Source organism: Pseudomonas kielensis (assembly GCF_030505375.1).
Classification (GTDB): Bacteria; Pseudomonadota; Gammaproteobacteria; order Pseudomonadales; family Pseudomonadaceae; genus Aquipseudomonas; species Aquipseudomonas kielensis.
This window is the reverse complement of sequence record NZ_CP130043.1, coordinates 5,235,779-5,293,449: the sequence shown is the minus strand read 5'-3', so window position 1 is coordinate 5,293,449 and position 57,671 is coordinate 5,235,779. Positions and strand designations below refer to the sequence as shown.

General features: G+C 62.7%; 50 protein-coding genes (2 of these 50 running past the window's edge). 29 read left to right on the top strand and 21 right to left on the bottom strand.

Annotation, left to right across the window (positions count from 1 at the left end):
• Positions 1 to 713, bottom strand: the 5' portion of a protein-coding gene (locus Q1W70_RS24530; protein WP_182344615.1) for an NAD(P)-dependent oxidoreductase. It extends 655 nt beyond the left edge of the window; 713 of the gene's 1,368 nt are visible here — the first part of the coding sequence; the start codon lies at positions 711 to 713; the stop codon falls past the left edge of the window.
• 77 nt (positions 714 to 790) lie between these two features.
• On the bottom strand, positions 791 to 2,230 hold the full coding sequence (gene hydA / locus Q1W70_RS24525) for a dihydropyrimidinase (protein WP_166591610.1): 1,440 nt from the start codon (positions 2,228 to 2,230) through the stop codon (positions 791 to 793).
• 621 nt (positions 2,231 to 2,851) lie between these two features.
• Between hydA and Q1W70_RS24520 the strand changes: the two genes are divergently transcribed.
• Together Q1W70_RS24520 and Q1W70_RS24515 are read left to right on the top strand one after the other, a co-directional pair.
• Complete coding sequence (locus Q1W70_RS24520; protein ID WP_166591611.1) at positions 2,852 to 4,336, top strand: NCS1 family nucleobase:cation symporter-1; 1,485 nt, start codon at positions 2,852 to 2,854, stop codon at positions 4,334 to 4,336.
• A gap of 90 nt (positions 4,337 to 4,426) precedes the next feature.
• Positions 4,427 to 5,698 (top strand): Zn-dependent hydrolase, encoded by a 1,272-nt coding sequence (locus Q1W70_RS24515; RefSeq protein WP_166591612.1) that lies wholly within the window; start codon positions 4,427 to 4,429, stop codon positions 5,696 to 5,698.
• A gap of 32 nt (positions 5,699 to 5,730) precedes the next feature.
• On the opposite strand, the gene Q1W70_RS24510 is transcribed toward Q1W70_RS24515, so the two are convergent.
• Positions 5,731 to 6,882: an ISL3 family transposase gene (locus Q1W70_RS24510; protein ID WP_302098917.1), complete on the bottom strand. Its 1,152-nt coding sequence runs from the start codon at positions 6,880 to 6,882 to the stop codon at positions 5,731 to 5,733.
• Here Q1W70_RS24510 and Q1W70_RS24505 point away from each other — a divergent pair.
• Complete coding sequence (locus Q1W70_RS24505) at positions 6,805 to 7,026, top strand: hypothetical protein (protein ID WP_256669976.1); 222 nt, start codon at positions 6,805 to 6,807, stop codon at positions 7,024 to 7,026. The two genes, Q1W70_RS24510 and Q1W70_RS24505, sit on opposite strands and share 78 nt — an antisense overlap.
• A gap of 54 nt (positions 7,027 to 7,080) precedes the next feature.
• Here the strand turns inward: Q1W70_RS24505 and fabI are convergent, their stop codons facing one another.
• The 8 genes from fabI to gloB all read right to left on the bottom strand — a co-directional run bounded on the left by fabI (position 7,081) and on the right by gloB (position 17,821).
• Entirely contained in the window at positions 7,081 to 7,875 is a 795-nt protein-coding gene (gene fabI, locus Q1W70_RS24500) for an enoyl-ACP reductase FabI (protein WP_007910591.1), read from the bottom strand.
• Positions 7,876 to 7,894: 19 nt separating this feature from the next.
• Entirely contained in the window at positions 7,895 to 9,505 is a 1,611-nt protein-coding gene (locus Q1W70_RS24495) for an ABC transporter ATP-binding protein (protein WP_166591128.1), read from the bottom strand.
• Position 9,506: 1 nt separating this feature from the next.
• Positions 9,507 to 10,526 (bottom strand): ABC transporter permease, encoded by a 1,020-nt coding sequence (locus Q1W70_RS24490; RefSeq protein ID WP_166591129.1) that lies wholly within the window; start codon positions 10,524 to 10,526, stop codon positions 9,507 to 9,509.
• Between the two features lies 1 nt (position 10,527).
• Positions 10,528 to 11,601, bottom strand: a complete 1,074-nt coding sequence (locus Q1W70_RS24485) for a microcin C ABC transporter permease YejB (protein ID WP_302098202.1) — start codon at positions 11,599 to 11,601, stop codon at positions 10,528 to 10,530.
• A 1-nt stretch (position 11,602) separates the two neighbouring features.
• Positions 11,603 to 13,444, bottom strand: a complete 1,842-nt coding sequence (locus Q1W70_RS24480) for an extracellular solute-binding protein (RefSeq protein ID WP_166591131.1) — start codon at positions 13,442 to 13,444, stop codon at positions 11,603 to 11,605.
• On the bottom strand, positions 13,441 to 15,273 hold the full coding sequence (locus tag Q1W70_RS24475) for an extracellular solute-binding protein (RefSeq protein ID WP_302098200.1): 1,833 nt from the start codon (positions 15,271 to 15,273) through the stop codon (positions 13,441 to 13,443). The genes Q1W70_RS24480 and Q1W70_RS24475 overlap by 4 nt, the downstream gene beginning before the upstream one ends.
• Positions 15,274 to 15,526: 253 nt before the next feature.
• A complete protein-coding gene (locus tag Q1W70_RS24470) occupies positions 15,527 to 16,954 on the bottom strand; it encodes a transglycosylase SLT domain-containing protein (protein WP_166591133.1) in 1,428 nt (475 codons plus the stop codon).
• Between the two features lie 99 nt (positions 16,955 to 17,053).
• Positions 17,054 to 17,821, bottom strand: coding sequence for a hydroxyacylglutathione hydrolase (gene gloB / locus Q1W70_RS24465; protein ID WP_182344622.1), 768 nt, complete (start codon positions 17,819 to 17,821; stop codon positions 17,054 to 17,056).
• Positions 17,822 to 17,886: 65 nt separating this feature from the next.
• Here gloB and Q1W70_RS24460 point away from each other — a divergent pair, with 65 nt between their 5' ends.
• Positions 17,887 to 18,645 carry a class I SAM-dependent methyltransferase gene (locus Q1W70_RS24460; protein ID WP_166591135.1) on the top strand — a complete coding sequence of 253 codons (759 nt, stop codon included), beginning with the start codon at positions 17,887 to 17,889 and terminating at the stop codon, positions 18,643 to 18,645.
• Between the two features lie 92 nt (positions 18,646 to 18,737).
• Positions 18,738 to 19,181: a ribonuclease HI gene (rnhA, locus tag Q1W70_RS24455; protein ID WP_095168836.1), complete on the top strand. Its 444-nt coding sequence runs from the start codon at positions 18,738 to 18,740 to the stop codon at positions 19,179 to 19,181.
• 55 nt (positions 19,182 to 19,236) lie between these two features.
• On the opposite strand, the gene Q1W70_RS24450 is transcribed toward rnhA, so the two are convergent.
• A complete protein-coding gene (locus Q1W70_RS24450) occupies positions 19,237 to 20,121 on the bottom strand; it encodes a LysR family transcriptional regulator (protein ID WP_166591136.1) in 885 nt (294 codons plus the stop codon).
• Positions 20,122 to 20,248: 127 nt separating this feature from the next.
• On the opposite strand from Q1W70_RS24450, the gene Q1W70_RS24445 reads away from it, so the two are divergent.
• The 11 genes from Q1W70_RS24445 (at position 20,249) to Q1W70_RS24395 (ending at position 31,546) form a co-directional block, all read left to right on the top strand.
• Entirely contained in the window at positions 20,249 to 21,424 is a 1,176-nt protein-coding gene (locus Q1W70_RS24445) for a muconate cycloisomerase family protein (RefSeq protein WP_302098198.1), read from the top strand.
• Positions 21,409 to 21,699, top strand: a complete 291-nt coding sequence (catC, locus tag Q1W70_RS24440) for a muconolactone Delta-isomerase (RefSeq protein ID WP_159995779.1) — start codon at positions 21,409 to 21,411, stop codon at positions 21,697 to 21,699. The genes Q1W70_RS24445 and catC overlap by 16 nt, the downstream gene beginning before the upstream one ends.
• Before the next feature lie 50 nt (positions 21,700 to 21,749).
• Entirely contained in the window at positions 21,750 to 22,679 is a 930-nt protein-coding gene (gene catA / locus Q1W70_RS24435) for a catechol 1,2-dioxygenase (protein ID WP_166591138.1), read from the top strand.
• Between the two features lie 151 nt (positions 22,680 to 22,830).
• Positions 22,831 to 23,787, top strand: a complete 957-nt coding sequence (locus Q1W70_RS24430; protein WP_166591139.1) for an AraC family transcriptional regulator — start codon at positions 22,831 to 22,833, stop codon at positions 23,785 to 23,787.
• Positions 23,788 to 23,912: 125 nt separating this feature from the next.
• Complete coding sequence (gene benA / locus Q1W70_RS24425; RefSeq protein WP_166591140.1) at positions 23,913 to 25,277, top strand: benzoate 1,2-dioxygenase large subunit; 1,365 nt, start codon at positions 23,913 to 23,915, stop codon at positions 25,275 to 25,277.
• On the top strand, positions 25,274 to 25,762 hold the full coding sequence (gene benB, locus Q1W70_RS24420; RefSeq protein WP_095168830.1) for a benzoate 1,2-dioxygenase small subunit: 489 nt from the start codon (positions 25,274 to 25,276) through the stop codon (positions 25,760 to 25,762). Before benA ends, benB begins: the two co-directional genes overlap by 4 nt.
• Before the next feature lie 10 nt (positions 25,763 to 25,772).
• A complete protein-coding gene (gene benC, locus Q1W70_RS24415; protein WP_182344626.1) occupies positions 25,773 to 26,786 on the top strand; it encodes a benzoate 1,2-dioxygenase electron transfer component BenC in 1,014 nt (337 codons plus the stop codon).
• Between the two features lie 60 nt (positions 26,787 to 26,846).
• Positions 26,847 to 27,620, top strand: a complete 774-nt coding sequence (locus tag Q1W70_RS24410) for a 1,6-dihydroxycyclohexa-2,4-diene-1-carboxylate dehydrogenase (protein ID WP_185818058.1) — start codon at positions 26,847 to 26,849, stop codon at positions 27,618 to 27,620.
• A gap of 89 nt (positions 27,621 to 27,709) precedes the next feature.
• Positions 27,710 to 28,468 (top strand): DNA polymerase III subunit epsilon, encoded by a 759-nt coding sequence (gene dnaQ, locus Q1W70_RS24405; protein ID WP_166591143.1) that lies wholly within the window; start codon positions 27,710 to 27,712, stop codon positions 28,466 to 28,468.
• 193 nt (positions 28,469 to 28,661) lie between these two features.
• Positions 28,662 to 30,917, top strand: coding sequence for an Orn/Lys/Arg family decarboxylase (locus Q1W70_RS24400; RefSeq protein WP_166591144.1), 2,256 nt, complete (start codon positions 28,662 to 28,664; stop codon positions 30,915 to 30,917).
• Between the two features lie 14 nt (positions 30,918 to 30,931).
• Positions 30,932 to 31,546, top strand: coding sequence for a GNAT family N-acetyltransferase (locus Q1W70_RS24395; protein ID WP_166591174.1), 615 nt, complete (start codon positions 30,932 to 30,934; stop codon positions 31,544 to 31,546).
• On the opposite strand, the gene Q1W70_RS24390 is transcribed toward Q1W70_RS24395, so the two are convergent.
• Both Q1W70_RS24390 and Q1W70_RS24385 read right to left on the bottom strand, forming a co-directional pair.
• Entirely contained in the window at positions 31,512 to 32,405 is an 894-nt protein-coding gene (locus Q1W70_RS24390) for a LysR substrate-binding domain-containing protein (protein WP_166591145.1), read from the bottom strand. The genes Q1W70_RS24395 and Q1W70_RS24390 overlap by 35 nt on opposite strands.
• A gap of 87 nt (positions 32,406 to 32,492) precedes the next feature.
• Positions 32,493 to 32,729 carry a hypothetical protein gene (locus tag Q1W70_RS24385; protein ID WP_166591146.1) on the bottom strand — a complete coding sequence of 79 codons (237 nt, stop codon included), beginning with the start codon at positions 32,727 to 32,729 and terminating at the stop codon, positions 32,493 to 32,495.
• Positions 32,730 to 32,914: 185 nt separating this feature from the next.
• On the opposite strand from Q1W70_RS24385, the gene Q1W70_RS24380 reads away from it, so the two are divergent.
• Together Q1W70_RS24380 and Q1W70_RS24375 are read left to right on the top strand one after the other, a co-directional pair.
• On the top strand, positions 32,915 to 33,472 hold the full coding sequence (locus Q1W70_RS24380; protein WP_095168822.1) for an NADPH-dependent FMN reductase: 558 nt from the start codon (positions 32,915 to 32,917) through the stop codon (positions 33,470 to 33,472).
• Positions 33,473 to 33,796: 324 nt separating this feature from the next.
• Positions 33,797 to 35,080 carry an arsenic transporter gene (locus tag Q1W70_RS24375; protein WP_166591147.1) on the top strand — a complete coding sequence of 428 codons (1,284 nt, stop codon included), beginning with the start codon at positions 33,797 to 33,799 and terminating at the stop codon, positions 35,078 to 35,080.
• 34 nt (positions 35,081 to 35,114) lie between these two features.
• Here the strand turns inward: Q1W70_RS24375 and Q1W70_RS24370 are convergent, their stop codons facing one another.
• Entirely contained in the window at positions 35,115 to 36,065 is a 951-nt protein-coding gene (locus Q1W70_RS24370; RefSeq protein ID WP_182340243.1) for a DUF1853 family protein, read from the bottom strand.
• A gap of 104 nt (positions 36,066 to 36,169) precedes the next feature.
• Between Q1W70_RS24370 and Q1W70_RS24365 the strand changes: the two genes are divergently transcribed.
• From Q1W70_RS24365 to Q1W70_RS24315, 11 genes are all read left to right on the top strand, one after another.
• Positions 36,170 to 37,060, top strand: coding sequence for an NAD(+) kinase (locus tag Q1W70_RS24365; RefSeq protein ID WP_095168818.1), 891 nt, complete (start codon positions 36,170 to 36,172; stop codon positions 37,058 to 37,060).
• Entirely contained in the window at positions 37,057 to 38,031 is a 975-nt protein-coding gene (locus tag Q1W70_RS24360; RefSeq protein ID WP_371927867.1) for a metallophosphoesterase, read from the top strand. The genes Q1W70_RS24365 and Q1W70_RS24360 overlap by 4 nt, the downstream gene beginning before the upstream one ends.
• Entirely contained in the window at positions 38,028 to 38,897 is an 870-nt protein-coding gene (locus tag Q1W70_RS24355) for a rhomboid family intramembrane serine protease (RefSeq protein ID WP_302098188.1), read from the top strand. Before Q1W70_RS24360 ends, Q1W70_RS24355 begins: the two co-directional genes overlap by 4 nt.
• Positions 38,898 to 38,930: 33 nt before the next feature.
• A complete protein-coding gene (locus Q1W70_RS24350; RefSeq protein ID WP_166591151.1) occupies positions 38,931 to 39,191 on the top strand; it encodes a YeaC family protein in 261 nt (86 codons plus the stop codon).
• Positions 39,188 to 40,018, top strand: coding sequence for a DUF2797 domain-containing protein (locus Q1W70_RS24345; protein WP_302098187.1), 831 nt, complete (start codon positions 39,188 to 39,190; stop codon positions 40,016 to 40,018). Before Q1W70_RS24350 ends, Q1W70_RS24345 begins: the two co-directional genes overlap by 4 nt.
• A 13-nt stretch (positions 40,019 to 40,031) precedes the next feature.
• Complete coding sequence (gene pepN / locus Q1W70_RS24340; RefSeq protein WP_302098186.1) at positions 40,032 to 42,689, top strand: aminopeptidase N; 2,658 nt, start codon at positions 40,032 to 40,034, stop codon at positions 42,687 to 42,689.
• Between the two features lie 323 nt (positions 42,690 to 43,012).
• The gene (locus Q1W70_RS24335) at positions 43,013 to 44,065 is read left to right on the top strand and encodes a WD40/YVTN/BNR-like repeat-containing protein (protein WP_182340257.1); all 1,053 of its coding nucleotides are present in this window, start codon (positions 43,013 to 43,015) and stop codon (positions 44,063 to 44,065) included.
• A 37-nt stretch (positions 44,066 to 44,102) separates the two neighbouring features.
• Positions 44,103 to 46,478, top strand: a complete 2,376-nt coding sequence (locus tag Q1W70_RS24330; protein ID WP_371927866.1) for an efflux RND transporter permease subunit — start codon at positions 44,103 to 44,105, stop codon at positions 46,476 to 46,478.
• A gap of 116 nt (positions 46,479 to 46,594) precedes the next feature.
• Complete coding sequence (locus tag Q1W70_RS24325; protein ID WP_166591156.1) at positions 46,595 to 46,891, top strand: DUF5629 family protein; 297 nt, start codon at positions 46,595 to 46,597, stop codon at positions 46,889 to 46,891.
• On the top strand, positions 46,884 to 48,053 hold the full coding sequence (locus tag Q1W70_RS24320; protein ID WP_302098184.1) for a lactonase family protein: 1,170 nt from the start codon (positions 46,884 to 46,886) through the stop codon (positions 48,051 to 48,053). The genes Q1W70_RS24325 and Q1W70_RS24320 overlap by 8 nt, the downstream gene beginning before the upstream one ends.
• A 156-nt stretch (positions 48,054 to 48,209) precedes the next feature.
• Positions 48,210 to 48,389 carry a hypothetical protein gene (locus Q1W70_RS24315; RefSeq protein ID WP_166591157.1) on the top strand — a complete coding sequence of 60 codons (180 nt, stop codon included), beginning with the start codon at positions 48,210 to 48,212 and terminating at the stop codon, positions 48,387 to 48,389.
• Between the two features lie 59 nt (positions 48,390 to 48,448).
• Here Q1W70_RS24315 and Q1W70_RS24310 read toward each other — a convergent pair whose 3' ends face one another.
• The 6 genes from Q1W70_RS24310 to Q1W70_RS24285 all read right to left on the bottom strand — a co-directional run.
• Positions 48,449 to 49,060 carry a glutathione S-transferase gene (locus Q1W70_RS24310; RefSeq protein ID WP_182340259.1) on the bottom strand — a complete coding sequence of 204 codons (612 nt, stop codon included), beginning with the start codon at positions 49,058 to 49,060 and terminating at the stop codon, positions 48,449 to 48,451.
• Positions 49,057 to 52,698, bottom strand: a complete 3,642-nt coding sequence (locus tag Q1W70_RS24305; protein ID WP_302098183.1) for an AAA family ATPase — start codon at positions 52,696 to 52,698, stop codon at positions 49,057 to 49,059. Before Q1W70_RS24305 ends, Q1W70_RS24310 begins: the two co-directional genes overlap by 4 nt.
• Complete coding sequence (locus Q1W70_RS24300) at positions 52,695 to 53,939, bottom strand: exonuclease SbcCD subunit D C-terminal domain-containing protein (RefSeq protein ID WP_166591160.1); 1,245 nt, start codon at positions 53,937 to 53,939, stop codon at positions 52,695 to 52,697. The genes Q1W70_RS24305 and Q1W70_RS24300 overlap by 4 nt, the downstream gene beginning before the upstream one ends.
• Positions 53,940 to 54,052: 113 nt before the next feature.
• Positions 54,053 to 55,693, bottom strand: a complete 1,641-nt coding sequence (locus Q1W70_RS24295) for a BatD family protein (RefSeq protein ID WP_265537709.1) — start codon at positions 55,691 to 55,693, stop codon at positions 54,053 to 54,055.
• Positions 55,690 to 57,453, bottom strand: coding sequence for a vWA domain-containing protein (locus Q1W70_RS24290; RefSeq protein ID WP_302098180.1), 1,764 nt, complete (start codon positions 57,451 to 57,453; stop codon positions 55,690 to 55,692). The genes Q1W70_RS24295 and Q1W70_RS24290 overlap by 4 nt, the downstream gene beginning before the upstream one ends.
• Positions 57,450 to 57,671, bottom strand: partial view of a vWA domain-containing protein gene (locus tag Q1W70_RS24285; RefSeq protein WP_302098178.1) — the final stretch only. It continues 855 nt past the right edge of the window; 222 of the gene's 1,077 nt are visible here — the last part of the coding sequence; its start codon lies off the right edge, out of view; its stop codon occupies positions 57,450 to 57,452. Before Q1W70_RS24285 ends, Q1W70_RS24290 begins: the two co-directional genes overlap by 4 nt.

Genomic DNA, 57,671 nt, shown 5'->3' with positions numbered 1-57,671 from the left:
GCGGCCAGGCCGAGGCCGAGGAACACGGCGTCGAACTGTTGGTGCAGGTCGCTGAGGCTCAGGTTGTCGCCAAGCTTGTGCCCGTGGCGGATTTCGATGCCGCCGATTTGCAGGAGGAAATCCAGCTCGTGCTGGGCGAAGTCATCCACCAGCTTGTACTTGGCGATCCCGTATTCATTGAGACCACCGGCTTTTTCCCGGGCTTCGAAGATCACCACGTCATGGCCGTGCATGGCACTGCGGTGCGCGCAGGACAATCCGGCGGGCCCGGCGCCGACCACAGCAATGCGCTTGCCGGTGGCGGCGGCGCGCTGGAACGGATGCTCGCGAAAGTGTGCGTTGTCGATGGCGTAGCGTTGCAACAGGCCGATCAGTACCGGCGCGCACTCTTCGGCGTTGTTGCGCACGCAGGCATGCTGGCAGAGGATTTCGGTCGGGCAGACCCGGGCGCAACTGCCGCCGAGAATGTTCGCCGAGAGGATTTTCTGCGCGGCGCCCTGGACGTTGTCCTGGTGGATGTTGCGGATGAAGGAGGGGATGTCGATCTCGCTGGGGCAGGCGTTGACGCACGGCGCGTCGTAGCAGTACAGGCAGCGCGAGGCTTCGACCTCGGCCTGGCGCGCGGTGAGGGGCGGGGCCAGGTCGCTGAAATGGCCGGCGAGGGTGGCGCCATCCTCAAGGGGATGGGGCAAGTGGCTCAGGGAATTGATCACGGTCTTGGCCTCACGGTTATTTGAGGGTTTGCCTCTGACGGGCATTGGTTTTTGTATGGCCTGTGTGGGCCCGGATCTCAGCGTTTCACTGCCACCGGCTTGTGCAATTCGGCGCGCTTGCTCAGCAGGTCGAATACCGCCGGGTAGGCCGGGCGTTCGATGTAGCGCCCGGCCCCCCGTTCGGCCCGCAGGTCGCCATCGGCCCAGACCAGCCGGCCCTGGCTGATGGTATGGCTGGGAATGCCGCGCACGGTCTTGCCTTCGAAGATGTTGAAGTCGACTTGCTGGTGATGGGTCTTGGCCGAGATGGTGCGAGTGCCGTGTGGATCCCACAGCACCAGGTCGGCATCGGCGCCCACGCGGATCGCGCCCTTGCGCGGGTAGAGGTTGAAGATCTTCGCGGTGTTGGTGGAGGTCAGCGCCACGAACTCCTGCATCGACAGCCGCCCGCTGTTGACGCCTTCATCCCAGAGCACTGCCATGCGGTCTTCGATGCCGGCCGTGCCATTGGGGATCTTGCTGAAGTCGTCGCGACCGGCGGCTTTCTGATCGGCGCAGAAACAGCAGTGGTCGGTGGCGGTGGTGTGCAGGTTGCCCGATTGCAGGCCGTGCCAGAGCGCCTCTTGGTGGCCGCGGGGGCGGAAGGGCGGGCTCATCACGTAGCCGGCGGCGGTGTGCCAGTCCGGGTGCTGGTAGACGCTGTCGTCCAGCAGCAGGTGCCCAGCCAGCACTTCACCGTAGACCGGTTGCCCCTTGCTGCGGGCATAGGTGATTTCGTCCAGGGCTTCCTTGGTCGAGACGTGCACCAGGTACAGCGGCGTGCCAAGGGTTTCGGCGATGCGGATCGCCCGGCTGGCCGCCTCACCCTCGACCTGTGACGGACGCGACAGCGGGTGCGCTTCAGGCCCGGTCATGCCCTGGGCCATCAACTTGCGTTGCAGGTGGTAGACCAGTTCGCCGTTTTCCGCGTGTACGGTCGGCACGGCCCCGAGTTCCAGGCAGCGCTCGAAGCTGGCCACCAGGGTGTCGTCGGCCGCCATGATGGCGTTCTTGTAGGCCATAAAGTGCTTGAAGCTGTTGACCCCATGCTGGCTGACCAACTCGGCCATTTCCTCGCGGACCTGCTCGCTCCACCAGGTGATGGCGACATGAAAGCCGTAGTCCGCGGCGGACTTCTCGGCCCAGCCGCGCCATTGATGAAACGCTTCGAGCAGGGACTGCTGGGGGTTGGGGATCACGAAGTCGATGATCGAGGTGGTGCCGCCGGCAAGGCCCGCGGCGGTGCCGCTGTAGAAGTCTTCGCTGGCCACTGTGCCCATGAAGGGCAGTTGCATGTGGGTGTGAGGGTCGATGCCGCCGGGCATCAGGTACTGCCCGCTGCCATCGAGCACTTCGCAGCCTGCGGGAACTTCCAGGTTGTTACCGATGGCTTTGATCAGGCCGTCGGCGCAGAGGACATCGGCGCGGTAACTTTCATCATGGGTAATAACAGTGGCGCCACGGATCAACAGAGACATTCCGAGTTCCTCGCAGGCAAGACCGGCTTGTGCCGGTTCTAAGTGTTTTATATGTAGCAGGCTAAGGAAGTTATATTCCTGTCAGCGCTGTCAGGATTAAACGCTAGCTGGAGTTAAGCGAATGAGCAAGAATATTTTTTATATGCTTATAACAATCTTAAGTTATTGAATATAAAAGGATAAAAGTGAAAATTCGCATATTGGTGCAGCCGTTCACCATTTTGACGCACTTGACAGGAACCCAATATGGTCGAGATTTGTCATGTGAAATCAGCCATTTGAGGTCAGCCTGTGGCGCTTGAGAAATTCATCTATAAATATAACGCACCAGAATGAGTCCTGACGGGTTGGACAACTTGCCTGGCAGTTAGCCTGAGTGTGCGGGCGGGTTGTTGCAGACGGGATAGTTTTGAAACAGAAACCAATTGATATCAGTTGTTTACATGGATTTTACTGATCCGCAGCAAAGCCTGGCAGCGTCGGCGGCACGCTTATTGATTGCCGCCGCTGACACCTTGGCCGGTCGGTAAAAGTCGTCAGTTCTCCGGCCATCGTTTGGCTCGCGGATACTCCGTTGGCCAGCCCGATGAGCAAAATAATCAAAAGAACAGTGGAGCGGCCATGCAACAGAACAGATCCCAGGTCACCGAGCGCGACGGGTTGTACGAACTGGACGCCGGCAGTGACGTCCTCGACAGCCCCAGGTACAACCACGACATTGCCCCGACCAAGGTGCACGAGCGCACCTGGAACAAATGGCACATCACCGCCCTGTGGGTCGGCATGTCGATCTGCGTGCCGACCTACACCCTGGGCGGGGTGCTGACGGCGTACTTCGGCCTGAGCGTCGGCGAAGCGCTGCTGGCGATCCTGCTGGCCAACGTCATCGTCCTGATTCCACTGACCCTCAATGCGTTTGCCGGGACCAAGTACGGTATTCCGTTCCCGGTATTGCTGCGCTCCTCCTTCGGGGTGATTGGCTCCAACGTGCCCTGTCTGATCCGCGCCCTGGTGGCCTGCGGCTGGTTCGGCATCCAGACCATGTTCGGCGGGCTGGCGATCCACCTGTTCCTGGGCTCGATCTTCGAGGGCTGGAAATCCCTCGGCGGTACCGGCGAGGTCATTGGCTTCATGGTGTTCTGGGCCCTGAACCTGTGGGTAGTGCTGCGCGGGGCCGAGTCGATCAAATGGCTGGAGACGCTGTCGGCGCCGCTGTTGGTACTGGTGGGGCTGGGGCTGCTGGTGTGGGCCATGCCGAACGTTTCCATGACCGAGTTGCTGGCGCAGTCGCCCAAGCGCCCGGAAGGCGCCAGCGTCTGGAGTTACTTTTTCGCCGGGTTGACCGCCATGGTCGGCTTCTGGGCCACCCTGTCGTTGAACATTCCGGATTTCAGCCGCTACGCCAAAAGCCAGAAGGACCAGATCGTCGGGCAAATCATTGGCCTGCCGCTGACCATGTTCCTGTTCGCCGCCCTGGGCGTAGTGCTCACTGCTGCTTCGGAAAAGCTGGTGGGGGTGACAGTGTCCGACCCGGTGACCCTCATCGGCCACATCCAGAGCCCGCTCTGGGTCGCGCTGGCCATGGCCTTGATCATCATCGCGACCTTGTCCACCAACACCGCGGCGAACATCGTGTCGCCCACCAATGACTTCCAGAACCTGGCACCCAAACTGATCAACCGGACCACGGCAGTGATGCTCACCGGATTCGTGGGCCTGGCCCTGATGGGCCATGAGTTGCTGAAAAAACTGGGCTGGATTGTCTCCGAGATCAGCCTTGAGTCGGTGTACTCCAACTGGCTGCTGGGTTATTCGAGCTTGCTCGGACCGATTGCCGGGATCATGGTGGTGGACTATTTCCTGATCAAGAAACAGCGACTGGACCTGGCGGGGCTGTACCGCGATGACGTGTACCCGGCATGGAACTGGTTCGGTTTCGTCGCGTTCGGCGTACCGGTGGTGCTGACCCTGCTGTCCCTGGGCAGCGATGCGTTCAGTTGGTTCTACAGCTACGGCTGGTTCACCGGTTCGGCCCTGGGAGGCCTGATTTACTACGGGTTGTGCACGATGCGGCCGGACGCTTCCATTGCGAAATCGGCGGTATGACTGCAGGCCTCATCGCGGGCAAGCCCGCTCCCACAGAGCGGAGCATTTGCCTGGTACCTGACAAAACAATAACAGCCTGAGGAGATCCCCATGAACGCGGCCGTAGACGTTCTGCAATCGAACCATCAGCACATCAATCGCGACCGCCTGTGGCAGTCGCTCATGGAACTGGCCAAGCTCGGCGCCACGGTCAAGGGCGGCGTCTGTCGCCTGGCGCTGACTGACCTTGACCGCCAGGCCCGGGACATCTTTGTGCGCTGGTGCGAGGACGCTGGGTGCAGCGTGAGCATCGATGCCGTCGGCAACATTTTTGCCCGTCGCCCGGGGCGCAACCCGGACTTGCCGCCGGTGATGACCGGCAGCCACATCGACACCCAACCCACCGGCGGCAAGTTCGACGGCTGTTTTGGCGTGCTGGCCGGGGTCGAAGTGCTGCGCACGCTCAACGACCTGGGAGTAGAGACCGAGGCGCCACTGGAAGTGGTGGTCTGGACCAACGAAGAGGGCTCGCGTTTTGCCCCGTGCATGATGGGTTCCGGGGTGTTTGCCGAAAAGTTCACCCTGGAAGAAACCCTGGCCAAGGTCGATGCCGAGGGGGTGAGCGTCGGTGAAGCCCTCAACGCCATCGGTTATGCCGGGCCGCGCCAGGTCAGCGGGCATGCGGTGGGGGCCTACTTTGAAGCGCACATCGAGCAAGGACCGATCCTGGAGGACGAGCGCAAGACGATCGGCGTGGTGATGGGGGCGCTGGGGCAGAAATGGTTCGATCTCAAGCTGCGCGGTGTCGAGGCCCACGCCGGACCGACGCCGATGCACCTGCGCAAGGACGCCCTGGTGGGCGCTGCCGTGATCGTCGGCGCGGTCAATCGCGCGGCCCTTGGTCATCAGCCCCACGCCTGTGGCACCGTTGGTTGCCTGCAAGCCTATCCGGGATCGCGCAACGTGATCCCCGGCGAGGTGCGCATGACCCTGGACTTCCGGCATCTGCAGCCGGCGCGCCTGGACTCGATGATCGACGAGGTGCGCCACGTGATCGACAGTACCTGTCAGGAGCACGGCCTGACCTATGAGCTGACGCCGACCGCCGATTTCCCGCCGTTGTACTTCGACCAAGGCTGTGTCGAGGCCGTACGCGGCGCGGCCCAGGGCTTGGGCCTGTCCCATATGGACATCGTCAGTGGCGCGGGGCATGACGCGATCTTCCTCGCTGAGCTGGGCCCGGCCGGGATGATCTTCGTGCCGTGCGAGGGCGGCATCAGTCACAACGAAATTGAAAACGCCGCGCCAGACGACCTGGCGGCGGGTTGTGCGGTGTTGTTGCGGGCGATGCTGGCGGCATCGGCGGCGATTGCCAAGAGGTAGGGGGGCTCAGCCCAAGGCATAAAAAAGGTTCTTCACGGATTACCGGGAAAGACGCTCTTGATCTTCATGAAAAAGAACTCGCTATCCCGGTAACCGTACGCCATTCGCTTGATGACCTTTATTCGATTATTTATTCCTTCCAACTGACCGGTGTGCATCGGCCAGCGAACCCGGCTGACGATGCCCCGCCAGTAAGTCTTTAGCCGTTTGGCGAACTGGATCAGTGCCGGTATTTCGCTTTCATGCGCATGGCGCAGCCATTGCTTCCAGGCCGATCGCCAACCCCAAGCGGTGCTCGGCGTCCAAAGCGTTTTGAGTTCAGTCTTCATCAAATAGACCTTCATCAACGCGTGGTTGGCCGCCAGCAGATCCTCCAAGCGGACCTGTTGCTCCGGTGTTTTCAGGTTCTGCGGGTTGCGCAGGAGCAGCCAACGCGCCTGCTTGATGACCTGTCGGGCCGGCTTGTCATGACGCAGTCGATTGGCTTCGTCGACACGAACCCGATCAATCACCTCTCGGCCATACTTGGCCACCACATGGAAGAGGTCGTAGACCACTCGCGCGTTGGGACAGTGCTGACGAACCTCCAGGTCAAAAGCGGTGTTCATGTCCATTGCCACCGCTTCGATTCGGGCGCATCCCTCTGGCCCCAGCTCTTCGAAAAACGGCCTGACCGCCGCCCGGCTGCGGCCTTCGCCGATCCACAGCACTCGTCGTGTATCCGCATCCAGCACCACACTGGCGTAACGATGGCCCTTGAACAGGGCGAACTCGTCCATCACCAGACGCCGTGGTTGCGCCTTCGGCAGATCGCTCAATGCCGCTTGCAAGGCACGACGCTCCAGCAACCGAACGGTGTCCCAATGCAGCCCAAACATCTGCGCCACGTGCAGCGTGGGAAGGCGCTCACAGGCTTGAATGACCGCCTCTGCCAGACGCCGCGTCATGCGGGCATAGCGATCCAGCCAACTGACGGCCTCCATGCGTTTACCACAGTCGCGGCAACCAACGCGTCGGAGCAAAACGCTCAGGCGCACCGCACGACCGAGAATGGGCAAATCACGAATGACTCGCTCGCAATACTCATGCGTGGTTGAACAGGGTTTTTGGCACCCGCCACAGGAAGGGAATCGGGTGGCGTGGGGTGTCAGATCGATCTGGAGGGCGTCACCATCAGGCTTGATCGTGACGACAGAAAAGCCCTCCCAAAAAGGAAGGAAAGTATTAATATCGCGCATAAGAACGCCGGTTTGTTAGATGTGTTTGCTCGCACGAACATCATCAATCAAATCGGCGTTCTTGTTTCTGTGTTTCCCGGGATTCCGTGAAGAACCATAAAAAAACCCGCCGTAATCGGCGGGTTTTTTCGTGCAACGCGAAGATTACTCTTCGATGTTGCCCATGGCGGTGGTGTTGAAGCCGCCGTCCACGTACATGATTTCGCCGCTGATGCCGGACGCCAGGTCCGAGCACAGGAACGCGCCGGCATTGCCGACTTCGTCGATGGTGACGTTACGACGCAGCGGGGTTTGCGCTTCGTTGGCGGCCAGCATTTTGCGGAAGTTCTTGATGCCGGAAGCCGCCAGGGTGCGGATCGGGCCAGCCGATACGCAGTTCACGCGGGTACCGTCCGGGCCCAGGGAGCCGGCCAGGTAACGTACGCCAGCTTCCAGGGAAGCCTTGGCCATGCCCATTACGTTGTAGTTCGGCATGGTGCGCTCGGCGCCCAGGTACGACAGGGTCAGCAGGCTGCCGTTGCGGCCTTTCATCATTTCGCGACCAGCCTTGGCCAGGGCCACGAAGCTGTAGGCGCTGATGTCGTGGGCAATGCGGAAACCGTCACGGGTGGTGGCTTCGGTGAAGTCGCCGTCCAGTTGGTCGCCCGGGGCGAAGCCGACGGAGTGCACGATGCAGTCCAGGCCGTCCCACTTCTTGCTCAGTGCTTCGAAGACCTTGGCGATTTCTTCATCGCTGGCCACGTCGCACGGGAAGCACAGCTCAGGGCTAGAGCCCCAGCCTTGTGCGAACTCTTCGACGCGACCCTTGAGTTTGTCGTTCTGATAAGTGAAGGCAAGCTCAGCGCCCTCGCGATGCATGGCGGCAGCGATGCCGGATGCGATGGACAGCTTGCTGGCGACACCGACGATCAGTACGCGCTTACCGGCGAGAAAACCCATGTGTTGCTCCTCTTTCAGGTTATTGCGCAGTGGCTGGTGCCAGGAAAGCGGCTTCCAGCAACTGCTGTGTATACGGATGTTGGGGGGCGGCAAAGATACCTTGCGCGTCTCCCTGTTCGACCACTTGGCCATGCTTGACCACCATCAACTGGTGGCTAAGCGCTTTCACCACAGCCAGGTCATGGCTGATAAACAGATACGTCAGGTTGTACTTGCTTTGCAGTCTGCGCAGCAGTTCAACCACTTGGCGTTGCACGGTGCGGTCCAGAGCCGAAGTCGGCTCGTCCAGCAAAATCAACGCCGGTTTTAGCACTAAAGCCCGGGCAATGGCGATTCTTTGCCGTTGCCCACCGGAAAATTCATGGGGGTAGCGGTGCCGGGTTGCCGGGTCCAGTCCTACCTCCTCAAGGGCTGCAATGATAGCCAGCTCCTGTTCGGCTTGCGTACCGATCTTGTGGATCTGCAAGCCTTCGCCGACGATCTGGCTCACGCACATGCGTGGGCTCAGGCTGCCGAAGGGGTCCTGGAAGACCACTTGCATCTCCCGCCGCAGCGGCCTGACCTGCTGCTGCGTCAAGCCGTCCAGCTGCTTGCCTTCAAAGCGGATCGCGCCTTTGCTGGCGATCAGACGCAAAATCGCCAGGCCCAGGGTCGATTTTCCCGAGCCACTCTCGCCGACAATGCCCAGGGTCTGACCCTGGGGCAGGCTGAAGTTGATGCCGTCCACCGCTTTTACGTAATCGACCGTCTTGCGCAAGAAGCCTTTCTTGATCGGGAACCAGACTTTCAGGTCCTCGACTTGCAGCAGCGGCGGCCCGATTTCATTGGTTGCAGGCTGCCCGCTGGGCTCGGCGGCCAACAGCTCACGGGTGTACGGATGCTGCGGCGCTCGAAACAATTGTTCACAGGATGCCTGTTCGACGATGCAACCGCGCTGCATGACACATACCCGATGCGCAATTCTTTGCACCAGGTTCAAATCGTGGCTGATCAGCAGCAGCGCCATGCCCAGGCGCGCCTGCAACTCCTTGAGCAACTCGAGGATTTTCAGCTGCACGGTGACGTCCAGCGCAGTGGTCGGTTCGTCGGCGATCAGCAGTTCGGGCTCGTTGGCCAGGGCCATGGCGATCATCACCCGCTGGCGTTGGCCGCCGGACAACTCGTGGGGCAGGGCCTTGAGGCGCTTGTGCGGCTCGGGGATGCCCACCAGCTCCAGCAGTTCCAGGGTGCGCCGGGTCGCGACCTTGCCGGTCAGGCCCTTGTGGATCCCGAGCACTTCGTTGATCTGCTTCTCGATGCTGTGCAGCGGGTTCAGCGAGGTCATGGGCTCCTGGAAGATCATCGCGATCCGGTTACCACGGATGTGGCGGATGGTTTTCTCTTTCAGGCTCAGCAGGTCGTGCCCGGCGTAGTTGATGGTCCCCGTGGGGTGACGGGCCAGGGGGTAGGGCAGCAGGCGCAGGATCGAGTGCGCCGTGACCGACTTGCCCGATCCGCTTTCGCCCACCAGGGCCAGGGTTTCCCCGCGCTTGATGTCGAAGCTGACGCCTTGCACCACGCGCTGCTGGTGCTCGCCAACCACGAACTCGACGCTGAGGTCGCGCACTTCGATCAGATTGTCCTGACTCATTTCACTTCCTCGGGTCGAAGGCATCGCGAGCGGACTCGCCGATAAACACCAGCAGGCTGAGCATCACCGCCAGCACGGCAAAGGCACTGATGCCCAGCCAGGGTGCCTGCAGGTTGGATTTGCCCTGGGCCACCAGCTCACCCAGGGACGGGGCGCCGGGCGGCAGGCCAAAACCAAGGAAGTCCAGGGCGGTGAGGGTGCCGATGGCGCCCGTGAGAATGAACGGCATGAAGGTCATGGTCGAGACCATGGCGTTGGGCAGGATATGGCGGAACATGATTGCCCCGTTCTGCATGCCCAGCGCCCGGGCGGCGCGCACGTATTCCAGGTTGCGCCCACGCAGGAACTCGGCGCGCACCACGTCCACCAGGCTCATCCAGGAAAACAGCAGCATGATCCCCAGCAGCCACCAGAAATTGGGCTGCACGAAGCTGGCGAGGATGATCAGCAGGTACAGCACCGGCAAGCCCGACCAGATTTCCAGGAAGCGCTGGCCCAGCAGGTCGACCCAGCCGCCATAAAAGCCCTGCAGGGCGCCGGCGATGACGCCGATGATCGAGCTGAGCACGGTCAGGGTCAGGGCAAACAATACCGACACCCGAAAGCCATAGATCACCCGCGCGAGCACGTCCCGGCCCTGGTCGTCGGTGCCCAGCAGGTTATCCGCCGAGGGCGGGGCCGGGGCCGGGACTTTCAGGTCGTAGTTGATGCTCTGGTAGCTGAAGGGGATGGGGGCCCACAGGGTCCAGGCGTCCTTGGCCTTGAGCAGTTCGCGGATGTAGGGGCTCTTGTAGTTGGCCTCCAGCGGGAATTCGCCGCCGAAGGTGGTCTCCGGGTAGCGCTTGAGCGCCGGGAAGTACCACTCGCCGTCGTAGTGCACCGCCAGCGGCTTGTCGTTGGCAATCAGTTCGGCGCCCAGGCTCAGGCCAAACAGGATCAGGAACAGCCACAGCGACCACCAGCCACGCTTGTTGGCCTTGAACAGTTCGAACCGCCGGCGGTTGAGAGGGGATAGGTTCATCTCAATGCTCCCGGGTTTCGAAGTCGATGCGCGGATCGACCAGGGTGTAGGTGAGGTCGCCGATCAGTTTCACCACCAGGCCGAGCAAGGTGAAGATGAACAGCGTGCCGAAGACCACCGGGTAGTCGCGGTTGATCGCCGCCTCGAAACTCATCAAGCCGAGGCCGTCGAGAGAGAAGATCACCTCCACCAGCAGGGAGCCGGTGAAGAAAATCCCGATGAAGGCCGAGGGGAATCCGGCGATCACCAGCAGCATGGCATTGCGGAACACGTGGCCATAGAGCACCCGATGGCGGGTCAGCCCCTTGGCCCGGGCCGTGACCACGTACTGTTTGTTGATTTCGTCGAGAAAGCTGTTCTTGGTCAGCAGGGTCATGGTCGCGAAGTTGCCGATCACCAACGCTGTCACAGGCAGCGCCAGGTGCCAGAAGTAGTCGAGGATCTTGCCGCTCCAACTCAATTCGTCGAAGTTGTTCGAGGTCAGGCCACGCAAGGGGAACCAGTCCAGGTAACTGCCCCCGGCGAACACCACGATCAGCAGAATGGCAAACAGGAACGCCGGGATCGCGTAGCCGACGATGATCGCCGAGCTGGTCCAGACGTCGAAGTGGCTGCCGTGGCGGGTGGCCTTGGCGATCCCCAGGGGGATCGACACCAGGTACATGATCAGGGTGCTCCACAGCCCCAGGGAGATCGACACCGGCATCTTTTCCTTGATCAGGTCGATGACCTTGGCGTCACGAAAGAAGCTTTCGCCGAAATCCAGGCGGGCGTAGTTCTTGATCATGATCCACAAACGTTCCGGCGCCGACTTGTCGAAGCCGTACATGTGCTCGATTTCCTTGATCAGCGCCGGGTCCAGGCCCTGGGCGCCGCGGTAGCTGGAACCGGCCACCGAGACTTCCGCACCGCCACCGGCAATGCGGCTGGTGGCGCCTTCAAAGCCTTCGAGCTTGGCGATCATCTGCTCCACAGGGCCACCGGGGGCCGCCTGGATGATCACGAAGTTGATCAACAGGATGCCGAACAGGGTCGGGATGATCAGCAACAGTCGCCGTAATATGTACGCCAGCATCTTATTGCTCCACGCCTGCAGGTTCGGTTTGCTCGTTGGTCAGCACCTCGATCGCGGGCTTGGCATCGGGCTTGATCCACCAGGTGTTGATGCCTATGTCATAGGCCGGCGAAATCCTGGGGTGGCCGATGTGATTCCAGTAAGCCACGCGCCAGGTCTTGATGTGCCAGTTGGGGATCACGTAATAGCCCCATTGCAACACTCTGTCGAGCGCCCTGGCGTGGGCCACCAGGCTCTGGCGCGAATCGGCGTTGATCAGTTCTTCCACCAGTTGGTCGATGGCCGGGTCCTTCAGGCCGATGGTGTTGCGGCTGCCGGGCTTGTCGGCGCTTTCCGATTTCCAGAACTCGCGCTGTTCGTTGCCCGGCGAGTTGGACTGCGGGAAGCTGCCGACCACCATGTCGAAGTCCCGCGAGCGCACGCGGGTGATGTACTGGGAGACGTCGACCCGGCGGATCACCAGCTCGATCCCCAAGTCGCTGAGGTTGCGCTTGAACGGCAGCAGGACCCGCTCGAATTCGGTCTGGGCCAGCAGGAACTCGATGCTGACCGGTTTGCCGGTGGTGTCGACCATCTTGTCGTCGACAATGCGCCAGCCGGCTTCCTGCAACAGTTGGTAGGCCTGACGCTGCTGGGCGCGGATCATGCCGCTGCCGTCACACACCGAGTTTTCGAAGGCCTGGCTGAACACTGGGTCGGGGATCTTGCCGCGCAGGGGTTCGAGGATCGCCAGCTGCTCGGCGTCCGGCAGGCCGCTGGCGGCCATTTCCGAGTTTTCGAAGTAGCTGCGGGTGCGGGCGTAGGCACCGTTGAACAGCTGTTTATTGGTCCACTCGAAGTCCAGCAGCAGGCTCAGGGCCTGGCGTACCCGCACATCCTGGAACAACGGGCGGCGCAGGTTGTAGACGAAACCTTGCATGCCGGTGGGGTTGCCGTTGGGGATCTGCTCCTTGATCAGCCGACCTTCGGTGACGGCGGGAATGTTGTAGGCGTTGGCCCAGTTCTTGGCGGTCATTTCCAGCCAGTAATCGAACTGACCGGCCTTGAGTGCCTCCAGTGCCACCGTGTTATCGCGGTAGTAGTCGGTGCTCAGGGTGTCGAAATTGTAGAAGCCGCGATTGATCGGCAGGTCCTTGCCCCAGTAGTCCTTGACCCGCTGATAGCGGATCGAGCGCCCGGCCTTGACCTGGCTGACCTGGTAAGGACCGCTGCCCAGCGGCGCCTCGAGGTTGCCTTTGCTGAAATCGCGGTTTTGCCACCAGTGTTTGGGCAGCACCGGCAATTGGCCAAGGATCAGTGGCAGCTCGCGGTTATTGGTGTGCTTGAACTTGAACAGGACCCGCAGCGGGTCTTCGGCGATCACCTCGGCGACGTCACCGTAGTAGCCGCGGTACAGGGGCGCACCGTCCTTGATCAGGGTCTGGAAGCTGAACACCACGTCCTCGGCGCGCACCGGATGGCCGTCATGGAAGCGGGCTTCGGGGCGCAGGTAATAACGTACCCAGCTGTTGTCCGGGGCCTTTTCGATCTTGCCGGCCAGCAATCCGTACTCGGTGAAGGGTTCATCCAGGCTTTGACGAGCCAGGGTGTCGTAGATCAGGTCGATGTTGTCGGCCGGCACGCCTTTGCTGATGAAGGGGTTGAGGCTGTCGAACCCGCCGAAACCGGCCTGGCGGAAGATCCCGCCTTTGGGCGCATCGGGATTGACGTAGTCAAAGTGCTTGAAGTCAGCGGGGTACTTGGGGGGCTCGTTGTACAGGGTCAGGGCATGTTGCGGGGCCGCTTGGGCGACGCAGGCCAGTCCTGCGAAGACCAGGCCCAGCAGGGTACGCAAAGGCATCATTGGGCTTTCTCCGAAGTCTTCAGCCACCAGGCGTTGAGCCCCAGGGTGTAGGGCGGCGTGGTGACGAAGGCGAACCGGTTGCGGTACGCCAGGCGATGATAATTGATGTACCAGTTGGGAATGATGTAGTGCTGCCACAGCAGTACGCGGTCCAGGGCCTTGCCGGCGGCTATTTGCGCGTCACGGGATTGGGCGGCCAGCAGTTGCTCCAGCAGGTGGTCGACCACCGGGTTGGCCACGCCAGCGTAATTCTTGCTGCCCTTGACCTTGACCTGGCTGGAGTGAAAGTACTGCCACTGCTCCAGGCCCGGACTCAGGGTCTGGTCGAGGGTCATCAGGATCATGTCGAAATCGAACTGGTCCAGGCGTTGCTTGTACTGGGCCCGGTCGACGGTGCGCAGGCGGGCGTCGATGCCGATGCTGGCGAGGTTTTCCGTGTAGGGCTGGAGAATGCGCTCCAGGTTCGGATTGACCAGCAGGATCTCCAGGCGCAGCGGTTGGCCGGCGGCGTTCTGCAGGCGCTGGCCATTGAGCTTCCACCCGGCCTCGGCGAGCAGGCCCAGGGCCTGGCGCAGGGTGTCGCGGGGGATCCCGCGGCCATCGGTCTGCGGCAGGCTGAAGGGGGCGGTGAACAGCTTGGCGGGCAACTGCTCGCGATAGGGCGAGAGCAGCAGCCAGTCGTGACCCACCGGCAGGCCCGTGGCGGCGAATTCGCTGTTGGGGTAGAAACTCATGGCCCGTTTGTAGGCGCCGCTGAACAGGGTGCGGTTGGTCCACTCGAAGTCGAACATCAAGCCCAGGGCTTCGCGCACCTTGGCGTCGGCGAAGGCGGCGCGCCGGGTGTTCATGAACAGGCCCTGGGTCTGGGTCGGGATCTGGTGCTCGATCTGCGCCTTGACCACCTCAGCGCGGCGTACGGCGGGGAAGTTGTAGCCATTGGCCCAGTTTTTCGCCTGGTGCTCGATGTAGATGTCGAACTCGCCGGCCTTGAAGGCTTCGAACGCCACGTCGCTGTCGCGATAGAACTCCACCTCCACGCGATCGTAGTTGTATTTGCCGCGATTGACCGGCAAGTCCTTGCCCCAGTAATCCTTCACTCGCTCGAACAGCAACTGCCGGCCTGGCGACACCTGGGTGATGCGGTACGGCCCGCTGCCCAGTGGCGCCTGGAAGGTGGTGGCCTTGAAGTCGCGGTCTTTCCAGTAGTGCTGGGGCAATACCGGCAGTTCGCCCAGGCGCAGGATCAGCAAGGGGTTGCCCGCCCGCTTGAACACGAAGCGGATGCGCAGCGGGTTGAGGATATCCACCCGCTGCACTTCCTGGAGGCTGGTGCGGTAGCGCGGATGGCCTTCCTTGAGCAGCAGCCGGTAAGAGAAGGCCACGTCCCGGGCGGTAATCGGATGGCCATCGTGAAAGCGCGCTTCGGGCCGTAGGTTGAACACCACCCAGCTGCGGTCCTCGCTGTATTCGACGGACTGGGCGATCAGGCCATAGCTGGAGGCCGGCTCATCCCCTGATGGCGCGTACTGGCCGGTGCCGACCATCAACGGCTCGTTCAGCTCGTTGATGCCGTACTGCAGGAAGTTGGCCGTGGCGACCGGGCTGGTGCCCTTGAAGGTGTAGGGGTTGAGGGTATCGAACGTGCCAAAGGCCATGAGCCGCAAGGTACCGCCCTTGGGCGCTTGCGGGTTTACCCAGTCGAAGTGGGTGAAACGTGTCGGGTACTTGAGTGTGCCGAACTGCGCATAACCATGGCTTTCGCTGATCGTCGCGCAGGCGGGGAAGCTCAAGGCCAGACTGATCAGGAAGAGGGGCAGGGGACGCTTCAAGTCAGAGATCCGATCCAGGCGGCTTGGGCTACATGGTTCGTACAGTAACAGCTTGTATGGGCAGGAAAAAGGTAGGGTTCAAGGTTCTCCCACGCAACACGGGCCATCGTTGACGACCATCGCCGGCAAGCCGGCTCCCACAAGGATTGCGGCAGAAACTGTGGGAGCTGGCTTGCCAGCGATGAACTAAAGAACAACGCGGTGATTCAGGATGTACGCGTCATCGTTGGCGACCATCGCAGGCGGGGCGGGATCAGCGTGGAGAAGAGACCGTCAGCATCTGTCCAGGCTTGAGTGCCTGGCCAACACGAGGGTTCCAGCGCTTGAGGTGTTGCATCTCGACGTTGAAGCGCTTGGCCACCATGTACAACGAGTCGCCTTGCTTGACCTTGTACTGGGTCTGCTTCTTGCTGTTGGCAGCCAGCACCGTGGTGGTGCGGCCGGTGCTGCGCTTGCGGGTGTCCTGCATGACCAGGGTCTGGCCGGCCTTGAGGTTCTTGCCGGTCAAGTTGTTCCAGCGCTGCAGGTCCTTGACGTCGACCCGGTTGGCCTTGGCGATGGATGTCAGGTTGTCGCCACGCTTGACCCGATAGTTACGCTTGGCCGTGGCAAGCACCGGGCTGTCGGCGCCCTCGAACACCGGTTTGAGCGAACGCTTGCTGATCAGCTCTTCGGGTTTCATGGTCGACAGGCTGGTCGTCAGCAGTTGCGCCTTGGACGTTGGCACCAGCAGGTGCTGGGGGCCGTCGATGGTGGTGCGTTGCTTGAAGGCCGGGTTGAGCTGGAACAGTTCGTCTTCGTCGATGTTGGCCACCGCGGCAACCTTGGACAGGTCCATGCGCTGGTTGATCTCGACGACTTCGAAGTAGGGTTCGTTGGCGATCGGGTTGAGGTTCACACCGTAGGCTTCGGGCGCCAGCACCACTTGCGAGAGGGCCAGCAGCTTGGGCACGTAGGCCTGGGTTTCCGCTGGCAGCGGCAGGTTCCAGTAGTCGGTGGGCAGGCCGAGTTTTTCGTTGCGCTCGATGGCCCGGCTGACCGTGCCTTCGCCGGCATTGTAGGCCGCCAGGGCCAGCAGCCAGTCGCCGTTGAACATGTCATGCAGCTTGGTCAGGTAGTCCATCGCTGCCGTGGTGGAGGCTGTGATGTCGCGACGACCGTCGTAGAAGCGGGTCTGGCGCAGGTTGAAGTAACGCCCGGTGGACGGAATGAACTGCCACAGGCCGACAGCGTGGGAGCGCGAGTAGGCCATCGGGTTGTAGGAGCTTTCAATCACTGGCAGCAGGGCCAGTTCCAGCGGCATGTTGCGTTCTTCGAGGCGTTCGACAATGTAGTGAATGTACAGGCTGCCGCGCTCGCCGGCGCTTTCCAGGTAGGACGGGTTACTGGCGAACCACAGGCGCTGTTGCTCGATGCGTGGGTTGACGCCCAGGCCATCTTGCAGCTGGAAGCCCTGGCGCATGCGCTCCCAGACATCCTGGGGGATTTCCGGGGTGGGCTTCTCGCTGAGCCAGATCGGTTTTTGCTTGGTGCGTACGGATAAGGTGTGGGCCGCGTCGGTTTGCGGCAACTGACTGGTGCTGCTACAGCCCGCCAGGGTGGCGGACACAGCTACCGCGATGGCTTGAGCCAGGCGGGTCAATGCGTCTGAATGGATGGATTTACGAATAGATGACGACATTGGCTGGAAGTAAGTTCCGGGCAAAAATGTCGGGCGATTCTAGAAAGCGCACCGGGTGCGGTCAACCATTCAGAATTTTTCGGCCAATGGTGGCACTGTTTAGAACTTATCTTTCCATGCGCGCAAGGCCGCAAAAACCTCACTGGGCGCCCGGTTATCGAGGCCGTTCCGTTCGTCTATTTTTTCTTTAACAGATGTTACGCCAGTACGCAGAAACGGGTTTGTCAGCTTTTCCAGCGCCAGGGTCGACGGCAATGACATGCGTCCGGCTTGGCGTAACTGGGAGACCTTCTCGAGTCGCTCGGCGATGTGCCGGTTGTCGGGCTCTACCGCGACGGCGAAACGCAGGTTACTCAAAGTGTACTCATGGGTGCAGTACACCAGGGTGTCCTCGGGCAGGGCGGCGAGGCGGCTGAGGGAGTCGTGCATCTGCTGCGGCGTGCCTTCGAACAGGCGTCCGCAGCCGGCGGCGAACAGGGTGTCGCCACAGAACAGCAGGCCATGGTGGTAATAGGCGATATGACCCAGGGTGTGGCCAGGCACCGCAAACACCTCGAACTCCCAGCCCAGTACGTTGACCCGATCGTTGTCATTGAGGGCCACGTCGCGCCCGGGGATGTTTTCGCTGGCCGGGCCGTAGACCGTCGCGCCCGTGGCGTGTTTCAGGGTTTCGACCCCGCCGACGTGATCATGGTGATGGTGGGTGATCAGAATGTCGCTCAGGCGCCACTGCGGATGCTGGGCCAGCCAGGCCTGGACCGGCGCGGCATCGCCTGGATCGACCACGGCACAGCACTGGCTGCGATGATCCTGTAACAACCAGATGTAGTTGTCGGTGAACGCGGGGAGAGCACTGATCTGTATCATCGCGGGATTCGCCAAGCGGAAGACATTGGTGCATCTTAGAGCTTCCTGGCGCATTGGAGAATGCAATGACCGATAAAGCGTTCGCTCAGGCTGATCCGGACTGGCTGGCATTGATCAGCGCGGCCCGCGAGTGGCTGTCCGGTCCCCTGGGGCAACTGCTATTGAATGAAGAGCGGCGCATGCTCGAAGACGAGTTGGGGCGCTTTTTTGGTGGCTACCTGGTGCATTACGGGCCGTCTGCCGAATCCCCACCCAATGCGCCCCAAGTGCAGCGCAATGTACGCCTTGGCGCACCGTTGCCGGGGGTGGAAATCGTCTGCGAAGAACAGGCCTGGCCCCTCAGCGAACACGCCGCCGACGTGGTGGTGATGCAGCACGGCCTGGACTTCTGCCTGTCGCCCCATGGCCTGTTGCGCGAAGCGGCCAGTGCCGTGCGGCCGGGCGGGCACCTGCTGATCATCGGTATCAACCCCTGGAGCGCCTGGGGCCTGCGCCATGTGTTTGCCCACGACGGGCTGCGCAAAGCGCGCTGCATTTCGCCGTCGCGGGTTGCCGACTGGCTCAACCTGCTGGGCTTCGCGCTGGAGAAACGCCGCTTCGGGTGCTATCGTCCGCCGCTCGCATCCCCCGCCTGGCAATCGCGCCTGGCCGGTTGGGAGCGCAAGGCCGGAGACTGGCAGGTGTCCGGTGGTGGCTTCTATTTATTGGTGGCCCGCAAGATAGTGGTCGGCCTGCGCCCGGTGCGCCAGGTGCGCCGCGAGCCAATGGGCAAGCTGATCCCGCTGCCGATGGCCAAGGTCAACCGCCGCCACAGCGATCCGTAACACCCTCATTATTTTCCCGGCCGGGCTTGCCCGGCCTCAGGCGTTGTCGGTCGTTGATCGGCAAGCCACCGACATTTTCTGGATAGATTGGCATGAGCGATAGCGTAGAACTCTTCACCGACGGCGCCTGCAAAGGCAACCCTGGCCCCGGCGGCTGGGGCGCACTGCTGATATGCAAGGGCGTGGAAAAGGAACTCTGGGGCGGTGAAGCCAATACCACCAACAACCGCATGGAGTTGATGGGCGCGATTCGCGGCCTGGAAGAGCTCAAGCGTTCCTGCGACGTGCTGCTGGTGACCGACTCGCAGTACGTGATGAAAGGCATCAACGAGTGGATGGTCAACTGGAAGAAACGCGGCTGGAAAACCGCGGCCAAGGAACCGGTGAAAAACGCCGACCTGTGGCGACTGCTGGACGAACAGGTCAACCGCCACAACGTGACCTGGAAATGGGTCCGCGGGCACATCGGTCACCCGGGCAACGAACGCGCCGACCAATTGGCCAACCGTGGCGTCGACGAAGTCCGAGGTCTGTAGGATCTGTAAGGCTTGTGGGAGCGAGCAAGCTCGCTCCCACAAGGTTTGCGCCGAACTATCTAGAACTGCGCAACTGCTCGATCAGCCGCAGGCAATGGTTCAGTCCCGGGGATACATCGCCGATGCGCTGGCTGAGGATGATCGGGGAGGTGGCGTTGCTTTCCAGCAGCGGGGTGAAGCCGATGTCGTCGCGGTGCAGCAATTGCACCGAGGCCGGTACCAGCGTCACGCCGATTCCCGCCCCCACCAGGCCGATCGCCGTTTGCAGTTCGTTGGTCCACTGCGCCACCTTGATGCTGACCCCGTAGGACTCGAACAGCGCGATCACGTGGTCGGCGTAGCTCGGCCGGGGATTGCCCGGGTACAGCACAAAGGGTTCGGCGGCCAGTTCGGTGAGGCTGATGGGCCGTGCCAGCAGAGGGTGGCCAGCGGGCAGGGCGGCGACCAGGCGGTCTTCGTTGAGCACCGTCTGGATGATCGCCGGGTCGTCGATGCGAATCCGCCCGAATCCGACATCGATCCGCCCGGCCTTGAGTGCCTGCACCTGTTGCAGGGTGGTCATTTCCGACAGCCCCAGCTCCAGTTCCAGGATCTCGTTGCTGCGCAGGCGGCGAATCAGCTCGGGCAACACGCCATACAGGGTCGAAGGCGCAAAGCCGATGCCCAGCCAGGTCTTCTCGCCCAGGCCGATACGCCGCGTGTTGTCGCAGACCTTATGCAGTTGCTCGAGCAGCGCCGTGGAATGCTCGAGGAAAAATCGTCCCGCCTCGGTCAGGCGCAATGGCCGCCCACGCTCGAGCAGCACCACCCCCAGTTCATCTTCCAATTGCTGGATCTGCCGGCTCAGGGGCGGCTGGGCGATATGCAGGCGCTCGGCGGCGCGAGTGAAATTCAGGGTTTGCCCCAGCACCTGGAAGTAACGCAAATGACGCAGCTCCATGAGCCCTCCACCGTCCACAGGAATGAATACCTTTAAGGTATTGATCCAGACCAATTCTATATTGGAACCCGGAAAAAAGCCGTATGAGAATCGAACCCAGAACTTCAAGAACCTGACGGGTATCGACATGCTTGCTGCTGCCATTAAATCGATCGAGACGATCATCGTCGATCTGCCGACCATCCGCCCGCACAAGCTGGCGATGCACACCATGCAGAACCAGACCCTGGTCATCATCCGGGTGCGCTGCGAGGACGGGATCGAGGGCATAGGCGAGGCGACCACCATCGGTGGCCTGGCCTACGGCAATGAAAGCCCGGACAGCATCAAGACCAACATTGACCAGCATTTCACCCCGCTGCTGCTGGGGCAGGATGGCAGCAATATCAACGCGGCGATGTTGCGCCTGGAGCGCAGCATTCGCGGCAACACCTTTGCCAAGTCCGGTATCGAAACCGCCTTGCTCGACGCCCAGGGCAAGCGCCTGGGCCTGGCGGTCAGCGAATTACTCGGTGGCCGGGTGCGCGACTCGCTACCGGTGGCCTGGACGCTGGCCAGCGGCGATACCGCCCGGGACATCGCCGAGGCCGAGCAGATGCTCGACCTGCGTCGGCACCGGATCTTCAAGTTGAAAATCGGCGCCGGTGACGTCGACCGCGACCTGGCCCACGTGATCGCCATCAAGAAAGCCCTGGGCGAGCGAGCCAGTGTGCGGGTCGACGTCAACCAGGCGTGGGACGAAGCCGTGGCCCTGCGCGCCTGCCGGATTCTCGGCGGCAATGGCATCGACCTGATCGAACAGCCGATTTCGCGCAACAACCGTTCCGGCATGGTGCGCCTGAATGCCATGAGCCCGGCGCCGATCATGGCGGACGAGTCGATCGAGTGCGTCGAGGACGCCTTCAACCTGGCCCGCGAAGGCGCAGCGTCGGTGTTTGCCCTGAAGATCGCCAAGAACGGCGGCCCCCGTGCGGTGTTGCGTACGGCGGCGATTGCCGAAGCGGCGGGCATCGGCCTCTACGGTGGCACCATGCTCGAAGGCGGGATCGGTACCCTGGCCTCGGCCCATGCGTTCCTGACCCTCAACAAACTGAGCTGGGACACCGAACTGTTCGGCCCGCTGCTGTTGACCGAAGACATCCTCCGCGAGCCGCTGGAGTACCGCGATTTCCATTTGCACGTTTCATCGGCGCCGGGTCTGGGCCTGAACCTGGACGAAGAACGCCTGGCGTTTTTCCGCCGCGACAAGAGTCTCCACTGCCCACCATTTAGCCTGAGGAGTTGCGCATGTTGTTCCACGTAAAAATGACCGTGAACCTGCCGGTCGACATGAACCCTGAGCGAGCCGCTCAACTCAAGGCCGACGAGAAGGCCCTGGCCCAGCGCCTGCAGCAGCAGGGCAAGTGGCGGCACCTGTGGCGCATTGCCGGGCTGTACGCCAATTACAGCGTCTTTGACGTCGACAGCGTGCAGGAATTGCACGATCTGCTGATGCAATTGCCGCTGTATCCCTACATGGCTATCGAAGTGACCGCGATGTGCAGGCATCCTTCTTCTATTCATGAAGACGATCGCTGAGTCGCTGTTGCCTGTTCTGTACTCTAATAAATACAAGATGAGGATCAATCATGAACGTCAGAATTTCCCACACTGCCACGGCCCAGAAGTTTCTCGAAGAAGCCAGCGGCCTGCTCAACGATGACGGTAACCCGCGTGCCAAGGCCCTGGTCCACCGCATCCTGCGCGACTCGGTGAGCATCATCGAAGACCTCAACGTGACCCCGGAAGAGTTCTGGAAAGCAGTCAACTACCTCAACGTGCTGGGCAGCCGCCAGGAAGCCGGCCTGCTGGTGGCCGGCCTGGGCCTGGAGCACTACCTGGACCTGCTGATGGACGCTGCAGACGAGCAGGTCGGCAAGTCCGGCGGCACGCCGCGGACCATCGAAGGCCCGCTGTACGTGGCCGGCGCACCCTTGTCCCAGGCTGAGGCACGCCTGGATGACGGCGTCGACCCGGGCGTGGTGCTGTTCATGCAGGGCCAGGTCAAGAACACCGACGGCACGCCGCTGGCGGGGGCGGTGGTTGACGTCTGGCACGCCAACACCGGCGGCACCTACTCGTATTTCGATGGCAGCCAGTCGGAGTTCAACCTGCGTCGGCGCATCGTCACCGATGCCGAAGGCCGCTATCGTTTTCGCAGTATCGTGCCGTCGGGCTACGGCTGCCCACCGGACGGTCCGACCCAGCAACTGCTCGATCAACTGGGCCGCCACGGCCAGCGTCCGGCGCACATTCACTTCTTCATCTCGGCCGATGACCATCGCCACCTGACCACCCAGATCAACCTGGATGGCGACAAGTACCTGCACGATGACTTCGCCTACGCCACCCGTGACGAACTGATCGCCCAGATCACCTTCAGCGACGATCAGCAGCGTGCCGCCGCCTACGGCGTGAGTGGCCGGTTTGCCGAAATCGAGTTCGACTTCACCCTGCAATCCTCGGCCCAGCCCGAAGAACAGCAGCGTCATGAGCGGGTTCGCGCATTGGAGGATTGATCCGCGCGGGCACCCGGCCACGAGATAACGCACCGTTTATCTCGTGGTCTTTCGCATTGTGGGCATTGGCATAGAATGGCCAGGCCTGATTTGCCTGAGGCGGGCGCCAGCGACCCGCCATCGCCTATAAAAACAATGAGAGTGACCGGTTATGCAAGCGCACCTGTTAAGTGAGCGCAGCAGCGTGTTTGTCCAGGCCGACCCCTATGCGGTGTCGGGCTACGTCAATCAGCACGTGGGCAGCCACGACATTCGCCTGCCTCGCAGTGGCAGCCCGCAGGCCAGTCTCAATCACAGCAAATTCGCCAGCCTGGACCTGTGCCGCATCAGCTACGGCGGCAGCGTGCGGGTGACCTCGCCGGCGCTGGAGACCCTCTTTCACCTGCAGGTGCTGCTCAAGGGCAACTGCCTGTGGCGCGGTCACAAGCAGGAACACTACTTCGCCCCCGGTGAACTGCTGCTGATCAACCCGGACGATCCGGTAGACCTGACGTATTCCGACGATTGCGAAAAATTCATCCTGAAAATGCCCGCCAGCCTGCTGGAGTCGGTCTGCCAGGAACAACGCTGGCTGCACCCGGGGCAGGGCGTACGTTTCCTGGAAAACCGCTACCAACTGGCCGAGCTCGAAGGATTCATCAACCTGCTGGGCATGGTCTGCCAGGAGGCCGAGGCAGCCGAGAGCATGCCCCGGGTCCAGGAACACTACGCGCAGATCATCGTCAGCAAAATGCTCAGCCTGATGAAAACCAACGTCAGCCGTGCTGGCCTTGGGTCCCCGACCTCAAGTTTCGAGCTGATCGCCGACTACATCGAGCGCAACCTCAAGCAGGACATCTGCAGCGAGGAACTGGCGCGCCAGGCCCGCATCAGCCTGCGCTCGCTGTATGGCCTGTTCGAGCGCCATGCCGCCACCACGCCGAAAAACTACATCCGGCAGAAGAAGCTGGAGCGGGTCAACGCCTGCCTCAGCGACCCCACCTGCACGGTGCGCAACGTCACCGAACTGGCCATGGACTACGGCTTCCTGCACCTGGGCCGGTTCTCCGAAAGCTATCGCAAGCAGTTCGGCGAATTGCCTTCCGACACCCTCAAGCGCCGCCATTGACTGCCACGCCTTGCCGCTCGCGCTTTGCACAAAACGGATAATGATCTGCAGCCAATGGCTATTGCCCCTCCAGCACCGGCTCTAGCATGAGCCTTGCCTGAATAAAAACAATGGAGGCGGCGGCCATGTCCCTGCGACCCGAATACCTTCACTCCCTGCTCGAAGACGACAAAGAACAGGGTATCTTCCGTTGCAAGCGCGAGATGTTTACCGACCCGCGCCTGTTCGACCTCGAAATGCAGCACATCTTCGAGGGCAACTGGTTGTATCTGGCCCACGAGAGCCAGATCCCCAACAAAAACGATTTCTACACCACCACCATGGGCCGCCAGTCGATCTTCATCGCGCGCAACAAGGACGGTGAGCTCAATGCCTTCCTCAACGCCTGCAGCCACCGTGGGGCGATGCTCTGCCGCCACAAGACCGGCAACAAGTCGTCCTACACCTGTCCGTTCCACGGCTGGACGTTCAACAACTCCGGCAAGTTGCTCAAGGTCAAGGATCCCTCGGCGGCAGGTTACCCGGCCAGCTTCAACTGCGAAGGCTCCCACGACCTGACCAAAGTCGCGCGCTTCGAGTCCTACCGTGGCTTCCTGTTCGGCAGCCTCAAGGCCGATGTAGTGCCCCTGGTCGAGCACCTGGGGGAATCGGCGAAGATCATCGACATGATCGTCGATCAATCCGCCGATGGCCTGGAAGTACTGCGCGGCTCCAGCAGCTACATCTATGAAGGCAACTGGAAACTCACCGCGGAGAACGGCGCCGACGGCTACCACGTCAGCTCCGTGCACTGGAACTACGCGGCCACCCAGAACCAGCGCAAGCAACGCGAATGCGGTGACGAGAACCCGACCATGAGCGCCGGCACCTGGGCCAAGCAGGGCGGCGGTTTTTACTCCTTCGACAAGGGCCACATGCTGCTCTGGACCCGCTGGTCCAACCCCGAGGATCGTCCGCTGTACGAGCGCCGTGACGAACTGGCCAGGGACTTCGGCAAGGCGCGCGCCGACTGGATGATCGAGAACTCGCGCAACCTGTGCCTGTACCCCAACGTGTACCTGATGGACCAGTTCAGCTCGCAGATCCGCATTGCCCGCCCGATCTCGGTCAACCGCACCGAAATCACCATCTACTGCATCGCCCCCAAAGGGGAGAGCGACACCGCCCGTTCGAGCCGGATCCGCCAGTACGAAGACTTCTTCAATGTCAGCGGCATGGCCACGCCGGACGACCTGGAAGAGTTCCGCTCCTGCCAGATGGGCTACCAGGGCAGCACCAGTGCCTGGAACGACATGTCCCGTGGCGCCGAGCACTGGGTCGAAGGCGCCGACGAGGCGGCCAAGGAAATCGACCTGCACCCATTGCTCAGTGGGGTGCGTACCGAAGATGAAGGGCTGTTCGTGCTGCAACACAAATACTGGCAGCAAACCATGCTCAAGGCGCTGGAGGCCGAGCAGTCGGCGTTGATCAAGGTGGAGGAACTGGCATGAGCGTGACCTACGACACTGTGCGCGATTTTCTCTACCGCGAAGCGCGCTACCTCGACGACAAGGACTGGGACAACTGGCTGGAACTCTACGCCGCCGACGCCAGCTTCTGGATGCCGTCCTGGGACGACAACGACGAACTGACCGAAGACCCGCAGCGGGAAATTTCCCTGATCTGGTACGGCAACCGCACCGGCCTTGAAGACCGCATCTTCCGCATCAAGACCGAACGTTCCAGCGCCAGCGTGCCGGACACCCGGACCTCCCACAACATCAGCAACATCGAGCTGCTCGAACAGCACGACGGCCTGTGCAAGGTGCGCTTCAACTGGCACACCTTGAGTTTTCGCTACAAGACCGTCGACAGCTATTTCGGCAGCAGCTTCTACACCCTCGACGTGCGCGGTGACAGCCCGCTGATCAAGGCCAAGAAAGTGATCCTGAAGAACGACTACGTTCGCCAGGTCATCGATGTCTACCATTTGTGAGGCCGCGGTCATGACCCATTCCATCGCTTTGAATTTTGAAGACGGCGTCACCCGCTTTGTCGACGCCAACCCCGGTGAGACCGTGGCCGATGCCGCCTACCGCCAGGGCATCAACATCCCGCTCGATTGCCGCGATGGCGCCTGCGGGACCTGCAAGTGTTTTGCCGAGGCCGGGCGCTATGACCTGGGCGAGGAATACATCGAAGACGCGCTGACGGCCGAAGAGGCCGAGCAGGGGTTTGTCCTGACCTGTCAGATGCGTGCCCAGAGCGATTGCGTGGTGCGGGTGCCGGCCTCGTCCGACGTCTGCCGCACCCAGCAGGCCAGCTACAGTGCCGCCATCAGTCAGGTACGGCAGTTGTCGGACAGCACCATTGCCCTGTCGATCAAGGGCGAGGCCCTGAGCAAGCTGGCGTTCCTACCGGGGCAATACGTCAACCTGGGCATTCCCGGCAGCGAGCAGACCCGGGCCTATTCATTCAGCTCGCTGCAGCGTGACGGTGAGGTCAGCTTCCTGATCCGCAACGTCCCGGGTGGGTTGATGAGCAGTTTCCTCACCGGCATCGCCAAGGCCGGCGACAGCATGAGCCTGGCGGGCCCCCTGGGCAGCTTCTACCTGCGCGAGATCCAGCGGCCGTTGCTGCTGCTGGCCGGCGGCACGGGGTTGGCGCCCTTTACCGCCATGCTCGAAAAAATCGCCGACCAGGGCAGCGCCCACCCATTGCACCTGATCTACGGGGTGACCAACGATTTTGACCTGGTGGAGCTCGATCGCCTGCAAGCCTTGGCCGCGCGCATCCCCAACTTCAGCTTCAGTGCCTGCGTGGCCAACCCGGACAGCGCGCACCCGCTCAAGGGCTACGTGACCCAGCACATCGAACCCCGGCATTTGAACGATGGCGACGTTGACGTCTACCTCTGTGGCCCGCCACCGATGGTCGAGGCGGTGAGCCAGTACATTCGCGAGCAGGGCATTGCGCCAAAGAACTTTTACTACGAGAAATTTGCCGCCAGTGCTGCCTGACAGGCTCAGGCCGCCACCCCATCCCCTTTGGGGTCAGTCACACCGTCTTGAGGATTGGAAATGCACAGATTCCACGAAAAAGTCGCGCTGGTCACTGGCGCAGCCCAGGGCATCGGGCGTCGGGTCGCCGAGCGCATGGCGGCTGAAGGCGCGCGCCTGGTGCTGGTCGATCGCTCTGAGCTGGTGTTCGAGTTGCAGGAGCAACTGGGCGCACACTGCGAAGTCCTGACCCTCACCGCCGACCTTGAACAATACACCGAGTGCGACCGGGTGATGCAGGCTGCGGTCGAGCGTTTCGGGCGTCTCGACATCCTGATCAACAACGTCGGCGGCACCATCTGGGCCAAGCCGTTCGAGCACTACGAGGCGCCGCAGATCGAGGCGGAGGTCCGGCGGTCGTTGTTTCCGACCTTGTGGTGCTGTCATGCCGCACTGCCGTACATGCTGGAGCAGGGCAGTGGGGCGATCGTCAACGTCTCGTCCATCGCCACCCGCAGCGTCAATCGGGTGCCCTATGGCGCGGCGAAGGGCGGGGTCAACGCACTGACGGCGTGCCTGGCCTTCGAAACCGCCGGGCGCGGGATCCGGGTCAATGCCACCGCCCCTGGCGGCACCGAAGCACCACCGCGGCGAATCCCGCGTAACAGTGCCGAGCAGAGCCCGCAGGAGCAGGTCTGGTACCAGCAGATCGTCGACCAGACCGTCGACAGCAGCCTGATGAAGCGCTATGGCACCATTGACGAACAGGTCGAACCGATCCTGTTCCTGGCGTCCGACGCCGCGGCCTACATCACCGGGCTGGTGATGCCGGTGGGCGGCGGCGACCAGGGCTGAGGCCTGCAACTGCCACAGGGCTGCGCCTTGCAGCTCTGTGTTAAGATCGCCGCCCTACGCAAAATGCTACGCAGAAGGGGTGTACACAGATGGCTCAGAGGATGGTGGTGCTCGACACCGAAACCACCGGCATGCCGGTGACCGACGGGCACCGGATCATCGAGATCGGTTGCGTCGAGTTGCTCGGTCGACGTCTGACGGGCCGGCATTTCCACGTCTATTTGCAGCCGGACCGGGAAAGTGACGAGGGCGCGATTGGCGTCCACGGCATCACCAACGAGTTCCTGGTGGGCAAGCCGCGCTTCGCTGAAGTGGCCGATGAGTTCTTTGAGTTCATCAAGGGCGCCCAACTGATCATCCATAACGCGGCGTTCGACGTTGGTTTCATCAACAACGAATTTGCCCTGATGGGCCAGCACGACCGGGCGGATATTACCCAGCACTGCTCGATCCTCGACACCCTGATGATGGCCCGGGAGCGTCACCCCGGGCAGCGCAACAGCCTCGATGCCCTGTGCAAACGTTATGGCGTCGACAACTCCGGCCGTGAGCTGCACGGCGCCTTGCTCGACTCCGAGATCCTTGCCGACGTCTACCTGACCATGACCGGCGGCCAGACCAGCCTGTCGCTGGCTGGCAATGCGTCTGACGGTAATGGTTCGGGCGATGGCTCGGGCAGCCAGGCCAGCGAAATCCGTCGCCTGCCGGCAGACCGCACCCCGGCGCGGATCATTCGTGCCAGCGAAGCCGAACTGGCCGAGCATGCCGCACGCCTGGAAATCATCGCCAAGTCCGCCGGCGCTCCCGCGCTGTGGACCCAACTGGCCGAAGCCAAAGCCCTGGGCTGAGGAAGTAGCGCCGACCCTGTGGGGGCGGCGTACCCATGGATTGTGCGGGCTTTTGTGCCGGGTTCATGGTGTTCTCGTATCAGCCATACCGTTTGCCCGTAGGTTCCGGTGCATCGCTCGCTACATGGGCCGCAACCCTCTACCCTGAGTGTATTGGCAGACCATGGTCCGCCGCTTCAGGACGCCAAGCCCCATGTACAAAGACTTGAAGTTCCCGGTCCTCATCGTTCACCGCGATATCAAGGCCGACACGGTTGCCGGTGACCGCGTCCGGGGTATCGCGCGGGAGTTGGAGCAGGAAGGTTTCAGCGTGGTATCGGCGGTGGATTACACGGAGGGGCGGCTGGTTGCCTCGACTCACCACGGCCTGGCGTGCATGTTGATTGCCGCCGAGGGCGCGGGTGAAAACACCCACCTGCTGCAGAACATGGCCGAGTTGATCCGGGTGGCCCGGGCCCGGGCACCGAACCTGCCGATCTTCGCCCTGGGCGAACAGGTCACCCTGGAAAACGCCCCGGCCGACGCCATGAGCGAACTCAACCAGCTACGCGGCATTCTTTATCTGTTCGAAGACACCGTGCCCTTTCTCGCACGCCAGGTGGCGCGGGCGGCCCGCAGTTACCTGGATGGCTTGCTGCCGCCGTTCTTCAAGGCCCTGGTGCAGCATACCGCCGACTCCAACTACTCCTGGCACACACCGGGGCACGGTGGGGGCGTTGCCTATCACAAGAGCCCGGTCGGGCAGGCCTTCCACCAGTTTTTCGGGGAAAACACCTTGCGCTCAGACCTCTCGGTCTCGGTGCCCGAGCTCGGTTCGCTGCTCGACCACACCGGTCCCCTGGCCGAAGCCGAAGCCCGGGCCGCGCGCAACTTCGGGGCCGATCACACCTTTTTCGTGATCAATGGCACGTCCACCGCCAACAAGATCGTCTGGCAGGCCATGGTTGCCCGCGACGACCTGGTGCTGGTGGATCGCAACTGCCACAAATCGGTGCTGCATTCGATCATCATGACCGGGGCCATCCCGCTGTACCTGTGCCCGGAGCGCAACGAGCTGGGGATCATCGGCCCGATCCCCTTGAGCGAATTCAGCCGCGAATCGATCCAGGCCAAGATCGACGCCAGCCCGCTGACTCGTGGCCGTGCCCCCAACGTCAAGCTGGCGGTGGTCACCAATTCGACCTACGACGGCCTTTGCTACAACGCGGAGCTGATCAAGCAGACCCTGGGCAACAGCGTCGAAGTCCTGCACTTTGACGAGGCCTGGTACGCCTATGCGGCCTTTCATGAGTTCTTCGCCGGGCGCTACGGCATGGGCACTTCGCGCTCGGCCGACAGCCCGCTGGTGTTCACCACCCATTCGACCCACAAGCTGCTGGCGGCCTTCAGCCAGGCCTCGATGATTCATGTGCAGGACGGTGGCGCCCGGCAACTGGACCGCGACCGTTTCAATGAAGCGTTCATGATGCACATCTCGACATCGCCGCAGTACAGCATCATTGCCTCGCTGGACGTGGCGTCGGCGATGATGGAGGGACCGGCGGGGCGCTCGCTGCTGCAGGAAATGTTCGATGAGGCCCTGAGTTTTCGCCGGGCGCTGGCCAACCTGCGCCAGCACATTGGCGCCGATGACTGGTGGTTCTCTATCTGGCAGCCGCCGCTGGTGACCGGCATCGACCGGGTCGCCACCGCGGACTGGCTGTTGCTGCCCGAAGACGAGTGGCACGGTTTTGGTGATATCGCCGAGGACTACGTGCTGCTCGACCCGATCAAGGTGACCCTGGTGATGCCCGGCCTGACCGCCGGCGGTGCCTTGAGCGAGCGCGGGATCCCGGCGGCGGTGGTCAGCAAGTTCCTCTGGGAGCGCGGCCTGGTGGTCGAGAAGACGGGGCTGTATTCGTTCCTGGTGCTGTTCTCGATGGGCATCACCAAGGGCAAATGGAGCACCTTGCTCACCGAGTTGCTGGAGTTCAAGCGCAGCTACGATGCCAACGTCAGCCTCGCCACCTGCCTGCCCTGTGTGGCGCAACAGGACGGCGCCCGTTATCAGGGAATGGGCTTGCGCGACCTGTGCGACCAACTGCACGCCTGTTATCGCAGCAACGCCACGGCCAAGCACCTCAAACGCATGTACACGGTGCTGCCGGAAGTCGCGATGAAACCGGCCGACGCCTACGATCAACTGGTCCGTGGTGAAGTCGAGGCGGTGCCCATTGAACAACTGCTAGGGCGCATCGCCGCCGTGATGCTGGTACCGTACCCGCCGGGGATCCCGTTGATCATGCCAGGTGAGCGCTTTACCGAGGCCACTCGCTCGATCATCGATTACCTGGCGTTTGCCCGCACGTTTGACCACAGTTTCCCGGGTTTCGTCGCCGATGTGCACGGCCTGCAACATGAAGACGAGGGCAATGGCCGGTGCTACACCGTCGATTGCATCAGGATGTGAGGATGTTTCCCAGTATGCAACCGGTCATCAACCCCAAATACCCGGGCCTGGCAGTGCGTGTCGCTGACCAGGGCTTTGCCGCGTACATCTGGGGCAGCGACTTCAGTTTTGAAGTCAGGGCCTACGCCAGTGCCCAACTCGATACCCCGGTGGCGGCGTGGCCGCTGCAACCCATCACGCCTTATCGCAAGTGCTACGGCATCGACCCCGAGGAGTTCGCCAGTTTCCACAACGCCGTCGACAGTGCGATTTTCATGGCCTTCCTCGATGACCAGCCGGTGGGGCACATCGTGGTCAGCACCAACTGGAACGGCTTTGCCCATATCGACGAACTGGCCGTGCATGCGCCGGCGCGGCGTCATGGCGTGGCCAAGGCGTTGCTCGACGTGGCGCAGTTCTGGAGTCGCAAGAAGAAGCTGCCGGGGATCATGCTGGAAACCCAGAACAACAACCTGGGCGCCTGTCGGCTGTATGAGCGGTGCGGGTATGTGATTGGCGGCATCGATCACCTGCGGTATCGCGGCATCGACCCGCAGACGGCGGAAGTGGCGTTGTTCTGGTACCGCCTGTTTGCTGACCCGTTGGAGCCGCCGATCAGCCCGCCAGCATCGCCTCGGCTTGTGCCTTGATGATCTCCAGCAGTGCGCTCACTGCCGCAGTGGCGAGCCCATGGTTGAGGGTCAGGGCATACAGGTTGATCGGCACTGCCGGCGACAGGGGGCAGACGTCCAGGCCGCCGGCCTTGGCCCCCAGGGCGGTAAAGGGGTCGACGATGGCCAGGCCTTCACCGGCCTCGACCATGCTGCGCATCATCTGGTGGGTCTGCACCCGGGTGTGAATCACCGGGGCGGGGCGCAGCGCCTGCAACTTGCTGTCGAACAGCGGGCTCAGTGGGTCGTGGCCTTCCAGTCCCACCAATGACTGGCCCGCCAGGTCCTGCACGCCGATGTACTTCTGTCGCGGCTGCAGCCAGCCGTGGGGAGCCAGGAGCTGGAGCTTGCCCTGGGCCAGGAGCTGGCAATGAATATCGGGGTGCTCGGGGTCATGCAGGCTCAAGCCAAGGTCGCTTTCGCGCAGCAGCAGGCTCCTGACGATGTCGCGGGTGGGTTGGCTGTGCAGCGAGCAGGGGGCATCGGGAAACCGTCGGCGCAGGCTCGCCAGTCCCTGGGGCACCAGTTGCTGGGCCAGGGGCGGGGTGCAGATCACCCGCAATGGCGGGGCCTGGTACTGTCGCAGGCTGTCGGCCAGGCGTTGCACAGGCTCGAAGGCTTCGTACACGCGGGCTATCTGCACTTGCAACTGGCGAGCTTCGCGGGTCGCCTGCAGGCGCCCACGCACGCTGGCAAACAGCATGAAGCCGAGATGATCCTCGGCCTCGCGCAACATCCCCTCGATCGCGGCCACCGGCAATTGCAGCATCTCGGCAGCGGTGCCTAGATGGCTGGTTTGCAGGAGTGCCTGAATCACTTCGATATGGCGTAGACGCATGCGTGAAGTCCATGTTCAGCCGGTGAGGGGTAGTGGCTGAATCCTAACCCAAGTCCGTGACGTTGACTTCAGCTCATGACGGCGGGCTCAAGAGGCGACGTTGGCGTCCGGTTCACGAATGATGGTGACGCCCGATTGCACCAGTACAAATTCATTGCCGTCGAGTTTGTTGACCCGATCACCGATGGCCAGCTTGTAGGTGGTCACGGGTGCGCTGCTGCTGAAACCGTCTGCCGACGGGGTGGAATCCTGGAACTCATGCACCGAATAGACACGGCCCTCTGCGTCTCTTGCATGGAATTGTCCGACGAGTACTGCTGCCATCTGCTTAGAACCTCTGGAGATAAGTCACTCAATTTGCGGTTCTGTAGACCGTCGATAAGCTTGGTAAGTTTTCCTACAGGAAAAAAAATAGTGTTTTGCCGCGATAACAGCGCAACAACCGCCTGACATGGCATCGGATCATCTATAACTACAGGCTCCTTTAGCCAGATAGTCGGGAATCTCCAATGAGCAAGGTCTATACGGTTGCTGTCCTGGTGGGTAGCTTGAGAAAACAGTCGATCAACCGCAAGGTCGCGCTGGCGCTGGCCGAACTGGCTCCGGCCAACCTGCGCTTGAACATCGTCGAAATTGGTGATCTGGCGCTTTATAACGAAGACATCGACGTCACCCCGCCGGCAGCCTACAGCACTTTCCGCGATCAGGTGAGCTCATCCGACGCGGTGCTGTTCGTGACCCCGGAATACAACCGCTCGGTACCGGCACCCTTGAAGAACGCCATCGACGTCGGTTCACGGCCTTACGGCAAGAGCGCCTGGAGCGGCAAGCCGGGCGCGGTGATCAGTGTTTCGCCGGGTGCGGTCGGCGGTTTTGGCGCCAACCACCACTTGCGCCAGTCCCTGGTGTTCCTCGACGTGCCGTGCATGCAGCAGCCGGAAGCGTACCTGGGCGGCGCGGGATCGGCCTTTGATGAGGCGGGCAAACTCTCGGAAAAAGTCCGGCCATTCCTGCAAGGCTTCATCGACGCCTACGCCAAGTGGGTTGAGCAACACAAGAAATCCTGACCGAGCTTTGTAGCCGCTGCCGAAGGCCGCGCCGGGTTGCGCAGCGACCCCGGCGGCGGTATTGCCAAGTTGAATGAACGTCCTGCGGCCGTTGACGCAGCCTCGCGCTGCTCGACAGCTGCTACAGGGGCCAACGCGGCTCCCGTAGCTGCCGCACAGTCTGTGCTTTACCAAATATTCGAAATTCCATATATTCACCCCTCGTTTGTCCAGGCACGCTCCTTCCATGTCCTCATCCTGCAACCCCGTCGAAGTGTTCAAGGCGCTGGCCGATGACACCCGCACCCGTATCGCCTTGCTCATCACCCATGAAGGCTGCTGTGCATGCTGATCGCCTCTTTGATTTTCCTGCTGACCATCACCCTGGTGATCTGGCAACCCAAGGGCCTGGGCGTCGGCTGGAGCGCCATGCTCGGCGCGGTGCTGGCTTTGCTCAGCGGCGTGGTACACCTGAGCGATATCCCCTTGGTCTGGGAGATTATCTGGAATGCCACCGGGACCTTTGTCGCCCTGATCATCATCAGCCTGCTGCTGGATGAAGCCGGGTTTTTTGCCTGGGCGGCCCTGCATGTGGCGCGCTGGGGGCAGGGTAGCGGGCGCAAGCTGTTTGCCTATATGGTCTTGCTCGGGGCCCTGGTCTCGGCGTTGTTCGCCAACGACGGCGCGGCGCTGATCCTTACCCCGATTGTGATTTCCATGCTGCTGGCCCTGCGATTTTCGCCGACGGCGACCCTGGCCTTCGTGATGGGTGCCGGATTCATCGCCGACACCGCCAGCCTGCCGTTGGTGGTGTCGAACCTGGTGAATATTGTCTCGGCCGACTTCTTCCACATTGGCTTCAACCGGTATGCCGCGGTCATGGTGCCGGTCAACCTGGTGGCCGTGGCCGCGACCCTGGCGGTGCTGTTGTGGTACTTCCGTCGCGACATTCCGCAGCGTTACGACCCTGAGCAATTGGCCGATCCGAAGAGCGCGATTCACGACCGGGCCACTTTTTTTGCCGGTTGGGCGGTGCTGGGGATTCTGCTCCTGGGGTGTTTCGCCCTGGAGCCGCTGGGGATCCCCATCAGTGCGATTTCCGCAGTGTGTGCGGCCCTGCTGCTGGCCATTGCCGCCCGTGGGCACAAGATTTCCACGCGCAAGGTGTTGAAGGAAGCGCCGTGGCATATCGTGATTTTTTCCCTGGGCATGTACCTGGTGGTCTACGGCCTGCGCAATGCCGGGCTGACCGACTACCTGGCCGGCTGGCTGGATCTGTTCGCCCAGTACGGCGTGTGGGGCGCGGCCATGGGCACCGGGTTGCTGACGGCGTTGCTGTCGTCGCTGATGAACAACCTGCCGACGGTGTTGATCGGCGCCTTGTCGATCGACGCCAGCCAGGCCACCGGGGTGGTCAAGGAGGCGATGATCTACGCCAACGTGATCGGCAGCGACCTGGGGCCCAAAATCACCCCCATCGGCAGCCTCGCGACCTTGCTCTGGTTGCATGTGCTGCAACGCAAGAACATCCAGATTGGCTGGGGCTACTATTTCAAGGTCGGGATTGTGCTGACGTTGCCGGTGCTGTTGCTGACCCTGGCGGCGTTGGCGGTGCGGTTGTCGGTTTAGAGCAGCGATGGAGGCTGCCCAACCACCGCACCTCTCAGCTCGCCCCCGGAACGTTCGGCCACAAATCAGATACCAGAAACAACCGTTCGGCTTCCTCCCAGTCGCCCTGGAGATTCTCGCTCAGGCGCACCATCAACTGTGCCGGCGCCATGGGGTGCAGCTCAGCCAGCCAGGTGTCCAGTTGTTCCTGGCGCCAGGTCTGGTCGGCGCTGTAGTGCGCCGGCGCCAGCCAGGCGTGGCGGGGCAGGCATACCCAGCGCCCGGCCGGGCGTTGTGCAACAAAGGCCGGCCAGTCCTTCTGGTGCAGCCAACTGCCACGCAGGTGTTGCGGGTGGGCACCGGCCGGCGGTTCGGCGTGCCCCGGCCAGGGGTACAGCAGATAGCCGCCGAGCCACAGTCTGGCGCTGAAAGCCCCGATATCCAGGGCCGCCAGGGCCGCGCGGCTCTCTGGGCGCGCGGAGATCGGCAACTGGTGCTGGCTCAGGTGCGCCAGCTTCAGGTCCAGCCGGTCATGGCAGCCGGGGCCCAGCCACTGGGCGGGATCCTGGCCGTTGCCGAGTTGCGGGCCAAGGTAGAGCTTGATCGCCAACTCCAGGTGGTGCACGCCGTCGCGGTCACGCAGCAACATGTCGAGTTCACCCAGGGTATGACCTTCGCGGCGGATCGGCAGGTTGGCGGCAATCAGCACGATCCCCGGCGCATGCTCCACGGCAAACTGCCACAGCCGCTCGTAATACAGGCCCAGGCGCCGGGTGCGCGCCTGGGACAACCAGTGCACCAGTGCGTGGCTGTCACGGTCGAGTTGGCGCAGCCAGTGTTCCAGGCGCTGCGGATCGCGCACCCAGTCGCTGCCGGCCAGCGGATGGCGTTGTGGCCAAGGCGTGGCGCTGAGCATCGGCGGGGCGAGAATCACCCACGCCAGGTCGCGCACGTGCGGGTGGTGCAACTGGCGGGGCAGGGCGAGCAAATCGGGGAACAGGATCATTTTGCGAGCATAGCTTCTAAAGTCCCGGCTGAAAGGATTTTGTCTACGCAGCGCTTTCGCCCATAATCGTGGTTTTCGCCGTCGCAGACCCCCGCAGGAGCCCCATGGAGCAATTTCGCAATATCGGCATTATCGGTCGCCTGGGCAGTTCCCAGGTGCTGGATACCGTTCGCCGACTGAAAAGATTCCTGCTTGACCGGCACTTGCACGTGATTCTCGAAGACACCATCGCCGAAGTCCTGCCCGGCCACGGCCTGCAGACCTCGTCGCGCAAGATGCTCGGCGAAGTCTGCGACATGGTGATTGTGGTCGGCGGTGACGGCAGCCTGCTGGGCGCCGCACGGGCGCTGGCGCGGCATAACATCCCGGTGCTGGGGATCAACCGTGGCAACCTGGGTTTCCTCACCGATATCCGTCCCGACGAGCTGGAAGTCAAGGTCGCCGAAGTGCTGGACGGCCACTACCTGGTGGAAAACCGTTTCCTGCTCCAGGCCGAAGTGCGCCGCCATGCCGAGGCGATCGGCCAGGGCGACGCCCTCAATGACGTGGTGCTGCACCCCGGCAAGTCGACGCGGATGATCGAGTTCGAGCTGTACATCGACGGCCAGTTCGTCTGCAGCCAGAAGGCCGACGGCCTGATCGTCGCCACACCCACCGGTTCCACGGCCTACGCGCTGTCGGCCGGCGGCCCGATCATGCATCCCAAGCTCGATGCCATTGTGATTGTGCCGATGTACCCCCATACCTTGTCCGGACGGCCGATCGTGGTCGATGGCAACAGTGAGCTGAAAATCGTCGTGTCCAAGGATATGCAGATTTACCCGCAGGTGTCCTGTGATGGGCAGAATCACTTTACCTGCGCGCCCGGCGACACCATCACCATCAGCAAGAAGGCGCAGAAGTTGCGGCTGATCCACCCACTGGACCACAACTACTACGAAGTCTGCCGGACCAAGCTTGGCTGGGGCAGCCGTTTGGGTGGTGGAGGCGACTGATGCTCGATCCCGCGCGTAGCTACGACCTGATCGGTGACGTGCACGGTTGCGCTCATACCCTTGAGCATCTGCTGGACCGACTCGGGTACCACAAGCTGGGTGGCGTGTGGCGTCATCCGTCACGCATGGCGGTGTTCCTGGGCGATGTCATCGACCGTGGCCCGCGCATCCGTGAGGCGTTGCACCTGGTGCACGACATGGTCGAGGCGGGGCAGGCGCTGTGCATCATGGGCAACCACGAGTTCAACGCGCTGGGCTGGAGCACACCGGCCCCACCGGGCAGCGGCAAGCAGTACGTGCGCGAGCACACCCCGCGCCACGCGCGCCTGATCGATGAAACCCTGAGCCAGTTTGCCCATCACCCCGGTGACTGGCACGACTTCCTCCAATGGTTCTACGAGATGCCGCTGTTTGTCGATGCCGGGCGTTTCCGCGTGGTGCACGCCTGCTGGGACGGCGCCTTGATCGACCTGCTGCGCCGCCAGCACCCCGATGGTTGCGTGGATGAACACTTCGTCCAGGCGGCGGCGGTGAGCGGCAGCTTCGCCTGCATGGCCTTCGATCGCCTGTTGCGCGGCACCGACATGCGCCTGCCCCATGGCTTGACCATGACCAGCGGCGATGGCCTGACGCGTTCGTTCTTCCGTACCAAGTTCTGGGAAGACGACCCGCAGACCTACGGTGACATCGTGTTCCAGCCGGACGCCTTGCCCGAACCTGTGGCCAAGACGCCATTGACCCCGGTGGAGAAAAACACCCTGCTGCGTTACGGCATCGACGAGCCGTTGTTGTTCGTCGGCCATTACTGGCGCAGCGGCAAACCGGCGCCCATCCGCCAGAACCTGGCATGCCTGGACTACAGCGCAGTGCTGTACGGCAAGCTGGTTGCCTATCGACTTGACCAGGAAACCCGTCTCGACCCGCGCAAATTCGTCTGGGTCGATGTCGAACGGCCGGAGGCCCTGCAATGAGTGCTGTTGCTGTATTACGTCTGCCCTTGAGCGTGGACCTCAGCGGTTTTGTCAAACTGCTGCAACGCATGCAGGTGCCCCACCGGGTCAGCGAGGAGGCGGGCCAGCAGGTGCTCTGGGTGCCGCACGCCGTCAGCGAAGACGTGCGCGCACTGTATGAGCGGTTTCCGGCGGGCGACCCTGATCAACAACTGGACCTGCCACCCCAGGCGAAATCCCAGCGCCCGGGTTTTGTTGCGCAACTGCGCACCAGCCCCATGACCGCCTTTGTGCTGCTGCTGACCCTGATCGTCGGCGCGATTACCCTTCTGGGGGCCAACCTCGATACGATGCGCTGGTTCACCTTCCTGCAGTTTCGCGTAGTGGGCGAGTACATCCATTTCACCCCCCTGGCCGACAGCCTGGCGGCGGGGCAGTGGTGGCGCCTGGTAACGCCGATGCTGATCCACTTCGGTTTCCTCCACGTGGCCATGAACGGCATGTGGTACTGGGAACTGGGGCGGCGCATCGAAGCGCGCCAGGGCGGCATCAACCTGTTGGGGCTGACACTGCTATTTAGCCTGGTGTCGAACTACGCCCAGTATTTCTTCGGCGGCCCGGGGCTGTTCGGCGGCCTGTCCGGGGTGCTGTACGGTCTGCTTGGCCACTGCTGGATCTACCAATGGCTGGCGCCGAACCCGGCGTATCGCCTGCCCCGTGGCGTGCTGGTGATGATGCTGGTGTGGCTGGTGCTCTGTCTGTCCGGGCTGATCTCGCTGATCGGCTTCGGCGAAATCGCCAATGCGGCCCACGTCGGCGGGTTACTCGTCGGGTGCGCCACGGGTTTGTTGGGCGGCTTGTACAGTCGCCGTAGAACAGCCCTCTAATCTGTTTAGTGAATGAAGAGCACGGAGACCCTGATGTCCTCTTTTAACGAAATGATCAACAACATCACCCCCGAGATCTACCAGAGCCTGAAACTGGCGGTGGAGATCGGCAAGTGGTCCGACGGCGGCAAACTCACCGCCGAGCAGCGTGAACTGTCGTTGCAGGCAATGATTGCCTGGGAAGTGCAGAACCTGCCCGAAGACCAGCGCACCGGCTACATGGGCCCGCAGGAATGCAGCTCCAAGTCGATTGAAGTGCCGAATATCCTGTTCAAGTCGGATGCCATCCATTGATCGAGATTGGCCGCGGTGCAATCAGTAAAATGTCGGCGCGCCTCGACGCGTCGGCGGTGCAATACGCGTTTCGCCTGGGTGATTCCGAGGTGCCGGTCAACCCGCTGATCGGCAGCACACTGCGCCTGGAGTACCTGGGGGCGATCCACTGCAGCCATTGTGGACGCAAGACCAAGACCAGCTTCAGCCAGGGTTACTGCTACCCCTGCATGACCAAGCTGGCGCAGTGCGACGTCTGCATCATGAGCCCGGAACGCTGTCACTACGACGCCGGCACCTGCCGCGAGCCGAGTTGGGGCGAGCAGTTCTGCATGACCGATCACATTGTGTATCTGTCCAACTCCTCCGGGGTCAAGGTCGGGATCACCCGTGCCACCCAGTTGCCGACCCGCTGGATCGACCAGGGCGCCCGCCAGGCATTGCCCATCATGCGGGTGTCGACCCGCCAGCAGTCGGGTTTTGTCGAAGACCTGTTCCGCAGCCAGGTGGCCGACAAGACCAACTGGCGCGCCTTGCTCAAGGGCGAAGCACCCTCGGTCGACCTGGCCGGGGTGCGCGATCAACTGTTTGCCAGCTGTGCCGAGGGCCTGCTGGGCCTGCAGGAGCGTTTCGGCTTGCAGGCAATCCAGCCGGTGACCGATGTCGAGCCGCTGGAGATCCATTACCCGGTGCAACAATACCCGGCGAAGATTGTCAGTTTTAACCTGGACAAGAACCCGATTGCCGAAGGCACGCTGATGGGGATCAAGGGCCAGTACCTGATCTTCGACACGGGCGTGATCAATATTCGTAAATACACGGCCTACCAGCTCGCCGTGCATCAGTAGAAGGATTCGAGCCATGCGCACCGAACAACCGAAGATGATTTACCTGAAGGACTATCAGGCGCCTGAGTACCTGATCGACGAGACGCACCTGACCTTCGAGTTGTTCGAGGACCACAGCCTGGTCCATGCGCAACTGGTGATGCGCCGCAACCCCGCCCGAGGCGCCGGCCTGCCGCCGCTGGTGCTCGACGGCCAGCAGCTGGAACTGCTGTCGGTGGCCCTGGGCGATATCACGCTGACCCCGGCCGACTATCAGTTGAGCGACAGCCACCTGACCCTGCACCCCACCAGCGCCAGCTTCACGGTCGATACCAGCGTGCGTATCCACCCGCAAACCAACACCGCCCTGGAAGGCCTGTACAAGTCCAGCGGCATGTTCTGCACCCAGTGCGAGGCCGAGGGCTTTCGCAAGATCACCTATTACCTCGACCGCCCGGACGTGATGAGCAAGTTCACCACCACGGTCAGCGCCGAGCAGCACAGCTACCCGGTGCTGCTGTCCAACGGCAACCCGATTGCCTCGGGGCCGGGCGAAGACGGCCGGCACTGGGCGACCTGGGAAGACCCGTTCATGAAACCGGCCTACCTGTTCGCCCTGGTGGCCGGTGACCTGTGGTGCGTCGAAGACACCTTCACCACCATGACCCAACGCAGCGTTGCCCTGCGCATTTATGTCGAGCCGGAAAACATCGACAAGTGCCAGCACGCGATGAACAGCCTGAAGAAGTCCATGCGCTGGGACGAAGAAGTCTACGGTCGCGAGTACGACCTGGACATTTTCATGATCGTGGCAGTCAACGACTTCAACATGGGGGCCATGGAGAACAAGGGCCTCAACATCTTCAACTCCAGCTGCGTGCTGGCCCGCGCCGAAACCGCCACCGATGCCGCCCACCAGCGGGTCGAAGCGGTGGTCGCCCACGAATACTTCCACAACTGGTCGGGCAACCGCGTGACCTGCCGCGACTGGTTCCAGTTGTCGCTCAAGGAAGGTTTCACGGTGTTCCGCGATGCCGAGTTCTCCGCCGACATGCATTCACGCACCGTCAAGCGGATCGAGGACGTTGCCTACCTGCGTACCCATCAGTTCGCCGAAGATGCCGGCCCCATGGCCCACGCCGTGCGCCCGGACAGCTTCATCGAGATCTCCAACTTCTACACCCTCACGGTCTACGAGAAGGGGTCGGAAGTGGTGCGCATGATCCGCACCTTGCTCGGCAACGAAGGATTCCGCAAAGGCAGCGACCTGTACTTCGAGCGCCATGATGGCCAGGCCGTGACCTGCGATGACTTCATCAAGGCCATGGAAGATGCCAACGGCGTCGACCTGACCCAGTTCAAGCGCTGGTACAGCCAGGCCGGTACGCCGCGTCTGGCGGTGAGCGAGTCGTACGACGCCGCCGCCCGGACCTACAGCCTGACCGTGCGCCAGAGCTGCCCGGAAACCCCGGACAAGGTGCAGAAACTGCCGTTCGTGATTCCCCTGGAACTGGGCCTGCTGGACCGCCAGGGCGCGGCGATTGCCCTGCGCCTGAGCGGCGAAGCGGCGGCCAGTGGCACCTCCCGTGTGCTGTCGGTGACCGAAGCCGAACAGACCTTCACCTTCCTCGACATCGCCGAACACCCGCTGCCGTCCTTGCTGCGTGGCTTCTCGGCACCGGTGAAACTGAGCTTCCCGTACAACCGCGACCAATTGATGTTCCTGATGCAGCACGACAGCGACGGCTTCAACCGTTGGGAAGCCGGCCAGCAACTGTCGGTGCAAGTGCTGCAGGAACTGATCGGCCAGCACCAGGCGGGGCAGGCATTGGCCCTCGACCAGCGCTTGATCGAAGCGCTGCGCAGCGTGCTCGCCGACCCGGACCTGGACCAGGCCATGGTCGCCGAAATGCTTTCGCTGCCGAGCGAAGCCTACCTGACTGAAATCAGCGAAGTGGCGGACGTCGAGGCGATTCATGCCGCCCGCGAATTTGCCCGCAAACAGCTGGCCGACCAACTGTTCGAAGGGCTGTGGCTGCGTTACCAGGCCAATCGCGAGCTGTCCCGGCAGACGCCCTATGTCGCTGAGGCTGAGCACTTCGCCCGGCGCAGCCTGCAGAACATCGCCTTGTCCTACCTGATGCTCAGCGCCAAGCCTGAAGTCCTGGCCGCGACCCTCGAACAGTTCGAGGCCTGCGACAACATGACCGAGCGCCTGACCGCGCTGGCCGTGCTGGTCAATTCGCCGTTCGAGGCCGAGAAGGCCAAGGCCCTGGCGAGCTTCGCCGAACACTTCAAGGACAACCCGCTGGTCATGGACCAATGGTTCAGCGTCCAGGCCGGCAGCGGCTTGCCCGGTGGCTTGCAACGTGTGCGGCAATTGATGGAACACCCGGCGTTCAACCTCAAGAACCCGAACAAGGTACGGGCCCTGGTAGGGGCGTTCGCCGGGCAGAACCTGATCAATTTCCACGCCGCCGACGGGTCGGGCTATCGCTTCCTCGCCGACCTGGTGATCGAACTCAACGGCTTCAACCCGCAGATCGCTTCGCGCCAACTGGCGCCGTTGACCCGCTGGCGCAAATACGACAGCGCCCGCCAGGTGCTGATGAAAGCCGAACTGGAACGCATCCGTGCCTCGGGCGAGCTGTCCAGCGACGTGTTCGAGGTGGTCAGCAAAAGCCTGGCCTAGGCAGGAGCGGGCGGGGTGGCTGCATGCAAAACATGCAGGCACCCCAAAACCACAAATATCTCAAGGCCACGTTCGTGGCCTTTTTTCATCATGGGCACTGATGCCCTGCCATTCAGCGCCTACCCTTACTCCCCAGGTTAACAAAACATAACGTGGCGTCGATTGTCAGGCGATTCTAAAGCTGGATAGGATAGGCCAGCTTCCGAGAAGGGGCTCTAGATTGCAGGTTTCAGCCAAGCGCTGAATCCGGCCATCCGGTAGCACGCCCCGCACGGCGCCCTTAAAGGTTGAACGACCTAACAATAATAATGGGGGAAAGGTCTATGAGTGAGCCTGTCATGGGTGTGGGTATTGGCCGCCCGCCGGCACTACGCAGATTCGCGTTGCTGGCTACAGCGCTCTCGCTGTTGGGCACTGCGGTCCTGTCGGCGCCGGCCCTGGCGAATGCCGCGCCAGCCGTCGATACGGTCTATTCCATTGAATCGGCCAAGTCCGCCAAGGGCTTGATGCTCGATGTCGTGCATGCCGGCAAACGGCTTATCGCGGTCGGTGACCGTGGGCACATTCTCTATTCCGACGACCAGGGCAGCACCTGGACCCAGGCCAAGGTGCCTTCGCGGCAGTTGCTGACCTCGGTGTTCTTTGTCGATGACCAGCATGGCTGGGCCGTCGGTCATGATGCACAGATCCTCGCCAGCGCCGACGGCGGTGTGACCTGGACCAAGCAGTTCGAAGACCTCAAGCGCGAAGCGCCGTTGCTCGACGTCTGGTTCAAGGACGCCAGCAACGGCTTTGCCGTGGGTGCCTATGGCGCGCTGCTGGAAACCACCGACGCCGGGAAAACCTGGGACGACGTCAGCGATCGCCTCGACAACGAAGACCAGTACCACCTCAACGCCATTGCCGCGGTCAAGGATGCCGGCCTGTTCATCGTCGGCGAGCAGGGCAGCATGTTCCGCTCCGCCGATTGGGGTCAGACCTGGGAACGGGTCGAAGGCCCTTACGAAGGTTCGCTGTTCGGGGCCATCGGCACCGCCCAGCCATCGACGCTGCTGGCCTACGGCTTGCGCGGCAACCTGTTCCGCTCCAGCGATTTTGGCAGCACCTGGGAGCCGGTCGAACTCAAGGCCGCGCGCGGCGCCCTGGAATTCGGCCTGTCTGGCGCCACCTTGCTCGAGGATGGCTCGATCGTGATCGTCGGCAACGGCGGCAGCGTGGTGCGCAGCAATGACGACGGGCAGACCTTCAGTGTGTTCAATCGCCCGGACCGGATCTCGGTGGCGGGCGTGACGGCGGCAGGCAACGGCAATCTGATTTTGGTCGGACAGGGCGGCGTTCGCGCCACTTCGCCAACCGGCGCAGAACTGAACAAATGAGCCGGGCAAATAATAAGAAGGCGGAGAAATGACATCCATGAGCAGTCATAACCAAGACAAGGCGACGTTTCTCGAGCGCCTGATTTTCAACAACCGCCCGGCAGTCATCGTGATCTGCCTGCTGGTGAGCATTTTCCTGTTCTGGCAGGCGACGCTCATCCGGCCTTCCACCAGCTTCGAAAAGATGATCCCGCTGCAGCATCCGTTCATTGAAAAAATGATGGAGCATCGCAACGACCTGGCGAACCTGGGCAACACCGTGCGGATTTCGGTGGAGGCCACCGACGGTGACATCTTCTCCAAGGAATACATGGAGACCCTGCGCCAGATCAACGACGAGGTGTTCTACATCTCCGGCGTCGATCGCTCGGGCCTCAAGTCGCTGTGGAGTCCCAGCGTGCGCTGGACCGAAGTGACCGAGGAAGGTTTTGCCGGCGGCGAAGTGATCCCGCAGAGCTACAACGGCTCGGCCGACAGCCTCGAACTGCTGCGCAACAACGTGCTCAAGTCCGGCCAGGTCGGGCGCCTGGTGTCCAACGACTTCAAGTCGAGCATCGTCGACATTCCGCTGCTGGAGTCCTACCCGGACCCGCAAGATCAGGGCAAGCTGCTGGCGCTGGACTACCAGAAGTTCTCCCATGAGCTGGAAGAGAAGATCCGCGACAAGTTCGAGAAGCAGAACCCCAACATCAAGATCCACATCGTCGGGTTTGCCAAGAAGGTCGGTGACCTGATCGATGGCCTGATCATGGTGGTGCTGTTCTTCGGTGTGGCCTTTGTCATCACCCTGGTCCTGCTGCTGTGGTTCACCAACTGCGTGCGCAGCACCATCGCCGTGCTGATTACCACCCTGGTGGCGGTCATCTGGCAACTGGGGCTGATGCATGCGTTCGGGTTCGGCCTGGATCCGTACTCGATGCTGGTGCCGTTCCTGATCTTTGCCATCGGTATCTCCCACGGTGTGCAGAAAATCAACGGTATCGCCTTGCAGTCAAGCGAGGCCGACAACGCGCTGACAGCTGCCCGGCGCACCTTCCGCCAGTTGTTCCTGCCGGGCATGATCGCGATCCTGGCGGACGCGGTGGGCTTCATTACCTTGCTGATCATCGACATCGGGGTGATCCGTGAGCTGGCCATCGGCGCCTCCATCGGCGTGGCGGTGATCGTGTTCACCAACCTGATCCTGTTGCCGGTGGCGATTTCCTACGTCGGCATCAGCAAGCGTGCCATCGCCAAAAGCAAGAAAGACGCGACCCGCGAACACCCGTTCTGGCGCCTGCTGTCGAACTTCGCCAGCTCCAAGGTCGCGCCGGTGTCGATCCTGATCGCCCTGATCGCCTTCGGTGGTGGCCTGTGGTACAGCAAGAACCTGAAAATCGGCGACCTCGACCAGGGCGCGCCGGAGCTGCGTCCGGACTCGCGCTACAACAAGGACAACAACTTCATCATCAACAACTATTCCACCAGTTCCGACGTGCTGGTGGTGATGGTCAAGACCAAGGCCGAAGGCTGCTCGCGCTACGAGGCCATGGCGCCGATCGATGAACTGATGTGGAAGATGCAGAACACCGAGGGCGTGCAGTCGGCGATTTCCCTGGTGACCGTTTCCAAGCAGATGATCAAGGGCATGAACGAGGGCAACCTGAAATGGGAAACCCTGTCGCGTAACCCGGACGTGCTGAACAACTCCATCGCCCGCGCCGACGGCTTGTACAACAACAGCTGCTCCCTGGCGCCGGTGCTGGTGTTCCTCAACGACCACAAGGCCGAAACCCTCGACCGTGCGGTGCATGCGGTGCAGGAGTTCGCCAAGGAGAACAACAAGGACGGCCTGGAATTCATCCTCGCCGCCGGTAACGCCGGGATCGAGGCGGCCACCAACGAGGTGATCAAGGAGTCGGAGCTGACCATCCTGATCCTGGTCTACCTCTGTGTGGCCACCATGTGCATGATCACCTTCCGTTCCTGGGCGGCGACTTTGTGCATCGTCCTGCCGCTGGTGCTGACCTCGGTGCTCGGCAACGCCCTGATGGCCTTCATGGGCATCGGCGTGAAGGTCGCGACCTTGCCGGTAGTGGCGCTCGGGGTGGGGATTGGCGTGGACTACGGCATCTACATCTACAGCCGCCTGGAAAGCTTCCTGCGTGCCGGCCTGCCTTTGCAAGAGGCCTACTACCAGACGCTCAAATCCACCGGCAAGGCGGTACTGTTCACCGGCCTGTGCCTGGCCATCGGCGTGTGCACCTGGATCTTCTCGGCGATCAAGTTCCAGGCCGACATGGGCCTGATGCTGACCTTCATGCTGTTGTGGAACATGTTCGGCGCCCTGTGGCTGCTGCCAGCCCTGGCACGGTTCCTGATCAAGCCGGAGAAACTGGCCGGGCAGAAGGGCAATTCGCTGTTTGCCCACTGATCTTGACCTGAAGTGAAAAAGCCGCAGCCCCAGGGTTGCGGTTTTTTTTGCCTGTTCGCTGCGTTGCAAGGCCATGGCCGCTATCATTGCGCCTTTCAACTTGATGATTGATCGCCATGACTGCTGCAACCGATACCTTGCTCACCGTTCTCGAAACCTGCGACATGCTGGAAATCGATGGCCTGCACGCCTTCGACTTCTCGCTGGACGAGGACGATCAGTTGCACATCGAGTGCATGGATGGCCGTGCGGCCAAGCATTGGGTGTTCAGCCTGGCCCAGGTGCAGGCGGCCGTGTTCGACGCCGACCTGCAGAGCTGGACCCTGCGCGGCGACGCCGGCGAGCACCGCCTGGTGTGCATGAGCGCATTCAGTGGCAGCAACGATGAAGGCGAAGACCATGGGGATGCGTAACCTCTGGCCGCTCCTGATGGCCGGCAGCTTCGCCGCGATGGGGGTGCAAGCCGCTCCCGCCGAGCCCCATGAGCTGTTGGTCGGCAGTTACACCCAGGGCCAGAGCCAGGGTATCTATCGCCTGCAGTTCGACAGCCGCAGCGGTCAGCTCGACGCGACGCCGCTGCAAGTGTTCAAGAGCGCCAACCCTTCCTGGCTGACCTTGTCCGGCGATCAGCGGCAACTGTTCGTGGTCAACGAAAATGGCCCCGGACAAGCCGACGTCGTCGGGCGGGTCAGCAGTGTGGCCATCGAGCCCAAGACCCGCCAACTGAGCCTGATCAACCAGGTGCAGAGCCTGGGCAACGAGCCGACTCATTCGAGCCTCAGCGTCGACGGCCAGTACCTGTTCGTCAGCAACTACTCGGTGGCGGCCGACCCGGGTGGCAGTCTGGCGGTGTTGCCGGTCAGCCGCGAGGGCCGCTTGTCGCCTCCGGTGCAACTGAGCAGCCATCCGGCAAGCCGGGTCAACCCTGAGCGCCAGCAGTCGGCCCACGTGCATTCGACGGTGTCTTCACCGGACGGTCGGTTCGTGTTTGCCAATGACCTGGGGGCCGACCAGGTGTTTGTCTACCGCTACGACCCCAAGGCCAATCCGGAGCATCCGCTGACGGCCGCCACTCCAGCCTCGGTGCAGTTGCCACCCGGCAGCGGGCCACGGCACCTGCTGTTCGCCGCCGATGGCAAGCATGCCTACCTGAGCATGGAAATGAGCGCGCAAGTTGCGGTGTTCGACTACCAGGACGGCACGTTGACCCAACGCCAACGGGTGGACCTGGCGGCAGGGCAGCCGGCGGCGAAAAAAGCCGCCGCGGCCTTGCATGCCTCTGCCGATGGCAAATTCCTCTACGTCAGCAACCGCGGTACGGCCAACGAGCTGCTGGTGTTTGCCATCGACCCGAACACGGGCGAGCTCAAGGAGCTGCAACGACGTTCGGTGGAGGGTGATCATCCCCGCGAGTTCAGCCTCGATCCGAGTGGCCGGTTTGTGTTGGTGGCCAACCAGAAAAGCAACCAGATCGTCGTCATCGAGCGTGACGCGCAGAGCGGCCTTCTGGGCAAAACCGTGCAGAAGCTGGCGCTCGATGCGCCCAGCGATCTCAAGTTCCTGTCCCGCCCGTAAGCCTGAGGCCCCGCTTGGCGGGGCCTGCACCCTTGTATTAATCGCAGTGATATCGGCTACTGATACAAAAGATTTCAAGCCCGCCAACCCTCGGGCGTAAGTTTGCTTCACGGCCTACACAGGCATGCCAGCCAACTGCACACGAGGGTTACCGTCATGAACTTCAATCTCTTCTCCGTCATCGCCGCGTCCGCCATCTCAGCCAGCGTGGTGCTGCCAGCCAATGCCAGCGTCGAGATCAACGACAAACGAACCGGCACCCAGACCTACACCCAGAAATACCTGCAACAGAGCGCCAACTTCTATGCGGCGCTGGATCACAAGATTCAGCATTGATCTGCCAGGTGCCGCCGATGTCGGCTGTGCCGGCCCCATCTCCCATAGGACTTGTAGTGTCAGTGAGGCTCGGGTTGTTTGGCCATGATCGCCGTGAACAGCGCCGACTCGATCATCCCCGCAAGCCACGCCTGCAACGGCCGATACGGCAGCTGCGCGAAACCGTCGCGGTCGACGTGGGCGAACTGACGGACAAAGGGCATCAGAGCGATGTCGGCCAGGCTTGGGTGATCGGCCACTAAATAGCGCTGCTGTTGCAGCAGGTCATCGAGCTTGCGCAGAAACACTTCCCCCTCAGCACGGTAGTGCTCCCTGGAATGCTCCGGATAACGTTCGGCGTACTTGTAGCGATTGAGGCTGACCTTGAACACCTGGTCGTTTTCTTCGATCAGCGTCGCGGTCATTGATTGCGCGGCAGGGTTGTCCTTGAGCAACCAGTCCTCGGGATCGTTCTGCGCCAGTGCCCAGGTCATGATCTCCAGGCTTTCGTCGATCACCCGGCCATCGGCACTCAGTACCGGCACCGTGCCTTTGCTTGAAAGCGCGAGCATCTGCGGCGGCTTGGCCTTGAGGCTGACTTCCACGATGGTCAATGGCACCGCGCTATAGTGCAGCGCCATGCGTGCCCGCATGGCATAAGGGCAGCGGCGGAAGGAATACAGCCTGTTCATTTCACCTCCAGGGTGCTCAGCCCGTTGCCTTGGCGACGCACCTGAATCTGCACCGGAATCCGCTCATGCATTTCCTGCACGTGGGAAATCACCCCGACCTTGCGTCCTTGTGCCTGCAGGCCGTCGAGGGCGTCCATCGCCAGTTGCAGGGATTCGGGATCGAGACTGCCAAAACCTTCGTCGATGAACAGCGATTCGATTTTCAAAGTGCTCGAAGCCATCGAGGCCAGGCCCAGGGCCAGGGCCAGCGACACCAGGAAGGTTTCCCCGCCGGACAATGAGTGCACCGAACGCAGCTCGTCGCCCATCTCGGTGTCCATCACCAGCAGGCCGAGCATGCTGCCGCCGCGCTTGAGGCGATAGCGCCGCACCAGTTGGCGCAATTGCACGTTGGCGTGATGCACCAGCAGGTCGAGGTTGTAGGCCTGGGCGATCTTGCGGAAGGTGTCGCCGGTGGCCGAGCCGATCAAGGCATTGAGCCGGGCCCAGCGCTGCCACTCCAGATACGCCTGGCTGATGCGTTGCGCCAGTGCCTGGTTGGCCTCCTGGCGCCGTTGATCCTCGGTCTGTTGTGCGCGCAACTCGGCACAGAGTTGTTCGCTGATGGCCGCCTGCGCTTGCAGATCGCCCAGGGCCGTGGCCAGTTGTTCAGCGTCCAGGTAAGCGTTGTGCTGGGCCTGATGCTCGTGCAGGCGCTGCTCGCGCTCCTGCAGCAGGACCTTGGCTTGCTCGATCGCGGTTTCGCTGCGTTGCAACTGCAGGCGCAACTGGCTGACCTGTTCGTCGCTGTAGCCCAGCAACTGCGCAAGGCCTGTGTCGTCGAGTTCAGGGTGCAGGGCACGCCAGTCGGCGACCTTGCTCTGCAGTGCTTGCCGTTCGCTGTCCAGCGCCTGTTGGCGTTGTTGCTGCGCCTTGAGTTCGGCTGCCAGCTGGATGAGCTGGCTCTGCACTTCCTGCAGTTGCTGGCTGGCCGTGGCTTGTGCCTGGCGCGCCTGCTCGAGGGCCTGCTCCAGTTGTGTTTGCCAGGCTTCGGCACTCGGCTGTTCCCCCAGCAATGCGCTGAGTTGCTGTTGGGCGCCGTGCAGCTGGGCGCTGAGCAGGGCGTGCTGCTGTTGCGCGGACTCGGTCTGTTGCAGCCGGGTCAGTTGGCGGTCCTGTTCCTTTTCCAGGCTCTGCTGGCGTTGCTGCTGCTCGTCCAGCTCTTCACGCTGCAGCGCCAGTTGTTCCAGACGCTGGGCCACTTGTTGGTCGAGCTGGAGGAAGGTCGCCGCGGGCTCATGGCGCAGGCCTTCAAGGATGGCTGCCGGGAGCAGGTTGGCGAAGGCGGCGAGCTCTTCCTCCAGGCGTTGGCGGTCGTTGCCCAGTTCGCGCTGCTGCAGGGTCAGCTGTTGCACCGCCTGCTGGCTGGCCTGTTCAGCGGCTTGCAGTTGCTGCGCCAGGCGCGCGGCTTCCTGTTGCAGGGTGAGCAGGGCGCTCTGGCGCTGTTCGTCCTGGCTGAGGTTCTGGTTCAACTGAGCATTTTGCTGGGCCAGCCAGGCCTCACGGCGGCCAGGGTCCTGCGCCAGCAACGAGGCTGCCAGCGGATGAGCTGCCAGGCTTGGGGCCAGGCTCTGCTGCTGGGCGAGCAGTTGTTCGTGCTGTTGCAGCAGTTCTTTTTGCTGGGCGATCACACCGCCGACTTCGGCCCGCAGTTCGGCGAGGGTTTCCTTGAGCAGGTCGACGGCCTTCTGGGCAGCGGCCTGTTCGCTTTCATCATGTCGACCCAGGCTTTGCAGCAAGGCTTCGGGCTGGTGGTAGGGGTGCTCGACACTGCCACACACCGGGCAGGGCTGATCGTCCTGCAACTGCCCGCGCAACTCCTCGACACTGGCGCTGCGGGCCAGGCGTTGGCGCTCCAGAAGCGCTTGGGTGACCGTCAGTGTCTGCTCGGCCACGGTCAGGTCGGCCTTGGCTTTTACGCCTTCGCGGGTCAGGCGTTCGCGTTCGCCCTGGGCGCTGTGCAGGCGTTGTTGCAGGGCTTGCCCGCGGGTATCCAGCTCCTGCTGGTTGGTCCACAGCCGCGTCAGCTCTTCCACCGCCCGCAGTTGCTTGCGGTTGTCTTGCAGCAGGCTGCCGAGAATCTGGATCTGCTCGGCGACTGCCTGAGGCTCGACGTCGGCTTCGCTGTACAGCACCTGCAGCTGTTGACGCTGTTCTTCCAGGCGGCTGGCGCTGGTGCTGGCCTGTTGTTGCAGCCCCAGCAGTTCCGCCTCACCTTGTTTGAGGCGATTGCCCACCAGCATCAGTTGCTGCAGGCGCTCGCGGTGCAGGTTCCAGGCGTCGCTGACCGGCGCCCACTGCAGGCTGTGCTCCAACTGGCTGGCGATATTGACCAGGCGTTCGGCCACCCGCTGTTGTTGTTCGAGCATCTGGGTGATGGCGTGCTGGCCTTGCAGGCTCGCCTGTTCGGCGGTCTGCTTGAGTTCTGCCGACGCGTCGATCGCCTGGGTCAGTCGCGCCAGGTTGCCTTGTTCCTCGAATGCCTGGCGCAGCAGCGGGGCATTGCTGGTGTGCTGGTGTTGCGCCTGGGTCAGCGCCGCCTTGGCCGATTCCAGGCTCAGTTCCAGCTGCGCCTGACGGGCCAGTTGTTCGGTCTGTTGGGCGCTGTGCTGCTGGATCGATGCGGCCAAGGGGCTCAACTGGGCATCAAGTTCGGCCTGACGGGCAAACTGGTGACGTTGCGGTGCCAGGTGCTCCAGGCGCTTGAGGTTCAGCCGTGCGTCCGCCTGGGCATCCCAGGCCTGCCGGGCCTGTTGCAGTTGCTCGACACCCGCCTGTTGCTGGTCCTGGATCTGCTGCAGTTCCTTGAGCCAGGTGTGCTGCAACTCCAGTTGCTTGAGCTGGGCCTGCTGGGTCTTGAGCTGCTGCTGGGCCTGGCTCAAACGCTGGTCGAGTTCGGCGCGCGCCTCGGGCTCCAGGGGGGTGACGCCGCTGGCTTGGTCCTGTAGCTGTTTGTGCAGCTCGCGGGTTTCCTTGCTCTTGTCGAAGGCGCGCTTGCCCAGGCGGGTGTAGAGCGCGGTGTCGGTGAGCTTTTCCAGCAGTTCGCTGCGGTCGTTGTCGTCGGCCTTGAGGAAGGCGCTGAACTCGCTCTGGGCCAGCATTACCGCCCGGGTGAACTGTTCGAAGTTCAGGCCCAACACCGCTTCGAGCTGGGTCTTGTATTCACCTTTCTGGCTGGCCAGCAGCTGGTCGGTGTCCAGGTCGCGCAGGCTCTGACGGCTGGCCTGCAGCTTGCCATTGGCTTTTTCCCGGGCGCGGTTGGCTTCCCAGCGTGCCCGATAGCGCCGGCCATCGATGCCGAGGAAGTCGACCTCGGCGTAGCCGTCGCCAGTGCCCCGGCGCAGCAGGGTGCGTGGATCGCCGGTGGCGATTTCGCCGTCCGCGTCCGGGACCTTGGCGTCACGCCCGGTGTTGTTGAGCCGCGGTACCGCGCCAAACAGGGCCAGGCACAGGGCATCGAGCAGGGTGCTTTTGCCGGCGCCGGTGGGCCCGGTGATCGCGAACAGGCCGGCACTGGCCAGCGGTTCGGCGGTGAAATCGATCTCGAACGGCCCGGCCAGCGAGGCCAGGTTCTTCAGGCGGATGGCGAGGATCTTCATGGCTGTTCGCTCTCCTGCTGAACGTCTTGCAGCAGTTGCGCAAAATCGCTGAGGGTCTGTTCGTCGACGGCGCTGCCGTAATTATCCAGCCAGGCGCGGCTGAACAGTTCCTGAGGGGTGAGTTGGTCCAGTTCGATCAAGACGTCGCCCTCATCGCTGCCTCCCCGGGCACCGCTGCCGGCGTATTCGGCGGCGATCCGCACCAGGCGCACGGCTTTGCCTTGCAAGGCGCTTTCCACCTGATGGCGCAGGTCCGGTTGCGGTTCGTCGAGGCGCACCCGTACCTCCAGCCAGGGCTGGCGCTGGACGTCGGCCAACAGGTCGATGTCGGGCAGCGCGGCCAGTTGCCCGAGGATCTCGGCCAGCGGTGCGGGGCCCATGCGTTGCAGGTTGACCGCCCGTGGGATCAGGCGCGGCTCGACGCTGACCAGGGTTGGCCCGTCGAGGCGCACATCGAGGATCTGGTGCGGGTAGGCAATCTCGGAGAACGATAGGGGGATGGGCGAGCCGCAGTAGCGAATGCGCTCCTCGCCGTTGACCTTCTGTGGCTTGTGCAGGTGGCCGAGGGCAACGTAGCTGATGCTCGGGCCAAACAGGCTGGCGGGCAGGGCTTCGGCATTGCCGATGATCAGGCTGCGTTCGGAGTCCTCGGACACCGAGCCGCCGGCCATGTGTGCATGACTGATGGCGATCAGCGCCTGGCCCGGCTGGCGCTTGGCATTGGCGGCCTCGATCAGCCACTCATGCACCTGGCCGATACCGCGCAGGTAGTCGTCGCCCAGGTGGGCACCGGTGACTTCCGCCGGGCGCAGGAACGGCAGTGCCAGGCACCAGCCAGCGATCTCGCCCGAGGCATCGGGCAGCGGGATCAGCAACCGCTCGGCATCCAGTTGCCCGTCATCAAGCCACAGCACTCGGCCCAGGGCGTGGGTGCGCAGGCGGCGCATCAGCGGCGCCGGCAGTTCGATCCGGGAACCGGAATCGTGGTTGCCGGCGATCATCACGATACTCAGCGCAGGCTGTTGTTCGTGGGCACTGACGATGAAGTCGTACAGGCGTTCCTGGGCTTTGACCGGCGGGTTGACCGTGTCGAAGATATCGCCGGCGATCAGCAGCACGTCGGGCTTTTCCTGCCCCAGTTGACGCAGCAGCCAGTCGAGGAAGCAACCGTGTTCGTAGTCGCGTTCCTGGCCATGCAGGTTTTGCCCAAGGTGCCAGTCGGAGGTGTGAAACAGACGCAAGGCAAACTCCGCTCATTCTGAAAGAGGTGGACTGTGTAGGGGCAAGGCTTGCTCGTGATCACGTGCTTGAGAGCGTGATCATGCTCAGGCCTTGCCCCTGCAAGGTATCGAAATTACTTAGGGTAAAGCGGCGGCAAGCCACTGTCGCCCACCGGGTCCTGGACCCGTTCGGCGGTGGGGATGGCGCGGATCGCGCGCCACAGGTCTTCGCCTTGCCAGTGTTGTCCGGTTTCGCTGTAGAGCGCGCCGTTGAGGCCATCGAGGGCGTCGGACAGCGGCACAAAGCGCGCCGCCATGTCCGCCAGGGTTTCCGGTTGCTGACGGGCCCAGGCGTCCAGCGCCTGGCGTGTGGCCTGGGGGTCGTTGGCCTGGCTGGCGCGCTTGAGGTCGTCGAGCAGGGTGCGCGGGCTCGGCCCGGTCTGGGCGGCCCGCAGGATCGCCGGTTGCCAACGCGCGCGCCACCACAGGCCAAAGCCCAGCAGGGTGGTGCAGGACAGGACCAGGGTGGCGAGTTTCCAGTACCACAGCGTTTCACTGTCCACCGTGGGATGGGCCGGCGCATTGCCGGCCGGGGTGTCGACCATCAGGCTCGGGTTGTTCTGGATGTGCAGGGTGCGTGCCGGCAGGCTGCTGCGTTCGAGGCGGTCTTCGTCGGTGTTCCACCAAACCACCTCGACGGCGGGCAACTCGATGTTGCCGCTGTGGGTCGGGACCAGGGCTTCGCGGTCCTCGCGGCTGCCGATCAGCCCGCGGTCGCTCTGCTGATTGCTCAATTGCGGCTGGTCGGGGTAGCGGCGTAGGCCGCTGACGTCAGTCGCCGGCAAGGGGGGCAGTTGGGAGCTGGCCAGGCCCTCGGCCTTGAGGGTCAGGCTGCGGGTCAGCGAGTCGCCGACCTGGCTGCGGTCCGGTTCCGGGTTCCAGCTTTCCTCCAGGCTCAGGCTGCGGGCCGGGAGCCACGGGGTGTCCGGCGGATAGTCGGCAGGCTTGACCTTGACCGTCAGGGTGGTCTCGGCGGAGCTGACGCGCAGCAACTTGCCGGATTTCGGCCCCTGGGCGGCCGGGTCCTGGTTCGGTTGGGCGTCCACCAGGGTGGCGCTGAAGATCTGCGGCGGGATGCTCAGGACACCGCTGTGTTGCGGGTAAATGGCATAGCGCTGTTCGATCACCCCATGGCGCAGGTCATTGATGACTTTTTCGTAAGTGCGCGACTCGCCCAGCGGTTCGACGCGCGCATCGGGAATCTGCAGCGGCGTGATATTGCTGTCGTCGTACAGCGACACCGAGTGGTAGATGCGCAGGGTCAGGATCGCCTGGGCCTGCACGTAGACGCTGCTCTGATCCAGGCTGGCCTCGATGAACACCGGGGCCAGTTTGCTCGGGGTGTCCTGGGTCTGGCTTTGCACCACGGTCAACTCGATCGGCTCGCTGGTGAATTCCCCCAAGTGCAACGGCGCAATCACCACAGTGCCATTGAGCTTGGGCAGCAGGGTGATGATCCAGCGGGTGGTGGCGTGGTTTTCGCCGTTGAGGCTGGTCAACTGGTTGACCTGACGGGTGCCGCGCACTTCGAACTGCGGTTCCAGGGCGCTCAGGTCGGGCTTGCCGAAGAGCGTGACATCGCTGGACTCCAGGGTCAGCTCCACCGTTTCCCCGGAACTCAGCTGGTTGCGGTCGACACTGGCGACCAGGCCCGCCGCCTGGGTTTGCAGGCTGCAGAACAGCAGGCCGAGTAAGAGTGCGGTGCTGCGGTTCATCGAGTTTTTCCCTGATCCTGATGTTGTTGCTGTTCGTACCAGAACTTGCGTCTGAGCAGTTCTCCCGGTTCATCGGGGATTTTACGCAGCCATTGCTCCAGCGCTTCGCGGTGCTCGCCATTGAAGTCGCTGTCGGCGCTGCTTAGCGGCGGGGTGGTGGTGCGCTCGTCGCCCAACTCACTGCCTGGCACTTCATTATCACCCGGTTGGGGCGGGTGGTTGGGGTCAGGTTTCGGCTCGGGTGGGTTGTCCACCGTGGGCTCGGCTGGCTCGTTCGGCGTCTCGGCGGGCTGTTCTTCGCTGCTGGACGGCGGTGTCGCGGTGCCTGGCGGCGGGGTTTGCGCACCCGAAGGCGGGGTTTGCTCGGCAGGTGGTTCGGGCTCGGTGGCAGGTGGCGTGGCGTTCTGCTTGATCAGCGCCTCCATCAGCGCTTTGTTGGTTTGTGCCGGGCGCAGTTCCGGTTGCAGTTCCAGGGCTTGCTCGTAGGCATCCAGCGCAGCCTCCAGTTCACCGCCCTTGGCCAGGGCGTTGCCGCGATTGTAGTGGGCACGGGCATCGCTGCCCTGGGCGAAACGCTCGGCGGCCGCGGCATACTGGCCGGCCTCGTACAGCGCCACCCCTTGCCATTGCGGGTCTTGGAAATGCTCGGCGGCGGCCAGCGGCTGCTTTTGCCGGAGCAGGTGCAGGCCCTGTTGGTCAGGGCGCAACCACAGGTCGTTGAACTCGAAGGCCTGGCTCGGCTGCGGCACCATGAACAGCAGGGGCAGGCACAGCAGCCAGCCCCTGCGTCCGGCACAGGCGGCCAACAGCAACAGGGGCAGCAACAGCCAGTAGCCCTGGTCGGCCCAGGTGTCGAGACGCAAGGTCTGGCCGTCTTCACGCAGGCTGTGGGGGGCGTCAAACAGGCCCAGGCCACGCAAGTCATTGTCGTCCACTCGCGCCTGGCGGTAACGGCCGCCCAGTTCATTGGCAAAGGCTTTCAGGCTCGGGCTGTCCAGGCGTGGCACCAGGATCGCGCCCTGGGCGTCCTTGAGGAAGCTGCCGTCTTCGGCGGTGACAGGCGCCCCCTGGGGCGTGCCGATGCCGAGCATCAACCACTGCGGTGCCTGCCCGCGCAGCGCCTGGCGAATGCCCTGGCGCTCCTGTTCGCTGAGGGAGGAGCCGATCAGCAGGATGCGGCCCTGGCCCAGGGCGCCGCGCTCGAGCAAGGTCAGCGCTTTGGCCACGGCGAGGTCGGCGCGCTGGCCGACTTGCGGCATGATCGAGGGCTTGAGGGCTTCGAGCAGGTTGCGGCTGGTGGCCAGGTCATCCGACAGCGGCACCAGGGTGTGGGCGCTGCCGGAATACACGACGATCGCCGTTTGCGCATCGCTGCGGCTCTGCAGCAGGTCGAGCAGTTTGCGCCGCGCTTGTTCCAGGCGTGTCGGGGTCACGTCGGTGGCGAGCATTTGCGGGGTCAGTTCGAGCAATACCACCAGCGGGTCGGCGGGTTTCTGCGCGGATTGTTCGACCCGGTCCCAGCTCGGACCGAGCAGCGCCAGCACGGCCAGCAGCCACGCCAGGCCGAGGAGGATCCACGGCGACTTGCTTTCACGCCCGCTGCCACCCTGGAGCAGCGCGGCATGAAAGGCCGGCGGCAGGATCATCTGCCAGCGCCCGGCACGTTTTTGCCGGTGCCAGAGTTGCCACAGCAACCAGCCCAGCAGCGGCAGGAGCAGCAACCACCAGGGGCGGAACCAATGGGGCCAGAGGTCGATCATCGACGCCTCCGCAGACGCAGGCGTTTGAGCCGTTGGCGCCAGTCCGGGTGCTGTTGCAGAAAGTGCGACGAGCTGAACAGCCGTTGCAGCGGGTTGTGCGGCCAGCGCTCGCGAATCGCCAGCAGCATGCTCAACAGCAACGCCGCCGCCAATGGCCAGCTGTACAGCGCCTGGGCGGGGCGGGCCTGGGTGGGCTGTTGGATCACCGGCTCCAGTTC

Coding starts and splice junctions, on each gene's coding strand:
- pepN (WP_302098186.1), top strand. CDS start 40,032: ATGCGCACCGAACAACCGAAGATGATTTACCTGAAGGACTATCAGGCG.
- Q1W70_RS24320 (WP_302098184.1), top strand. CDS start 46,884: ATGCGTAACCTCTGGCCGCTCCTGATGGCCGGCAGCTTCGCCGCGATG.
- Q1W70_RS24295 (WP_265537709.1), bottom strand. CDS start 55,693: ATGAACCGCAGCACCGCACTCTTACTCGGCCTGCTGTTCTGCAGCCTG.
- Q1W70_RS24290 (WP_302098180.1), bottom strand. CDS start 57,453: ATGATCGACCTCTGGCCCCATTGGTTCCGCCCCTGGTGGTTGCTGCTC.
- Q1W70_RS24460 (WP_166591135.1), top strand. CDS start 17,887: ATGACCGATAAAGCGTTCGCTCAGGCTGATCCGGACTGGCTGGCATTG.
- dnaQ (WP_166591143.1), top strand. CDS start 27,710: ATGGCTCAGAGGATGGTGGTGCTCGACACCGAAACCACCGGCATGCCG.
- Q1W70_RS24470 (WP_166591133.1), bottom strand. CDS start 16,954: ATGTCGTCATCTATTCGTAAATCCATCCATTCAGACGCATTGACCCGC.
- benC (WP_182344626.1), top strand. CDS start 25,773: ATGACCCATTCCATCGCTTTGAATTTTGAAGACGGCGTCACCCGCTTT.
- Q1W70_RS24305 (WP_302098183.1), bottom strand. CDS start 52,698: ATGAAGATCCTCGCCATCCGCCTGAAGAACCTGGCCTCGCTGGCCGGG.
- Q1W70_RS24410 (WP_185818058.1), top strand. CDS start 26,847: ATGCACAGATTCCACGAAAAAGTCGCGCTGGTCACTGGCGCAGCCCAG.
- Q1W70_RS24370 (WP_182340243.1), bottom strand. CDS start 36,065: ATGATCCTGTTCCCCGATTTGCTCGCCCTGCCCCGCCAGTTGCACCAC.
- catC (WP_159995779.1), top strand. CDS start 21,409: ATGTTGTTCCACGTAAAAATGACCGTGAACCTGCCGGTCGACATGAAC.
- Q1W70_RS24490 (WP_166591129.1), bottom strand. CDS start 10,526: ATGAACCTATCCCCTCTCAACCGCCGGCGGTTCGAACTGTTCAAGGCC.
- Q1W70_RS24365 (WP_095168818.1), top strand. CDS start 36,170: ATGGAGCAATTTCGCAATATCGGCATTATCGGTCGCCTGGGCAGTTCC.
- Q1W70_RS24310 (WP_182340259.1), bottom strand. CDS start 49,060: ATGAACAGGCTGTATTCCTTCCGCCGCTGCCCTTATGCCATGCGGGCA.
- Q1W70_RS24350 (WP_166591151.1), top strand. CDS start 38,931: ATGTCCTCTTTTAACGAAATGATCAACAACATCACCCCCGAGATCTAC.
- catA (WP_166591138.1), top strand. CDS start 21,750: ATGAACGTCAGAATTTCCCACACTGCCACGGCCCAGAAGTTTCTCGAA.
- gloB (WP_182344622.1), bottom strand. CDS start 17,821: ATGATACAGATCAGTGCTCTCCCCGCGTTCACCGACAACTACATCTGG.
- Q1W70_RS24315 (WP_166591157.1), top strand. CDS start 48,210: ATGAACTTCAATCTCTTCTCCGTCATCGCCGCGTCCGCCATCTCAGCC.
- Q1W70_RS24395 (WP_166591174.1), top strand. CDS start 30,932: ATGCAACCGGTCATCAACCCCAAATACCCGGGCCTGGCAGTGCGTGTC.
- Q1W70_RS24380 (WP_095168822.1), top strand. CDS start 32,915: ATGAGCAAGGTCTATACGGTTGCTGTCCTGGTGGGTAGCTTGAGAAAA.
- Q1W70_RS24335 (WP_182340257.1), top strand. CDS start 43,013: ATGAGTGAGCCTGTCATGGGTGTGGGTATTGGCCGCCCGCCGGCACTA.
- Q1W70_RS24355 (WP_302098188.1), top strand. CDS start 38,028: ATGAGTGCTGTTGCTGTATTACGTCTGCCCTTGAGCGTGGACCTCAGC.
- Q1W70_RS24485 (WP_302098202.1), bottom strand. CDS start 11,601: ATGCTGGCGTACATATTACGGCGACTGTTGCTGATCATCCCGACCCTG.
- Q1W70_RS24495 (WP_166591128.1), bottom strand. CDS start 9,505: ATGAGTCAGGACAATCTGATCGAAGTGCGCGACCTCAGCGTCGAGTTC.
- fabI (WP_007910591.1), bottom strand. CDS start 7,875: ATGGGTTTTCTCGCCGGTAAGCGCGTACTGATCGTCGGTGTCGCCAGC.
- Q1W70_RS24480 (WP_166591131.1), bottom strand. CDS start 13,444: ATGATGCCTTTGCGTACCCTGCTGGGCCTGGTCTTCGCAGGACTGGCC.
- Q1W70_RS24390 (WP_166591145.1), bottom strand. CDS start 32,405: ATGCGTCTACGCCATATCGAAGTGATTCAGGCACTCCTGCAAACCAGC.
- Q1W70_RS24325 (WP_166591156.1), top strand. CDS start 46,595: ATGACTGCTGCAACCGATACCTTGCTCACCGTTCTCGAAACCTGCGAC.
- Q1W70_RS24385 (WP_166591146.1), bottom strand. CDS start 32,729: ATGGCAGCAGTACTCGTCGGACAATTCCATGCAAGAGACGCAGAGGGC.
- rnhA (WP_095168836.1), top strand. CDS start 18,738: ATGAGCGATAGCGTAGAACTCTTCACCGACGGCGCCTGCAAAGGCAAC.
- hydA (WP_166591610.1), bottom strand. CDS start 2,230: ATGTCTCTGTTGATCCGTGGCGCCACTGTTATTACCCATGATGAAAGT.
- Q1W70_RS24330 (WP_371927866.1), top strand. CDS start 44,103: ATGAGCAGTCATAACCAAGACAAGGCGACGTTTCTCGAGCGCCTGATT.
- Q1W70_RS24515 (WP_166591612.1), top strand. CDS start 4,427: ATGAACGCGGCCGTAGACGTTCTGCAATCGAACCATCAGCACATCAAT.
- Q1W70_RS24450 (WP_166591136.1), bottom strand. CDS start 20,121: ATGGAGCTGCGTCATTTGCGTTACTTCCAGGTGCTGGGGCAAACCCTG.
- Q1W70_RS24400 (WP_166591144.1), top strand. CDS start 28,662: ATGTACAAAGACTTGAAGTTCCCGGTCCTCATCGTTCACCGCGATATC.
- Q1W70_RS24445 (WP_302098198.1), top strand. CDS start 20,249: ATGCTTGCTGCTGCCATTAAATCGATCGAGACGATCATCGTCGATCTG.
- Q1W70_RS24520 (WP_166591611.1), top strand. CDS start 2,852: ATGCAACAGAACAGATCCCAGGTCACCGAGCGCGACGGGTTGTACGAA.
- benA (WP_166591140.1), top strand. CDS start 23,913: ATGTCCCTGCGACCCGAATACCTTCACTCCCTGCTCGAAGACGACAAA.
- Q1W70_RS24430 (WP_166591139.1), top strand. CDS start 22,831: ATGCAAGCGCACCTGTTAAGTGAGCGCAGCAGCGTGTTTGTCCAGGCC.
- Q1W70_RS24375 (WP_166591147.1), top strand. CDS start 33,797: ATGCTGATCGCCTCTTTGATTTTCCTGCTGACCATCACCCTGGTGATC.
- benB (WP_095168830.1), top strand. CDS start 25,274: ATGAGCGTGACCTACGACACTGTGCGCGATTTTCTCTACCGCGAAGCG.